Origin of the sequence: Oryzomicrobium sp., assembly GCF_021287045.1 — a bacterium.
Classification (GTDB): Bacteria; Pseudomonadota; Gammaproteobacteria; order Burkholderiales; family Rhodocyclaceae; genus Oryzomicrobium.
Window position 1 is genome coordinate 1 of record NZ_JAJTBG010000010.1, and the last position, 57,671, is coordinate 57,671.

45 protein-coding genes and 1 tRNA gene (1 of these 46 running past the window's edge) are annotated in these 57,671 nt (G+C 67.8%); 24 read left to right on the plus strand and 22 right to left on the minus strand.

Annotation, left to right across the window (positions count from 1 at the left end):
• Positions 1–66: 66 nt before the first annotated feature.
• Entirely contained in the window at positions 67–1,710 is a 1,644-nt protein-coding gene (locus LWW89_RS12270; protein ID WP_293264556.1) for a fatty acid--CoA ligase, read from the minus strand.
• A gap of 258 nt (positions 1,711–1,968) precedes the next feature.
• Between LWW89_RS12270 and LWW89_RS12275 the strand changes: the two genes are divergently transcribed.
• Both LWW89_RS12275 and LWW89_RS12280 read left to right on the plus strand, forming a co-directional pair.
• Positions 1,969–2,982, plus strand: a complete 1,014-nt coding sequence (locus LWW89_RS12275; RefSeq protein WP_293264558.1) for an AraC family transcriptional regulator — start codon at positions 1,969–1,971, stop codon at positions 2,980–2,982.
• Positions 2,983–3,205: 223 nt separating this feature from the next.
• Entirely contained in the window at positions 3,206–3,970 is a 765-nt protein-coding gene (locus LWW89_RS12280; RefSeq protein WP_293264560.1) for a sulfite exporter TauE/SafE family protein, read from the plus strand.
• A 9-nt stretch (positions 3,971–3,979) separates the two neighbouring features.
• Here LWW89_RS12280 and LWW89_RS12285 read toward each other — a convergent pair whose 3' ends face one another.
• The gene (locus tag LWW89_RS12285; protein ID WP_293264562.1) at positions 3,980–4,642 is read right to left on the minus strand and encodes a DNA-3-methyladenine glycosylase; all 663 of its coding nucleotides are present in this window, start codon (positions 4,640–4,642) and stop codon (positions 3,980–3,982) included.
• 50 nt (positions 4,643–4,692) lie between these two features.
• On the opposite strand from LWW89_RS12285, the gene mobA reads away from it, so the two are divergent.
• The 3 genes from mobA (at position 4,693) to LWW89_RS12300 (ending at position 9,540) form a co-directional block, all read left to right on the plus strand.
• A complete protein-coding gene (gene mobA / locus LWW89_RS12290; protein ID WP_293264564.1) occupies positions 4,693–5,379 on the plus strand; it encodes a molybdenum cofactor guanylyltransferase MobA in 687 nt (228 codons plus the stop codon).
• A 286-nt stretch (positions 5,380–5,665) separates the two neighbouring features.
• The gene (locus LWW89_RS12295) at positions 5,666–6,910 is read left to right on the plus strand and encodes an HDOD domain-containing protein (protein WP_293264566.1); all 1,245 of its coding nucleotides are present in this window, start codon (positions 5,666–5,668) and stop codon (positions 6,908–6,910) included.
• 17 nt (positions 6,911–6,927) lie between these two features.
• Positions 6,928–9,540, plus strand: coding sequence for an EAL domain-containing protein (locus tag LWW89_RS12300; protein ID WP_293264568.1), 2,613 nt, complete (start codon positions 6,928–6,930; stop codon positions 9,538–9,540).
• A gap of 67 nt (positions 9,541–9,607) precedes the next feature.
• On the opposite strand, the gene LWW89_RS12305 is transcribed toward LWW89_RS12300, so the two are convergent.
• The 4 genes from LWW89_RS12305 to LWW89_RS12320 are packed head-to-tail and all read right to left on the minus strand — an operon-like array spanning position 9,608 to position 11,726.
• On the minus strand, positions 9,608–10,027 hold the full coding sequence (locus LWW89_RS12305) for a GIY-YIG nuclease family protein (RefSeq protein WP_293264570.1): 420 nt from the start codon (positions 10,025–10,027) through the stop codon (positions 9,608–9,610).
• An 11-nt stretch (positions 10,028–10,038) separates the two neighbouring features.
• Complete coding sequence (locus LWW89_RS12310; protein WP_293264572.1) at positions 10,039–10,614, minus strand: hypothetical protein; 576 nt, start codon at positions 10,612–10,614, stop codon at positions 10,039–10,041.
• 1 nt (position 10,615) lies between these two features.
• The gene (locus LWW89_RS12315; protein ID WP_293264574.1) at positions 10,616–11,083 is read right to left on the minus strand and encodes a hypothetical protein; all 468 of its coding nucleotides are present in this window, start codon (positions 11,081–11,083) and stop codon (positions 10,616–10,618) included.
• A 1-nt stretch (position 11,084) separates the two neighbouring features.
• Positions 11,085–11,726 carry an MBL fold metallo-hydrolase gene (locus LWW89_RS12320; protein WP_293264576.1) on the minus strand — a complete coding sequence of 214 codons (642 nt, stop codon included), beginning with the start codon at positions 11,724–11,726 and terminating at the stop codon, positions 11,085–11,087.
• Between the two features lie 413 nt (positions 11,727–12,139).
• Between LWW89_RS12320 and LWW89_RS12325 the strand changes: the two genes are divergently transcribed.
• Together LWW89_RS12325 and LWW89_RS12330 are read left to right on the plus strand one after the other, a co-directional pair.
• Positions 12,140–12,445 (plus strand): hypothetical protein, encoded by a 306-nt coding sequence (locus LWW89_RS12325; RefSeq protein ID WP_293264578.1) that lies wholly within the window; start codon positions 12,140–12,142, stop codon positions 12,443–12,445.
• Between the two features lie 104 nt (positions 12,446–12,549).
• The gene (locus tag LWW89_RS12330) at positions 12,550–14,055 is read left to right on the plus strand and encodes an aminoacyl-histidine dipeptidase (RefSeq protein ID WP_293264580.1); all 1,506 of its coding nucleotides are present in this window, start codon (positions 12,550–12,552) and stop codon (positions 14,053–14,055) included.
• A gap of 175 nt (positions 14,056–14,230) precedes the next feature.
• Here LWW89_RS12330 and LWW89_RS12335 read toward each other — a convergent pair whose 3' ends face one another.
• Positions 14,231–16,747: a transglycosylase domain-containing protein gene (locus LWW89_RS12335; protein ID WP_293264582.1), complete on the minus strand. Its 2,517-nt coding sequence runs from the start codon at positions 16,745–16,747 to the stop codon at positions 14,231–14,233.
• A 431-nt stretch (positions 16,748–17,178) separates the two neighbouring features.
• On the opposite strand from LWW89_RS12335, the gene LWW89_RS12340 reads away from it, so the two are divergent.
• Positions 17,179–18,195, plus strand: a complete 1,017-nt coding sequence (locus LWW89_RS12340) for a hypothetical protein (protein ID WP_293264584.1) — start codon at positions 17,179–17,181, stop codon at positions 18,193–18,195.
• Between the two features lie 152 nt (positions 18,196–18,347).
• A complete protein-coding gene (gene guaD / locus LWW89_RS12345) occupies positions 18,348–19,679 on the plus strand; it encodes a guanine deaminase (protein WP_293264586.1) in 1,332 nt (443 codons plus the stop codon).
• 127 nt (positions 19,680–19,806) lie between these two features.
• On the opposite strand, the gene LWW89_RS12350 is transcribed toward guaD, so the two are convergent.
• The 3 genes from LWW89_RS12350 to sugE form a co-directional block, all read right to left on the minus strand.
• On the minus strand, positions 19,807–20,256 hold the full coding sequence (locus LWW89_RS12350; RefSeq protein WP_293264588.1) for a hypothetical protein: 450 nt from the start codon (positions 20,254–20,256) through the stop codon (positions 19,807–19,809).
• Between the two features lie 142 nt (positions 20,257–20,398).
• On the minus strand, positions 20,399–20,851 hold the full coding sequence (trxC, locus tag LWW89_RS12355; protein WP_293264590.1) for a thioredoxin TrxC: 453 nt from the start codon (positions 20,849–20,851) through the stop codon (positions 20,399–20,401).
• 100 nt (positions 20,852–20,951) lie between these two features.
• Positions 20,952–21,263, minus strand: a complete 312-nt coding sequence (gene sugE, locus LWW89_RS12360; RefSeq protein WP_365781726.1) for a quaternary ammonium compound efflux SMR transporter SugE — start codon at positions 21,261–21,263, stop codon at positions 20,952–20,954.
• Between the two features lie 329 nt (positions 21,264–21,592).
• Between sugE and LWW89_RS12365 the strand changes: the two genes are divergently transcribed.
• Positions 21,593–23,797, plus strand: coding sequence for an EAL domain-containing protein (locus LWW89_RS12365; protein WP_293264594.1), 2,205 nt, complete (start codon positions 21,593–21,595; stop codon positions 23,795–23,797).
• 116 nt (positions 23,798–23,913) lie between these two features.
• On the opposite strand, the gene LWW89_RS12370 is transcribed toward LWW89_RS12365, so the two are convergent.
• From LWW89_RS12370 to LWW89_RS12380, 3 genes are all read right to left on the minus strand, one after another.
• Positions 23,914–25,866 carry an autotransporter outer membrane beta-barrel domain-containing protein gene (locus tag LWW89_RS12370; RefSeq protein ID WP_293264596.1) on the minus strand — a complete coding sequence of 651 codons (1,953 nt, stop codon included), beginning with the start codon at positions 25,864–25,866 and terminating at the stop codon, positions 23,914–23,916.
• 760 nt (positions 25,867–26,626) lie between these two features.
• Positions 26,627–26,717 (minus strand) — tRNA-Ser (locus LWW89_RS12375).
• A gap of 67 nt (positions 26,718–26,784) precedes the next feature.
• Positions 26,785–27,399: a TetR family transcriptional regulator gene (locus LWW89_RS12380; protein ID WP_293264598.1), complete on the minus strand. Its 615-nt coding sequence runs from the start codon at positions 27,397–27,399 to the stop codon at positions 26,785–26,787.
• A gap of 98 nt (positions 27,400–27,497) precedes the next feature.
• Here LWW89_RS12380 and LWW89_RS12385 point away from each other — a divergent pair, with 98 nt between their 5' ends.
• From LWW89_RS12385 to LWW89_RS12395, 3 genes are read left to right on the plus strand one after another with little or no spacing between them, the layout of a single operon-like run.
• A complete protein-coding gene (locus LWW89_RS12385; protein WP_293264600.1) occupies positions 27,498–28,712 on the plus strand; it encodes an efflux RND transporter periplasmic adaptor subunit in 1,215 nt (404 codons plus the stop codon).
• Between the two features lie 27 nt (positions 28,713–28,739).
• Positions 28,740–31,901 (plus strand): multidrug efflux RND transporter permease subunit, encoded by a 3,162-nt coding sequence (locus LWW89_RS12390; RefSeq protein ID WP_293264602.1) that lies wholly within the window; start codon positions 28,740–28,742, stop codon positions 31,899–31,901.
• Positions 31,901–33,391 carry an efflux transporter outer membrane subunit gene (locus LWW89_RS12395; protein WP_293264604.1) on the plus strand — a complete coding sequence of 497 codons (1,491 nt, stop codon included), beginning with the start codon at positions 31,901–31,903 and terminating at the stop codon, positions 33,389–33,391. Before LWW89_RS12390 ends, LWW89_RS12395 begins: the two co-directional genes overlap by 1 nt.
• A gap of 245 nt (positions 33,392–33,636) precedes the next feature.
• On the opposite strand, the gene LWW89_RS12400 is transcribed toward LWW89_RS12395, so the two are convergent.
• Positions 33,637–34,911, minus strand: coding sequence for an HD-GYP domain-containing protein (locus LWW89_RS12400; protein ID WP_293264606.1), 1,275 nt, complete (start codon positions 34,909–34,911; stop codon positions 33,637–33,639).
• Between the two features lie 190 nt (positions 34,912–35,101).
• Between LWW89_RS12400 and LWW89_RS12405 the strand changes: the two genes are divergently transcribed.
• Complete coding sequence (locus LWW89_RS12405) at positions 35,102–36,787, plus strand: hybrid sensor histidine kinase/response regulator (protein WP_293264608.1); 1,686 nt, start codon at positions 35,102–35,104, stop codon at positions 36,785–36,787.
• Positions 36,784–37,140 (plus strand): response regulator, encoded by a 357-nt coding sequence (locus LWW89_RS12410; protein WP_293264610.1) that lies wholly within the window; start codon positions 36,784–36,786, stop codon positions 37,138–37,140. Before LWW89_RS12405 ends, LWW89_RS12410 begins: the two co-directional genes overlap by 4 nt.
• Positions 37,141–37,146: 6 nt before the next feature.
• On the opposite strand, the gene LWW89_RS12415 is transcribed toward LWW89_RS12410, so the two are convergent.
• Genes LWW89_RS12415 through LWW89_RS12425 form a run of 3 tightly spaced genes read right to left on the minus strand, consistent with a single transcriptional unit; the run spans position 37,147 to position 42,507 of the window.
• On the minus strand, positions 37,147–40,269 hold the full coding sequence (locus LWW89_RS12415) for a PAS domain S-box protein (RefSeq protein ID WP_293264612.1): 3,123 nt from the start codon (positions 40,267–40,269) through the stop codon (positions 37,147–37,149).
• Positions 40,266–41,414: an FIST N-terminal domain-containing protein gene (locus LWW89_RS12420; protein ID WP_293264614.1), complete on the minus strand. Its 1,149-nt coding sequence runs from the start codon at positions 41,412–41,414 to the stop codon at positions 40,266–40,268. The genes LWW89_RS12415 and LWW89_RS12420 overlap by 4 nt, the downstream gene beginning before the upstream one ends.
• A 34-nt stretch (positions 41,415–41,448) precedes the next feature.
• Positions 41,449–42,507 carry an HD domain-containing phosphohydrolase gene (locus LWW89_RS12425; RefSeq protein ID WP_293264616.1) on the minus strand — a complete coding sequence of 353 codons (1,059 nt, stop codon included), beginning with the start codon at positions 42,505–42,507 and terminating at the stop codon, positions 41,449–41,451.
• 354 nt (positions 42,508–42,861) lie between these two features.
• Between LWW89_RS12425 and xopAW the strand changes: the two genes are divergently transcribed.
• From xopAW to LWW89_RS12450, 5 genes are all read left to right on the plus strand, one after another.
• On the plus strand, positions 42,862–43,674 hold the full coding sequence (xopAW, locus tag LWW89_RS12430) for a XopAW family type III secretion system calcium-binding effector (RefSeq protein WP_293264618.1): 813 nt from the start codon (positions 42,862–42,864) through the stop codon (positions 43,672–43,674).
• A 200-nt stretch (positions 43,675–43,874) separates the two neighbouring features.
• The gene (locus LWW89_RS12435; RefSeq protein ID WP_293264619.1) at positions 43,875–44,348 is read left to right on the plus strand and encodes a MarR family transcriptional regulator; all 474 of its coding nucleotides are present in this window, start codon (positions 43,875–43,877) and stop codon (positions 44,346–44,348) included.
• 5 nt (positions 44,349–44,353) lie between these two features.
• On the plus strand, positions 44,354–44,887 hold the full coding sequence (locus tag LWW89_RS12440; protein ID WP_293264621.1) for a cytochrome b: 534 nt from the start codon (positions 44,354–44,356) through the stop codon (positions 44,885–44,887).
• A gap of 59 nt (positions 44,888–44,946) precedes the next feature.
• The gene (locus LWW89_RS12445; protein WP_293264623.1) at positions 44,947–45,534 is read left to right on the plus strand and encodes a YceI family protein; all 588 of its coding nucleotides are present in this window, start codon (positions 44,947–44,949) and stop codon (positions 45,532–45,534) included.
• A gap of 66 nt (positions 45,535–45,600) precedes the next feature.
• Positions 45,601–46,170 (plus strand): YceI family protein, encoded by a 570-nt coding sequence (locus LWW89_RS12450; protein ID WP_293264625.1) that lies wholly within the window; start codon positions 45,601–45,603, stop codon positions 46,168–46,170.
• A gap of 117 nt (positions 46,171–46,287) precedes the next feature.
• Here the strand turns inward: LWW89_RS12450 and LWW89_RS12455 are convergent, their stop codons facing one another.
• The 5 genes from LWW89_RS12455 to LWW89_RS12475 form a co-directional block, all read right to left on the minus strand.
• Complete coding sequence (locus LWW89_RS12455) at positions 46,288–46,971, minus strand: 2'-5' RNA ligase family protein (protein WP_293264627.1); 684 nt, start codon at positions 46,969–46,971, stop codon at positions 46,288–46,290.
• Between the two features lie 108 nt (positions 46,972–47,079).
• A complete protein-coding gene (locus tag LWW89_RS12460) occupies positions 47,080–47,871 on the minus strand; it encodes an SDR family oxidoreductase (protein ID WP_293264629.1) in 792 nt (263 codons plus the stop codon).
• Positions 47,872–48,031: 160 nt separating this feature from the next.
• Complete coding sequence (locus LWW89_RS12465; protein ID WP_293264631.1) at positions 48,032–48,574, minus strand: glycine zipper family protein; 543 nt, start codon at positions 48,572–48,574, stop codon at positions 48,032–48,034.
• 44 nt (positions 48,575–48,618) lie between these two features.
• Positions 48,619–48,993, minus strand: coding sequence for a hypothetical protein (locus LWW89_RS12470; protein ID WP_293264633.1), 375 nt, complete (start codon positions 48,991–48,993; stop codon positions 48,619–48,621).
• Between the two features lie 81 nt (positions 48,994–49,074).
• Positions 49,075–49,668, minus strand: a complete 594-nt coding sequence (locus LWW89_RS12475; RefSeq protein WP_293264635.1) for a Spy/CpxP family protein refolding chaperone — start codon at positions 49,666–49,668, stop codon at positions 49,075–49,077.
• A gap of 533 nt (positions 49,669–50,201) precedes the next feature.
• Between LWW89_RS12475 and LWW89_RS12480 the strand changes: the two genes are divergently transcribed.
• From LWW89_RS12480 to mutS, 4 genes are all read left to right on the plus strand, one after another.
• Positions 50,202–53,381, plus strand: coding sequence for an efflux RND transporter permease subunit (locus LWW89_RS12480; RefSeq protein WP_293264637.1), 3,180 nt, complete (start codon positions 50,202–50,204; stop codon positions 53,379–53,381).
• 8 nt (positions 53,382–53,389) lie between these two features.
• Complete coding sequence (locus LWW89_RS12485) at positions 53,390–54,562, plus strand: efflux RND transporter periplasmic adaptor subunit (RefSeq protein WP_293264639.1); 1,173 nt, start codon at positions 53,390–53,392, stop codon at positions 54,560–54,562.
• Positions 54,563–54,567: 5 nt separating this feature from the next.
• Positions 54,568–56,007: an efflux transporter outer membrane subunit gene (locus LWW89_RS12490; RefSeq protein ID WP_293264641.1), complete on the plus strand. Its 1,440-nt coding sequence runs from the start codon at positions 54,568–54,570 to the stop codon at positions 56,005–56,007.
• A gap of 227 nt (positions 56,008–56,234) precedes the next feature.
• Positions 56,235–57,671, plus strand: partial view of a DNA mismatch repair protein MutS gene (gene mutS / locus LWW89_RS12495; protein WP_293264810.1) — the 5' portion only. 1,197 nt of this gene lie beyond the right edge of the window; only the first 1,437 of its 2,634 coding nucleotides appear in the window; it begins with the start codon at positions 56,235–56,237; its stop codon lies beyond the right edge, outside the window.

Below are 57,671 nucleotides of genomic sequence, written 5' to 3' on the forward strand. Positions count from 1 at the left end.
CCGCCCCCAGAACCGCCGCCTTGCGTACTACTAGTTTGCTGGTCTCGCTCATGGTGCAGGGTTCCTTCATTTGACGAGTTGTTCGCGCATGGCGCGCTTGTTGAGCTTGCCCACGCTGGTGCGGGCCAGGGCGTCCACGAAGCGGACGTTCTCGGGCACGCCGTACTTGGAGATGTGCCCCTGGTCGGCGAAGGTCTTGACGTGGGCCTGGATGTCGGCGGCTTCCACCTTGCCGGCGAAGTCGGGCTTGAGCACCACCAGGGCCAGGGGGCGCTCGCCCCACTTCTCGTCGGGCACGCCGATTACCGCCACCTCGCTCACCGCCGGGTGGCGTCCGATCAGGTCTTCCAACTCCAGGGACGACACCCATTCGCCGCCGGTCTTGATCACGTCCTTGATGCGGTCGGTGACTTGCAGGTAGCCGCGTCCGTCGATGTGGCCGATGTCCTGGGTGTGCAGCCAGCCGCCGTCCCACAGGTGCTCGGAGGCTTCCGGGCTGTGCAGGTAGCCCTGGGTGAGCCAGGGGGTGCGGGCCACCACTTCGCCGGCGCTCTTGCCGTCATGGGGGCAGTCGTCCATGTGGGCATCCACGGTGCGCAGGGCCACCAGGGGAACGGGACGGCCGGTCTTGACCCGCACCGCCACGCTGGCGTCGGCCTCCGCCTCCAAGTCGGTGGCGTCGAGCTGGGCCAGGGTCAGGATGGGACAGGTCTCGGACATGCCGTAGCCGGTAAAGACGTCGATGCCGCGCTCCAGGGCGGCCTTGGCCAGGCCGGTGGTGAGGGCCGAGCCGCCGATGATGACCTTCCAGTGGGACAGGTCCACCTGCTTGCCGTAGGGCGTCAGCAGCAGCATGTGCAGGATGGTGGGGACGCAGTGGGAGAAGGTGATCTTTTCCTTTTCGATCAGCTTGAGGATGGCCTCGGGCTGGTAGCGCCCGGGATAGACCTGCTTCACCCCGGCCAGGGTGGCGATGTAGGGCACGCCCCAGGCGTGGACGTGGAACATGGGCGTCAGCGGCATGTACACGTCGTCCCGGTGGAAACGGCCTTGCTTCGGTGCCAGGGCGATGGCGTTGCACACCGCCAGGGTGTGCAGCACCAACTGGCGGTGGCTGAAATAGACGCCCTTGGGCAGGCCGGTGGTGCCGGTGGTGTAGAAGGTGGTGGCCCGGGCGTTCTCGTCGAAATCGGGGAAATCGTAGTGGTCCGGGCAGTCGGCCAGCAGGGCCTCGTACTCGCCGGCGAAGCCCGCCGGGGGAGCGGGGTCTTCGTCGGAGAGCAGGACGATCTTCTTCACCGTGGCCAATTCGCCCTTGATCTGCTCCAGCACCGGCAGGAATTCCCGGTTCACCAGCAGCACGTCGGCCTGGGCGTGGTTCAGGGTGTAGAGGATCTGGTCCGGCGACAGGCGGATGTTCACCGTCTGCAGCACCGCCCCCAGCATGGGCACGCCGAAGAAGCATTCCAGGTAGCGGTGGCTGTCCCAGTCCATCACCGCCACCGTGTCGCCGCCCTGGACGCCCAGGCGGGTCAGGGCGTGGCCGAGGCGGTGGATGCGCCGGGCGAATTCCCGGTAGGTGAGACGCCGCTTGTCCGCGTAGACGATCTCCTGGTCCGGCGCCACGGCCAGGGGCGTATGGAGCAGCTGCTTGATCAGCAGCGGGTAGGTGTAGGCGGAAGGGGTGACCTGGATGGGCTGCACGGACATGGGCGTGTCTCCAAATTCGTTCTGTTTATCGCCTGTCGGGCCGGCGTGGGCGCCTGGAAAACATGCGCATCGCGCCGCCCTTGGCGGTTTGCGGCACTATGAGCCGCTTGCCTGAACTGCACGGGCGAAATCGCAAAAATCCCGAAAAACCGTGGACTTCTCGGTGGATTCTATAAATCTGCCGCCTCCGCACCGATAACCGGTTGCGCCGAAATACTTGCATAATCGGCCAAACTTCCTGCGGCACTGCACAACACCATGGCGTTTGACGACTCCGCTTCCAGCACCGTTCCCATGTCCTTCGTCCACAGCCTGCTGCGGGGCACGCCCCTGGCGCCGGCGGCCCAGGCGGACGCCCTGTCCCGGGCCGGGGTCTCCCCGGCCCTGCTGGGGGCGGATACGGCCCGGGTGACCACGGAGCAGTTCGCCGCCCTCTACCAGTTGCTGGCGCGGGAGCTGGACGACGAACTGCCGGGCATGTTCTCCCGGCCGGTGCGGGCCGGAGCCTTCAAGTTCCTGTGCCTGAGCCTGATGGAATCGGCCAACTTGCAGACCGCCCTGTTCCGCTTCACCCGCTTCTTCCACCTGGTGCTGGACGACTTCGCCATCGAGCTGGCCCGCCAGGGTGGCCTGGTGCGCATGGCCCTGATTCCCCAGACGCCGGCGGCGCCGGCCAACACCTTCGGCCAGGAGATCATGCTCAAGCTGATCCACGGCGTGGCCTCCTGGCTGACCGGCCACCGCATGGTCATGGCCCGGGTGGATTGCGCCTATCCCCGGCCGCGCCATGCCTCCGAATACGGCTTTCTCTACCCGGGACCGGTGCATTTCGACCAGCCGGTGTCCGCCCTGCATTTCGAGGCCAGCCAGCTGGCCGCGCCGATCCGCCAGGACCGCCGTTCCCTCAGCACCTTCCTGGCCCGGGCGCCGGGGGACTGGCTGTTCGTCTCGTTCAAGGAGCACCCCACCAGCCAGCGGGTGCGCGAGCTGCTGCGGGCGCGGCTGTCACAGCCGCCCACGGCCGGCGCGGTGGCGGCCGAGCTACACCTGTCGCTACGCACCCTGACGCGGCGCCTGGCGGACGAAGGGACCACGTTCCAGTCCCTCAAGGACGAGTTGCGCCGAGACACCGCCATCCACCGCCTGACCACCGGCGACACGCCCATCGCCGCCATCGGCCAGGAGGTGGGCTTCGAGGACCCCAACACCTTTCACCGGGCCTTCCGCAAATGGACCGGCAGCACGCCGGGGGCCTATCGCCTGCGGCGCTGAGCCGGGTTCCGGCCGGGGCCGGCAGGCGCCAATCCTGGATACAAGCCATTCCACCCAGCGGGGCCACCGCCCTCCTCCGTAAATCCCCGGATTGCCGGCGCCATGGAAGGGAGTAAGGTCCTGTCCTCAGGCGTTCCGGCCCTGCGGTCACGGGCGCCGTTGCGGCCTATTCCCGCGCTTCCTTCGCCTTCCACACTTTTTACCGGCTTTGGCCCCCGCTCCCGTGCTCGACGATCACCTTCTGCTCGCCCTCACCCTGGTCCTGGTCGGCTTCGCGGCCTGGGTCCACGGTTTCATCGGCATCGGCTTCCCGCTCATTTCCACCCCGACCCTGGCGGCAGTGACCGACCTGAAGACGGCGGTGGTGCTGACGGTGATCCCCAACATCGCCCTCAACACCATGTCGATCCTGCGCGGCGGCAACCTGGGGGCCAGCCTGCTACCCCACTGGCGGCTACCCTGCTACGTGCTGCTGGGCAGCCTGGTGGGCACCCATTTTTTGATTGGCATCCCCGGAGCGCCACTCAAGATTCTGCTGGCGGTGATGATGCTGGTGTCGGTGGCGATGAACCGCATCAAGGGCTTCGACTGGGGCTTCATCCGCCGCTCGCCGCGCACCTGGGAGGCGGTGGCAGGCCTGACCGGCGGCCTGCTGTCGGGGACGGTGAACGTCTCGGTGCCGCCGCTGGCCATCTATTTCATGGCCCTGGGCCTGGCGCCCACGGCCACCATCCAGATCTTCAACCTGTGCTTCATCGTCGGCAAGCTGACCCAGGCCGGCTCCCTGGCTGCCGCCGGCGAGATCGGCTGGAGCGACCTGCCCGGCAACCTAGGGTTGACCGTGCTGGCGGTGGGCGCCCTGCTGCTCGGCATGCGCCTCCAGGCCCGCACCTCGCCGGCCCAGTACCGGAAGTATTTGAACCTGTCGCTGGTGGCCATGGCCCTGCTGCTGCTCGGCCAGGAAGGCTGGCGCGCCCTGGCCCGCTAGGGCGGGCTGTCAGTACTCCACCGGCAAGGGGTCCAGGCTGCGCCACAGGTACCAGGTGGCCACGGTGCGCCAGGGGCGCCAGCGTTCGCCGAATTCGGCCAGCTCGGCCAGGGATGCGGCCTCGCCGGCGAAGTAGTGCAGCCTGATGGCCCGGACCAGCCCCAGGTCCTGGAGCGGATACACGTCCGGGCGCAGCAGGTTGAAGATCAGGAACATTTCCGCCGTCCACCGGCCGATGCCCCGCACCCGGGTCAGCTCGGCGATCACCGCCGCGTCGTCCATGACGCGCCAGCGGCGGGGGTCCAGTTCCCCGTCGTCGAAATGCCGGGCCAGGTCGCGCAGGTAGTCGGCCTTGCGCCGCGACAGCCCGCAGGCGGCCAGCCCGTCGCCCTCCACCGCCAGCACCTGGGCTGGCGTGGGTGCCGCCGCTGCACGTCCTTCGACCTCCGCCAGCCGGGCGACGAAGCGCCCCCACACGGCGTCGGCGGCCTTCACCGAAATCTGCTGCCCGACGATGGCCCGGGCCAGGGTGGTGAATGGATCGCCCCGGCACACCAGGCCGCCGCCATGGCGCTGCACCAGCCCGGCCATGACGGCATCGCCGGCAGCCAGCTCCCGGACCGCATCGTCCCAGTATGCAGGCGTCGTCCGCTTCACAGGCACCGACTTCATTTCCCGCCTCCTTGCCCATCCTTGCCGGAAAAGCCGGCTACCATCCGCCCATGACGATCGACACCCGTTCCACTTCCCATCTCCCGGCCGCCGATTCCACTATTCATCGGGTCGCCGGCCTGGTCCTGGCCGGCGGCGAAGGACGCCGCATGGGCGGCCAGGACAAGGGACTGCTGCCCTACCATGGCGTTCCCCTGGCCCTCCACGCCGCCCGGCGCCTCGCCGCCCAGGCGTGCCCGGTGCTGATCAGCGCCAACCGTCATTTGGAAGAATACCGGGGCTTCGGCTACCCGGTGGTGCAGGACACCCTGCCCGGATTCAACGGCCCCCTGGCCGGCATCCTGGCCGCCATGGCCGCTCTCGACACCCTGGCAACGGAGGGTGAGCCCCCCGCCTACCTGGCGGTGGTGCCCTGCGACACCCCCCATTTTCCCGCCGACCTGGTGCCGCGCCTGCTGGCGGCGGCCTCCGGCGGAAAAGCCGTCGTCCACGCCGCCGCGGGAGGCCGGGACCACTACGCCTGCGCCCTGCTGCGCACCGACCTGGCCGCCGACCTGGCGGCCTATCTGGCGGGCGGAGGACGCTCGATCCGCGGCTGGTATGAACGCCACGGGGCGGCCACTGTCATATTTGCCGACCCGGACGCCTTCGCAAACCTAAACAGCCCCGATAGCCTCTTGGCGGCGGAAGCGGCGGAAAAAGGCAAAAAACCCCAGGGAAAAACGCAAAAGCATTGACGCAAATACATGACCAAAATCAAACAGCTAGGCCTGTTGCGCGTCTAACCTTGCCTTGGCCCGCATTGGTGTTTCCGAGCCTTCGCGTTATTCTCTGGCGAAAAGAACTCAGGCGGCATCCTCACTCGCTTCCGGCACCATGCATTCCGTTTGCACCCGCGCCCCGGCGCACAACAACAACGATTACGACGATTTGGCAGCGGCGTTGACCGGGCAGTATCCGACTTTCACCTTCCGGCCGGGCTTAGCCGGGTAAACGCGGAATTTAGCGAGGAATCCAGTCATCGTGACGACCCGATACGCCTTCCTGCGGCCGCTGCTCGCCCCGAATCTGGCCTGGGCGGCCATCGACCTGGCGCTGGGCGCCCCGCAGGATTCACCTTCCGCCCCTATTTCCCCCAATCTCGTCGCCGCGGATTTTGGCGACGCCTTCGGCCCGACCCGGGCGACCCGTTGGCCCGTGCTGATCCGGGGCCTCCACCCGGACGACGACGCCGGCGCCCCCGCCCGGGCGCCCGCCGGCTACGGTCGGGAACAGCCCCTCACGCCGTTTGCCGTCCCCCTCCCGGCCGACCCAGCGAACCCTGCCCCAGCCCGCATCGCCGCCCTGGCCGATGCCGGCCTGATCGCCGCCCTCTGGCACCGGGAACCGTCCTCCTTCAAGGCCCTCATCGACGGGCAACTGCCCGGCACCGGCTGGGACGTGGTGGATGCCCAACTGGCCCGAGACAGCATCTCGCCCCACCTGCTGCTGCATTTCCGCGAGGAAGGCCGGCCCCTGGTGGGGCTCCAGGTAGCCAGTGCCGATCTGTTCGACTGGTGCGCCAGCCGCGGTTTCACCCTCCTCGGCGCCGAATTCGTCAGTCGCCCCGAGGTGGACCCCCACTCCCCCGCCGATCCGACCAAGCTCAAACTGCTGCGGTTGCTCTCCCTGGTGGTCCAGGACGCCCACACCAGTGAGCTGGAAGAAGTGTTCCGGGGCGAACCGAAGCTGCTCTACAACCTGCTGCGGCTGGTCAATTCGGTGTCGGTGGGCAGCCCCACCAAGGTCACCAGCCTGTCCCAGGCCCTGCTCCTGCTCGGCCGGCGCCAGCTGCAGCGCTGGCTGCAACTGCTCATCTACGCCAACCAGTTCAGCCAGCCCCAGCAGCCCAATCCCCTGCTCAAGCAGGCCGCCTACCGGGGAAGCCTGCTCGAAGGGCTGCTCCACAACGCCATTGCCCAGAGCAACGCCGAGGAATGCCCGGACTGCGCCTACATGGTGGGCGTGTTCTCCCTGCTGCCCACCCTGCTCCACCTGCCCATGGCCGACATCCTGGCCAACCTGCCCCTGCCCGAGGAAGTGGCCGCCGGCCTGCTCCACGGCGAGGGCATCCTGGGCTGGGGGCTGGGCATCGTCGCCGCCGCCGAACAGGGCGACTTCGACATCGGTACCAAGGCCCTGGCCCAGGCCGGCGTCGATCCGGTCCAGTGGCTGCGCATCCAGCAGCAGGCGTTCGGCTGGACCAGCCAGCTGGACACGGACAACTAGGCCGCCGCACCGCGCCCATGCCCTCGACCCGGATCACCGTGGCCCCCGAACTCGACCCGATTCCTGCCGCCCTGGCCACCCAAGCCGCCCGCATCGGCGACCTGGATTTGGCCGGGCGCCTGGCCGCCGCCCTGCTCGGCGGCAACGGCGCGCTGCCGGACGAACTGATCCGCGCCCTGTGTTGCAGCGCCCTGGAAAGCCCCGACGGCTGCTTTGTCAGTTGCCTCGACGACCTGGCCGCCGACGACGCGGCCGCCCCCCGGGGCGCCCTGGGACCCGAAATCCGCTTCGCCGCCTACCGGGACGCCCTGCCCGCCCCCTGGCGCCAGCTGTTCCGCCAGGCCCTGGAAAGCGGCCTGCCGGTGGTGGCCGACGGCCACCTGAGCGATGACGGCATCCCCCGCCTGGGCGTGACCCTGCGCCACGGCCCGGCACCCCTGGGCATGGTCGGCGTGGCCGGCCGCCCCGGCGGCTACAGCGCCACGGAACAGCAGCGCTTCGCTGCAATCGCCGGCCTGCTCGCCCAGGGGCTGGAGGTGCGCCGGCAGTTGGCCGAGCGCCAGGCCGAGCTGGCCCGCAGCGAAGCCAAGGTGGCCCACCAGAGCCTGATCCTCGACCAGATCCACGATTCGGTCCTGACCCTGGACCTGTCCGGCTTCATCACCGGCTGGAACAAGGGTGCCGAGCGCCTCTTCGGCTACACCGCCGACGAGGCCCTGGGCCGCCACATCCTCTTCCTCTACGCCGACGAGCGGGAGGAGGACGAGATGTTCAACGCCTTCCTCGAAGGCAACCAGCGCGAGTTCGAGGTGCGCGGCCGGCGCAAGAACGGGGAAGAATTCTGGGCCAGCATCACCCTCTCCCTGGCCCGGGACGGCCAGGACCGGCCCCAGTCAATCATCGGCTACCTGATCGACATCACCGACCAGCTTTCCGCCCAGGAAAAACTGCGCCTGCACGCCCGCATCTTCGAACAGAGCAGCGAGGCGGTCGTGGTGGTGGAGCGCGGCGGCAACGTGGTTTCGGTGAACCGGGCGTTCACCGAGATCACCGGCTTCCGCGAGGACCAGGTGCTCGGCTACCCTCCGCGCATGCTCCTGGCCCTGCGCGACGACCCGGAAGCCACCGCCGTGGTCGAAGCCGCCCTGGCCGCCACCGGCACCTGGCAGGGCGAGCTGGAGGACGAGCGCAGCAACGGCGAGCGCTACCCGGCCGGGGTGTCCCTGGCCTTGGTGCGCAACGCCAGCGGCGAGGAAACCCACCGCTTCTTCGTGTTTTCCGACCTGACCGAGCGCAAGGCCCACGAGCAGCAGGTCTACCGGCTGGCCTACTACGACAGCCTGACCGGGCTGCCCAACCGCTCCCTGCTGTTCTCCCTGCTCGCCCAGGCCCTGCTCGAATCCCAGCGCCGCCAGAGCCACGGCGCCCTGCTGTTTGTCGACTTGAATCGTTTCAAGACGGTGAACGATTCCTACGGCCATGCCGCCGCCGACTCCCTGCTGCGCGACGTGGCCGAACGCCTGATCCGGACGGTGCGCGCCGAGGACGTGGTGGCCCGTCTGGGGGGCGACGAGTTCGTCATCGCCCTGATGGACATCGCCCACCGGGACGACGCCGCCCGGGTGGCCTACAAGATCCACGACGCCCTGGCCCTGCCCTTCGTCGCCGGGGACGGCAGCCGGGAGGAAGTGCGCATCTCGGCGGCCATCGGCATCGCCCTCTTCCCCGACGACGGCCGCGACGCGGAAACCCTGCTGCGCCACGCCGACGTGGCCATGTACCGGGCCAAGCAATCCACCGCCGACGGCTTCCTGTTCTATTCCCAGGAGATGAACCGCCGCTCCCGGGAACGCCTCAAGCTCGAAGGCGCCCTGCGCCGGGCCCTGGAACAGGGCGAGCTGAGCCTGCACTTCCAGCCCCAGCTATGCTTGTCCACCCAGCGCATCGTGGGCGCCGAGGCCCTGCTGCGCTGGCGCCACCCCGAGCTGGGGCCGATCCCGCCGGCGGAATTCATCCCCCTGGCCGAAGAAACCGGCCTGATCATCCCCATCGGCACCTGGGTCATCAACGCTGCCTGTGCCCAAGCCCACGCCTGGCAAAAACAGGGGCTGCCCCAGGTGCGGCTGGCGGTGAACCTGTCGTCGCGCCAGTTCCTGCCCGGGCTGCCCCAGCAGATCAGCGAAATCCTGACCCGCCATCAGTTGTCCGGCGACGTGCTGGAACTGGAGATCACCGAGTCGATGCTGATGCACAACACGGAGCGGGTGGTGGCGATGATGGAAGAATTCCAGCAGGCCGGCCTATCCCTCTCCCTGGACGACTTCGGCACCGGCTATTCGAGCCTGTCGTACCTGAAGCGCTTCCCCATCGACAACCTGAAGATCGACCAGTCCTTCGTCCGCGGCCTGCCCGAGGACGCCAACGACTCGGCCATCGCCCGGGCCATCATCGGCATGGCCAAGGCCCTCAAGCTGTGCGTCATCGCCGAAGGGGTGGAAACCGAGGCCCAGCTTCGCTTCCTGGCCGAAGCCGGCTGCGACGAGATCCAGGGCTACCACTTTTCTCCCCCGCTCCCCGCCGACCAATTCGCCGCCCTGCTGCTGCGGGTGAACGGCCCGGCCGGCCAGTAAATCCGGCTCCGACGCCTGGCCCGTTCCGGCATGTCCGCCGGAGTGTAGCTCGCCATTGTCCGCGTCCTCAGTCCGGCTTTTTTTCCCCCAGATAGCGCAGGTGGCTGACACAGCCTGCCTTGCAGTCGCTGGCACCGAAGCCGGGCGCCACCACCGTGCCGCCCACGGCCCGGTTGGCGGCGCACTCGGCCATGGTCAGCCGCTCCACCGCCAGCACCGCCGCCTCATCCCGGGCCAGCAGGTAATCGATGTGCCAGCGCAGGGGCTTGGGCCGCTCCGCCGTGCCGCGCCGGCAATGGCGCGCCACCCGGGCCTCGAAATTGCGCCGGGCCGAGCCGGTATAGACGTAGTCCCCGGCCGGAAAGAGAAAGGTGCCGAGCCGCCCCACGGTCACGGATAACGGAGCGGCCAACCGGATGTGCAGGCGGTAGGTGGTGGGGGCCGCCGGCCCGCCGTCCGCCACGTTGCCCGCCACGTTGCCCGCCATGGCAGCCGGCCTTAGCGGAGGCGCTCCGCCGCCGCCCACAGGTCCTGCCCCGCCAGGGAGGCCTCCCACCGCCCGTAGCGCTCGCGCCAGCCCTGGAAGGGTTGCGACAGGGACTGGCGCGGGTCTTCGCTGCGTCCGTAGGCCATGCCCTCGATGAACCAGGAGGGCGTGAACAACCACATTTGCAGGGTGCCCAGCCGCTCGTACTGCAACACATGGATCAGTTCGTGGCGGACATAAAAGGGCTGCCAGCCGCGCTTGGCCATGACCACCCCCAGAGGCCCCACCGTGATGCCGGCGGCGCCCGCGAGACCGAAGGCGCAGGAACACTCGTCGGTGCTGCAAAACACCACCGTCGGCCGGCGCTGGATCGACCCCAGCTCGCGCCCGACGAAGGCCTCGGCCTCCGCCAGCAGTGCCCGCGCTTCGGGCAGCCGGGCGGGGTCGTCGATGCACAGGCGCTCCTGGGTGCAGGCCACTCCGTTCAACTCAGGCGCAACCAGCCGCAAGGGCTTCACCGCCGCCCAAGCGATGGCCGGAATGGCGTGGGCGAGAAAAACGATGGTGGCGGCGTGTCTGAGCTTCATGTCAAGGGCACAGCCGCGACTGCCATGCTTCATAAGCAGCAATGACGGCAGGCAACAAGGGTTTTTCTGTGCCGTCATCAAGGATCACGATGATCTGTGCCGCCTCCGCGAACACACCTTCTCCGAAAGGAGCGGAAAAAAGGCCTGGCGTCATCGAAAGATTGTCTACCGTTGATACGTCACGAACCAGCACTTTTGTCAGCTTTGCATGTTTGGACACGTCGGCAACATCGCGGATGAATTTAATTTCATCGCAAACAGACTGCATATCGTCGCGAACGCCCTTCAAGCGGTGGTTCATCACTTGACGGGTATCTGCGGGCTTCCCTTCCTGGGCCATATAGTCAGCAATATGGTTCAAAACAATTGCGGCGAGCATGCCTCGCCGCAGATCAAGCGGGAACTTGCAAAATTCTGCAACGGTTGGCTCAACAACAAGACGAAAGAAACTTACCGGATCCGACAACATTTCAGCCGGCCCGGCCGCTGACGAAGGGGTTGTCGGCCCGCTCGTCGCCGAAGGTGGACATGGGGCCGTGGCCGGGGATGAAGGCCACGTCGTCGCCCAGGGGGAAGAGGCGCTGTTTGATCGAGGCGATCAGGGTCTGGTAGTCGCCCTTGGGAAAATCGGTGCGGCCGATGGAGCCGGCGAACAGCACGTCCCCCACCAGGGCCAACCGGGACGGCGCGTGGAAGAACACCACGTGGCCCGGGGTATGGCCCGGGGTATGGATCACCGCCAGGGTCGCGTTGCCCACGGTCACCGTGTCGCCATCGTTGAGCCAGCGGTCGGGCAAAAAAGCGTCGGTGTGGGGAAAGCCGAACATCTGGGCCTGGCGCGGCAGGCCGTCGAGCCAGAAACGGTCCTCCTCCTGGGGGCCTTCCACCGGCACGCCGTAACGCTCGCGCATCGCCACCGTGCCGCCCACGTGGTCCAGGTGGCCGTGGGTGAGCAGGATGCGCTCCAGGGTCAGGCCGTGGCGCTCCAGGGCGGCGGCGATGCGCTCCACATCGCCCCCCGGGTCCACCACCGCGGCACGGCGGGTTTCCTCGCACCACAGCACGGTGCAGTTCTGGGCGAAGGGGGTGACCGGGACGATCTCGAACTTCATGGACGGGCTCCGAAGATGGCGGTGGGCGGTGCCGAGCCAGGGCAGCGATGCCGAACCGTGGCCGGGTCGGCATTGTAGCCTGTAGCCCGCCTTTGCCGCCCCGCCCGCCAACCCCCACCAACCCCCACCAACCCTTTTGGTGCATCGCACGGCATCCTGGCCCGCGCCATGCACCAGGCCGGCACAGGTGCTCCGGTCCTCGGCCGCCCTTCCTGGCGCGGTACGCCCCCAACATTCCGGCGCCATCCCCCGGCGGGAACGATGCAGCCAGGGCAGCGCAGCCCCGGAGCCCTCCGATACACCGGGCAACTATCTTATTGGCATGGAAATCGCTGCATGTCAGGCATCACTTTCCGATACGCGGCCGGGTCCACAAGGCCCGCGTCCCTTCCGCCCAGAACCAAGACAATGCCATGGACGCCACCCCGCCCGATCCCCTCGAAACCGCCCGCCTGCTGGCCCGCTTCAAGCTGCATGTACGCCGCACCCTCGACCAGTCCGTGAACCTGGAGCAGTTGGCCAACGACCCGGCCTACGCCAAAACGAGGCTCGCCGAGATCGAGGACGCGGCCGAGGACGAAGACCTGCTGGTCATGGTCCTGCGTCTGCGCGCCCTGTTGCTGCCGCCTCCCGTAGCAGCCGCTCCGCCGCCCGCAGCCCCGGAGCCCGCTGCCCCCCAGGAGACCCGCAACTACAAGTTCGGCGCCCGCTCCTGGTAGGGCCACGCGGCGCCTTCCGGGTCGCCATGCCCGGAGAGCTCGGCGACAATAGGGGCTTTTATTTCCCGCAGGCATCGGCACCGCCGGCCTGGGCCCCTACCGTCATGAACGCCGTTGCCCCTCTCCCCTTCGCCGACCTCACCCCCGCCCCCGTCTGGCGCCACTTCGCCACCCTGTGCGCCATTCCCCGCCCGTCCAAGCATGAGGCGGCTTTGCGTGGGCACCTGGCGGCCTGGGCGGCGGGGCGTGGGCTGGCGACTGAGCAGGACGGGGCCGGCAATCTGCTGATCCGCAAGGCCGGCAGCCCGGGGCGTGAGAACGAGGCCGGGGTGATCCTGCAAGGCCATCTGGATATGGTCTGCCAGAAGAACGGCGGCACCGAGCACGACTTCCACCGCGACCCGATCCGCCCGGTGCGGGACGGCAGCTGGCTGGTGGCGCCGGACACCACCCTGGGGGCCGACAACGGCCTGGGGGTGGCCCTGGCCCTGGCGGTGCTGGAGGCGGACGGCCTCTCCCACCCGCCCCTGGAGGTGCTGCTCACCGTCGATGAGGAAGCCGGCATGGGCGGCGCCCTGGGGCTGCAACCGGGCTGGCTGCGGGGCACCCGGCTGATCAACATCGACACCGAGGAATGGGGCCACTTCTACCTGGGCTGCGCCGGCGGGCTGGACGTGAATGTGGACTGGACCCTGCCCAACGAACCCGCGCCGGCGGGCTGGACCGCTGGGCGCATCGAGGTGGCCGGGCTGCGCGGCGGCCACTCGGGCATCGACATCGACAAAGGCCGGGGCAACGCCATCAAGCTGCTGGTGCGCCTGCTGCGCGACCTGACGGATGCCCACCCGGGCGCCTTCCGCCTGAGCGGCCTGGGCGGCGGCACGGCGCGCAACGCCCTGGCACGGGAAGCCTCGGCCACCATCGCCCTGAACCCCGCGTCCCTGGCCGATCTTCAGGCCACCCTCGCGGAGAGGGCCGCCGTTATTGGCCGGGAATACGCGGGCGTTGAAGATCGTTTATCGGCGCGGCTTTCCACGGGGGCTCCCGGCGAGGCCCCCTCCCCCATCCTCACCGCCGCCGCCCAGGCCGCCCTGCTGGCGGCCTTCAACGCCGCGCCCCACGGGGTGGCGCGCATGAGCCAGAGCGTCGCTGGCGTGGTGGAAACCTCCAACAACCTGGGGGTGCTGACCCTGGCCGCGGGCCGCGCCCGGGCCAACTTCATGGTCCGCTCCCTGGTGGATTCGGCCGCCCTGGCCCACGCCCGGGCGATTGCCGACCTGTTTGCCTTGCTCGGCCCGGACTGCCGCGTCACCACCGGCGACAACTACCCGGGCTGGCGGCCCAACCCGGATTCGCCCCTGCTGGCCCTGGCGCAGCAGGTCTTTGCCCGGGAATTCCCAAACGACAACGGCGGCACGGCCAAGGTGGAGGTGATCCACGCCGGCCTGGAGTGCGGCATCATCGGCGCCGCCTACCCGGAACTGGACATGCTCTCCTTCGGCCCCACCATCCGCGGCGCCCACGCCCCGGGGGAACGGGTCGAGGTGGCCAGCGTGGCCAAGTGCTGGCACCTGCTCACAGCCCTGCTGGCGGCCCTGCCGGCACGCTGAAAAATTCCGGATGCCCCGGGCCGCCTAAAAACCAACCGGCCGGAAACCCAATAGGGACGCGGACTTTCAGATAGGCCGCCTTAAACGCAAGAATTGGCGCGGGTTTCCACAGGCACCTTCTGGAAATCAAGGCAGGGCGCGGCGTTCCGGCCAGCGCCAGGGCGGCGGCGGGTGATTACGGCTGGGGGGCGCCACCGGCCGGGCCGGGCACGGCGCCCCCCGGGGCGTTGCCCGGGGGATTGGCGGCGCCTCCGGGCGGCGCGCTGCTGCTTCCACCGTTGTTGCCGCCACTGCCACCACTGCCACCTGATCCCGCCGGCGCCCCCGCAGGTCCAGGCAGCCCCCGGGCCTCGGGGGGCACCAGGTCCGGCGGCAGATCCGGGTTCGGCTGGGAGGTTCCCATGTCCTCCACCGGCGCCGCCTCCTGGGGTTCGGGCAGGGGCTCCGGCGGCGCCACGGGAGGCGCCTTGGGCGCTTGCGGCTTCGGCGCCGGGCCGAACAGTCGGTCGTGCAGGGTCTCGTACAGGCCCTGGGCCCACTCCGCCACCCAGTCAGTGAAGCGGTTCCACCAGCGCACGACGAAGCGCTTCTCCGGTTCCTCGAAGCGGGCCTTGGCGTCGATGGCCTTGCCGCGCAGGGCGCGCTGGAAGAAGTCGCCCACCATGGGCAGTGCGCTGTGGGCGCCCTGGCCCCAGTAGTCGCTGCGCAGGGTGATGCGGTTGTCGTTGAAGCCGACCCAGGCCCCGGCCACCAGCTCCGGGTGCATCAGGATGAACCAGCCGTCGGTGTTGCCCTGGGTGGTGCCGGTCTTGCCCGCCACGTCGGCGCGGATGCCGTAGCGGCTGCGGATGGCCACGCCGGTGCCCTTGTCCACCACCCCGCGCATGGCGTCGAGCAGGGTGTAGGCAGCATTGGCCGGGAGGGCCGGCTCCGCGTCTGCCGGGGCGAACTCGGCCAGGACCTTGCCGTTGCGGTCCTCGATGCGGGTGACCATGGTGGGGGGAATGTAGGCGCCGCCGTTGGCGATGGTGCCGTAGGCGCTGACCATCTCCTTGAGAGTCACCGGGCTGGTGCCGAGCGCCAGGGACGGCACCTGCTCCAGGGGGCTCTGGCGCACCCCCATGGCCTGGGCCAGCTTGGCCACCTTGGCCGGGCCCACGGTCTGCATCAGCTGGGCGGTGATGGTGTTCTTGGAATAGGCCAGGGCATCGCCCAGGGTCATGGGCTGGCCGCTGGGCGGGGAATGGTCGCCGGGGCGCCACACCTCGCCGCCTTTGAGGGGGATTTCCACCGCCTGGTCCACCAGGGTGTCGTCGGGCTTGGCGCCCTGGGCGAAGGCGACGCCATAGACGAAGGGTTTGAAGGTGGAGCCGGGCTGGCGGCGGGCCTGCTGCACGTGGTCAAAGCCGTCTTGCAGGTAATCCCGGCTACCCACCCAGGCCCGCACCTGGCCGGTACGCGGGTCCAGGGCGAGGAAGCCGGCCTGGATGGTGGCCTTCTGCTTGCGCAGGGTTTCCATGAAGGCCCGGTCGGCGAGCAGCTTCTTCATCGCCTGGGCCTGATCCAGGCCGGCGTCCCGGGCGGCCTTGTAGTCCGGCGTTTCGGCGACGAAGGCGGCCAGCAGCGGATCGGCCGCCCCCTTGGCGCCACGGCGGAAGCGGCCGGCCCACATGCCGTCGGCCAGGCCCTGGAGCTGGGCGCCCTGGCGCGCCACCGCCTGGGTGGCCCAGGCTTGCAGGCGCGAATCGACGGTGGTGCGCACCACCAGGCCGTCGGCGTAGATGTTGTAGTCGTGGTCGTCGGCCCAGGCGATCAGCCACTTGCGCAGCTGCTGGGCGAAATGGGGTGCCGGCCCGGGGGGCTCGGTCTGGCGCTCGAACTCCAGCTTGAGGGGCTTTTTCTTCAGGGCCTCGAACTGGGCCGGCGCCAGGCGCTCGCGCTTGACCATCTGGGCCAGCACCGTGTTGCGCCGTTGCAGGGCCCGCTCCGGGTTGAGCACCGGGTTGTAGTAGCTGTTGCCCTTCAACATGCCCACCAGGGTGGCGCTTTGCAGCACGTCGAGCTTGCCGGCGCTGCTGTCGAAGTAGGTGCGCGCCGCCATCTCGATGCCGTAGGCGTTGTAGAGGAAGGGCACCGTGTTCAGGTAGGTCTCGAGGATCTCGTCCTTGGTGTACAGGGCCTCGATCTTGAAGGCGGTGATGGCCTCCTTGAGCTTGCGCGTCAGGGTCGGCGCCCGGCCGATATCGTCCGGGTAGAGGTTGCGCGCCAGCTGCTGGGTGATGGTGGAGCCGCCCTGGCGGTCGCCGGAAAAGGTGCGCAGGGCCGCCCCGGCGGTGCGCCGCCAGTCGATGCCGTGGTGCTGGTAGAAGCGGTGGTCCTCGGTGGCCACCAGGGCTTCCACCACCCGGGGCGAAATGTCGGCCAGGGACACCCATTCCCGGTTGGCGCGCTTGAACACCGCCAACTCCTTACCGTCGGCGGAGAGCACCTGGGCCGGCTGCTCCTGCTTGGCCTTGCGGATGTCGCTGATGCCCGGGGTGAACGGGATCAGGACGAGGACGTAGAGCAGGAACAGGGCCGGCGGCGCGGCCAGGACGATGGCCACGGTCCGGCGGGTGGGCCGGGGCAGTCGGGACAGCAGGCGCAGGAAGGGAGCAAGGCGGGACTTGAGCTGGTCTGGGGCCAGATTCATCGCGGGTCGTCAGGCGGGGAGGCAACGAGCGTTGCAAAAAAGGACGCGGCCAATCCGGCGCCCTGAGAGGTATAGCCCGCCATTGTCCTCCTCCGGCGCCAGGATTTCACGTGACGTTTTGTGCCGCCGCATTGTGCCGCCGGACAGCAACGGTTTGAAACACAGGCTTACAAATACCCTTGCATTATCAGGGAATTATCCAAACCCGAGAACGTCGACTACAGTGAAAGCAACGGGCATCCCGCTCGTGCCTCCGGGTTCGGATCGATGGACGGTGAGGCAGGAATGGAGGGGCGGGTACGGATCGTTTCCACATCATGCAGGGCAGTGCCATGGATGTTTCGCTCACCACCGGAGTTGCCGGCTTTGCCGCGACGCCTCGCCTCACGGCGCTCATACCGGCCACGGTAGGAACCAGTGCGGACGCCTCCTTGCCGCAAGCCACGCTCGACTACAGCCCGAGCGCGATCGTGGACTTATCGGCGGCGGGGCTGCTCGCCGCCGCCGGCGACAGCCAGAGTGGCAACGACGGCAGCCTGTTGCAGCAAAGCCTGAGCGACATCGCCGCCACGGACCAGGGTAGCGGCACCACCCCTTATGCCTCGCTGCTGATCAACGGCGTGCTGGGCGCGAGCCCCACCGTCTCGCCAGACGCCCTCACCGCCGCCAGCCTGGCCGATACGACGCTGGAAACGGCCATCGCCGCCAATCCTGACAACGCCGCCGCCCTGGTGTCCCAGGCAACGAGCGCCCTGGCCGCCCAGGCAACCGCCTTCGAAAACCAACTCGCCACCAGCACCCAATCCCAGGACAACGCCGCCCTGCTCACCGCCGCCGCGGTCCTGCCGGTAGGGGAAAGCTCATCCCTGACCTCGGACGTGCTCCTGCTGCAAGCCGGACTGGCCAGCGCCAGCCCCCTGCTCGACACGACCAGCCCCCTCGAAGACCTGCTGGCTGCAAGCCAGCCGGCGGTTCAACTCCCGACTACGACGGTGCCGGCCGCGGCGGCGGCCGCCAACGCCGCCTCCCAGCAAAACTCCGCCGCCGGAGCGCCTTCGACCCAGGCCACCACCACAGCGCAACTGGCTACCAGCCTCGCCGACAACCAGACCACCGCCCAGGAGTTGGCGGCCACCACTGCGACGCCCAGCGACTCCGCCACCGCCGACCTGCTCGCCTCCCAGGCGACCCAGGCGCTACAGAACCTGCTTTCCGACCCCGTGGCCCAGACCCAAAGCATCCTGGACACGCCCCTTTACGCGGCCCTGATCGCCAGCAGCCACCTGGGCGACTTCGTCCAGCCCGCCCAGGCGACGTCCCGCGCCCCCACGGCGTCGGACAGCCCTGCGCCGGTTTCCGCCACGTCCCGGGCGCGCTACATCGCCTACTACAACCAGCAGCTGGAAAACGAAGGACAGAACCAGCGCGTTCAGCAGGTGCTGTCCTGAGAGGCAGCCCCACCGCTGTCGACGACACGCCCTGTTTTTCCCTTCATCCGCAGCCCCGCCCCTGGCGGGGCTGCGCTTTTTGACGGCGGCGGCGACAATGGCCCCCATACCTTCCGCCAACTCCTCGCCAGCCGCCCGCGCGGCGCCACACCATGGACCTGCACCTCGGCACCCTCTTCCACTGCCTCGACGACCCGGACTCCAAAGAGAATGAAGCCCCGGCCCCGCCCGCCTGGGAATTCATCCCCCAGGGCGCCCTGGCCGTGGAAGGCGGACGCGTGGCGGACCGGGGCCCGGCGGCAGTGCTCGCCGCCCGCTACCCCGACGCCCGCCGTCACGACTGGGGCACCGGCCTGATCGTGCCGGGCTTCGTGGATACCCACATCCACGCCGCCCAGGTGGACGTGATCGCCTCCCACGGCAGCCAGCTGCTCGACTGGCTGGAGCGCTACACCTTCCCCGAGGAAACCCGCTTCGCCGACCCGGACCACGCGGCGGCGGCCTCCGCCTTCTTCTTCGACCAACTGGCCGCCCACGGCACCACCAGCGCCTGCATCTTCCCCACGGTGCACGAGGGCGCCACCGAGGCGGTATTCGCCGAGGCGGCCCGGCGCCGGCTGCGCATCGCCTGCGGCAAGGTGGCGATGAACCGCTTCTGCCCCGAGGCCCTACGCGACGGCCCCGACCTGGGCCGGGCCGCCACCGAGCGGCTGATCGCCCGCTGGCACGGCCACGGCCGACTGCGCTACATCCTCACCCCCCGCTTCGCCCCGGCCTCGACACCGGCACAACTGGCCTGGCTGGGCGGATTGCGCCGGGAGGTACCCGGCCTGGCGGTACAGTCCCACGTGGCGGAAAACCGGGCCGAAGTGGCCTGGGTGCAGGAGCTGTACCCGGAAGCGCGCAGCTATCTGGACGTCTATGAGCGCCACGGCCTGCTCGGCCCGGGCTGCGTCTACGCCCACGGCATCCACCTGGACGACGCCGACCGGGCCCGGCTGGCGGCCACCGGCACCGCCATCGCCTTTTGCCCGACGTCCAACGAATTTCTCGGTAGCGGCCTGTTTGACCTGGCCCGGGCGCAAGAGGCAGGCGTCACGGTGGGCCTGGGCAGCGACGTGGGGGCCGGCACCTCCTACTCGCTGCTGCGCACCCTGGCCTCGGCCTACGGGGTGTTGCAGTTGCAGGGGCAGAGCCTCAGCCCCTGGCGCGGCTTCTACCTGGCCACCCTGGCCGGCGCCCGGGCCCTGGGGCTGGACGGCCTGATCGGCAACTTCGAGACCGGCAAGGAGGCGGATTTCGTGGTGCTCGACCCCGAGGCCACGCCGGTGCTGGCCCGGCGCTGCGCCCGGGCCCTGGAACGGGCCGGGGGCGACCTGGCGGCTGCCGCCGGGGAAATCCTCTTCGCCCTGATGCTGCTCGGCGACGACCGGGCGGTGCGGACCACCCACATCCTGGGCGAGGCGGCCTACCGGCGGACGTAGGACACCAGGGCGGCAAGCGGCCGCAAGGAAGGCCAACGCAAACCGAAGGGGAGCCTCGCGGCTCCCCCGGTGATGGACGCGTGGGGTAGCGCCCGGCCAACCCTTGCCGGACGCGGCAGGCTAACGATCAGTCGCGCCGGCCCCGGTCGCGGTCATAGCCGCGATCATGGTCGTGGCCCCGATCCCCGTCCCAGCCACGGCCCGGTCCCGGGCCACGGCGGTCGTCCCAATGGCGATCCCGGTGCATTTCCCGGTAACGCGGCACATAGACGTTGTTGTACCAGCGCTCCTGGACGAAATAGACCGGCCGGCCGCAGGCGTTGTACTGGTAGCAGTAGCGCCGCCAGTCGCGGGCCTGCCAGGGCGGCACATACAGGTAGACGGGGGGCGGCAGGGACGGACCGCGCTGGATGATCATCGGCTGGGGATAGACGAGCGCCGGGGCCGGGTAGTTGCCGATGTCGATGCGGCCGTAGAACCCGGGATCGCCCACGCTCACCGAAACGCCCACGTCGGCCAGGGCCGGCGTCGCTGCGGCCGCAGCGCTCAGGATCAGGGCGGAAAGAATTCGTTTCATGGCCGGAACCTCCTCTGTCAGTGGTTCCTATTTGACGCACGGCCATGGGGAAACGTTGACCCGCTTTCCCGCCATTCGCGTAATCAACTGCAAGCAATTGCAAACACGGCCCCGGCGGGCAGCACCGCCGTACTACGGGGTTTCAGGCGCTCCCCGCTTGGCGCAGCCAGGTCTCGATCTGCTCGACGGACAGGGCGCCGGACTGGCGCGCCACCTCCCGTCCGCCCTTGAACAGGATCAGGGTGGGAATGCTGCGGATGGCGAAGCGCGCCGCCAGGGCCTGGTTGGCCTCGGTATCCACCTTGGCGAACCGCACGCCCGGGGTCCGCCGGGCCGCCGCCGCGAAGGCCGGGGCCATGGCCCGGCAGGGGCCGCACCAAGCCGCCCAGAAATCCACCAGCACCGGCTGGTCGGAACGGCCAACGTAACGCTCGAAATCGACGGCGCCGGCCCCCAGGGCGACGGGTTCCCCCGGCAGCAACGGTGCCTTGCACTGGCCGCAGGCGGGCCCTTCGCCAATCCGTTCGGCGGCGATGCGGTTGATGGCGCCGCAGGACGGGCAGACGGCGTGCAGGGCGGAAGCGGTGGCGGACATGAGCGTCTCCGGTCAATCAGAATATGCTCATATATGCGGCCGAAGCGGCGGATTTCAAGCCGCCCCGACGCCGGGGCGACGCCCTTTCAGACGCCAGGTCTCAGCCGAACTTGAGGCCGAGCACCCCGCCCAGGATGAGGGCCACGCAGAGCATGCGCAGGACGGTTAGGGGTTCGCCGAACAGCAGGATGCCGAGCAGCACCGTGCCCGCCGCCCCCAGACCGGTCCACACCGCATAGGCGGTGCCGATCGGCAGGGTACGGGCAGCCCAGCCCAGTAGAATCACGCTGACGGCCATGGCCGCCAGGGTCAGGACGGAAGGCGCCAGGCGGGTGAACCCGTCGGTGTACTTGAGGCCGATGGCCCAGGCCACCTCGCACAGGGCGGCCGCCACCAGCACGGTCCAGGCCATGGGAATGGAAAGCAGGGGGAGAAACGACATGGGGACAATCCTCACACGGGGCCGTCCCCAGACGATCAGCACGCTCCGGGCCGTCCCGGAGGCCGGAGGCGCGGCGGACCCGCCCTCCTCAGGCCCATGCCGAAAAATGCCGGCAGCGCCGTCCATGGTGAAGGCAATGGATGCGACGCCAATCGAGGCTGGACCTGCCCGGGAATGCTAGCCGAAATTCGCCCGGCATTTGGTGACGGACTGTGCCAAACTGGCCCCATCGGGCCGAACCGGCCGGTCCGCTCCCATGACGGGAGCGTTCCCAGAACGAAGAACATGCGGCGCCACCCATGACCACCAGCCCACCCGATTCCCTCACCGCTGCCACCTGCGCGGCCGGCCGCCCCTCTTCCCGCCTGCCCTGGCCCCTGCTCACCGGCCTGGCCCTGGTGCTGCTGGCGCTCTGGCTGCTGCCCCTGGAAGGGGTCAAGCGCAGCCACGGCCTCTTTCCCCTGGCGCTGCACACCGTCTCCGAAATCTTCGCGGTGATCGTCGCCATGCTGGTGTTCGCCGTGGCCTGGAACGCCTACGCCCGGGAGCGGGCCGGCAACATCCTGATCCTGGCCTGCGCCTTTCTCGGCGTGGGGCTGCTCGATTTCGGCCATGCCCTCTCCTACCAGGGCATGCCAGACCTGGTCACTCCCGCCTCGCCGGGCAAGGCCATCGACTTCTGGCTCACCGCCCGCCTGCTGGCGGCCCTGGCCCTGCTGACCGCCGCCCTGCGGCCGTGGACGCCGCTGCGCCGCAGCGAATCCCGCTACCGCCTGCTGGCCGGCGTGCTCGCGGCCACCGGCGCCGTGTTCGTCCTGCAACTGTACTGGCCCGAGGTCTGGCCCCTCACCTTCGTCCCCGGCCAGGGCCTGACCCCGTTCAAGGTCGGCACCGAGTTCGGCATCATCGCCATCCTGGCCCTGGCGGCCTGGCGCTTCCACCGCCTGCACCGAGCCAAGGCCCCCTGCGATGCGGCCAACCTGTTCGCCGCCTGCCTGATCGGCATCCTGAGCGAGCTGTGCTTCACCCTGTACACCAACGTGCACGACCTGTTCAGCCTGGTCGGCCACCTGTACAAGATCGTCGCCTACCTGTTCATCTACCGGGCGATCTTCGTCGCCAGCGTGCGCGAGCCCTACCGGCGCCTCGAAGTCGCCATCGCCGAGCGCCAGGCGGCGGAAAACCGGGTCGAGTACCTGGCCTACCACGACGCCCTGACCGGCCTGCCCAACCGCATGCTGCTCCAGGACCGGCTCGAACAGGCCATGGTCTGGGCCGGCCGGAGCGGCACCAAGCTGGCCCTGCTGTTCCTGGACCTGGACAACTTCAAGGCGATCAACGATTCCCTCGGCCACGCAGCCAGCGACGACCTGCTCAAGACCCTGGCGGCCAACCTGAAGGCCAGCCTGCGCAACACCGACACCATCAGCCGCCAGAGCGGCGACGAGTTCGTGATGGTTCTGTCCGGCCTCGACAACCGCGAGGACTGCACGCCGCTCCTGGCCCAGATCATGGAGGGCATCCAGGCGCCGATCCACCTGGGCGACACCGAAATCGCCCTGTCGGCCTCCATCGGCATCGCCCTCTATCCGGACGATGGCCAGACTTTCGACGCCCTGCTGCAAAAGGCCGAAACCGCCATGTACACCGCCAAGGAGGCGGGACGCAACGCCTACCGGTTCTTCGACGAATCCATGAGCACCGAGGCAGTCGCCAACCTGGCCCTGCGCAACGGCCTGCGCCGGGCCTTGGAACAAAAGCAGTTCGTGCTGCACTACCAGCCCCAGATCGACCTGGCCAGCGGCGCGGTGATCGGCGTCGAAGCCCTGATCCGCTGGCAGCACCCGGACCTGGGCCTCCTCGCCCCGGGCCGCTTCATCGCCGTAGCCGAGGACAGCGGCCTGATCGTACCCATGGGCGAATGGGTCATCGAAGAAGCCTGCCGCCAGGGCGCCCGCTGGCGGCGCGCCGGGCTGCCGCCCCTGGTCGTGGCGGTCAACCTCTCGGCCATCCAGTTCCGCCGCGGCAACGTGGAGCAGACGGTGATGCGCGCCCTGGAGGCCTCGGGCCTGCCCCCGGAATGGCTGGAGTTGGAACTGACCGAGTCGATCCTGCTCCAGGGCACCGACAGCGTGTTCGCCATCGTGCGCGAACTCAAGCGCCACGGCGTCAAGTTCTCCATCGACGACTTCGGCACCGGCTACTCCAGCCTGTCCTACCTGAAGCGTTTCGCGGTGGACAAGCTGAAGATCGACCAATCCTTCGTCCGCGACCTGGCCCCGGATTCCGACGACGCCGCCATCATCCGCGCCATCGTCCAGATGGCCCATAGCCTGGGTCTGCGCACCATCGCCGAAGGCGTCGAAACCGAAGACACCCTGGAACTGCTGCGCCACTTCGGCTGCGACGAGGCCCAGGGCTACCACTTCGCCCGCCCCATGCCGGCGGAGGCCATAAACGCCTACCTGGCAAAAAACCACCCGCCCTTGGCCATGAGCGCCTAAGCATGAGGCAAGTGGGATAACCCCATGAAAAAAGCCCTTGGGATTGCCAAGGGCTTTTTTCTGCGGGAATGCAACAGGGCGCCGCCAGGAAACGGCGGTGCCAAGCAAATGCGCGGCTAGAACATCCAGAGTGCCTTGAGGGATGCGGTCTGGTTGAGGAACCCCTGGCGCACGTCGGCATCGTAGCGAAGATTGATTTCCGTGCCGCCGTCGGTGGTATAGGCGTACCCCACGCCCCCCCGCAGGGACCAGGGCTGAGGCTTCGCACCGGTGGCGATGAAGGTCGTATCGGGGACGGAGGCAAAGGCCGCAACCAGATTGTCCCGTTTGGCCAGCGCATCGTAGGCAATGCCGGCATTGGCGCTGAGGCTGCTGCGCTTGTCCAGCCGGTAGCCCAGCTTGGTATCCACGCCGAGCAACAGTTGCTCGGCGGTACGCCCCTGAACGGACAAGTTGAGCGGGCCGGCGCCGGATTCCTGATAGCCCTCGTCCCGGACGCGGGCGTAGTCGGCGCGTAGCGAGGGGGTCAGCGTGGTCTTAGCCCCCAGGGCAACGGTGCGCGACAGGGCCGTTCCCAGGTACAGGGTCGTGCTGTCGTAGCGAGCGCTGGCGATGTCGCCGACGAAAGCGACGTTGCGCGTGCTTTTGTTGCTGTTTCTGCCCGCTCCCAGTTGGAAGCGGAGGTCGGTGCTTTCATCCAGGGCCAGATTCCCGTAAGCGGCCAACTGGAATAAGGAAATCTTGGCGCTTTGGGGCGCCACGCTGGCGTTGCTGTTCACGTTGGCTTGCGCGTACGAGAATGCGCCCCCCAGGCGTAGGGAGTCGCTGACCATGCGGTCGGTGCCGATGGTCATGCCGCTGGTCTCGGCACTGAAGCCGGAAATGCTTTCCCGGTCATTCTGATGGGCCCAGGAACCGAAGAACTTCATCCATACCTGCCTCCCCACCGCATCGTCGCCGGAGGCCAGGCCGCGCTGGGCGTCGAGACGGGATTGCACGACCCGGCTGATGTCCCCCATGACGCTGTGTGAGACCCGGGCACCGGCACCGTTGAACAGCGGGAGGCTCTGGGAAATGGCAGTGTTGATGTGCCGGTCGGTGATGAGATTGGCACCGTCGAAGATGGCACCGAGTGTTGCGTTGTTTTCGATCAACCGCCCGACAGAGACTGCTGTGCTGTTGCCCTGGGCCCGGGCCGGATCGGAGTAGCGCGTGGGTGAGATGGTCTGCAATACCAGGTCCCAGGTGCGGCCATCCCCATTGCGGTCCACCAACTTGTACTTGATGCCGCTGATGGCTTCCAGGTTGGTGATGTTCAGCCGCTGATCGGCGGTGATCACTCCCGCGTAGGTGCCGGTGACGTAGCTGGTGTTGGGGGCGATACGCAAGCCGTAGGTATTCAGGTTATAGGCACCGAGGTATTTGAACTGGATGGTGCCGAAACTGCCGGGGGTGCTGAAGTAGGTGAAGTACCGGGTGGGAATGGTGCCGGCTTCCAGATAGATGCCATCGTAGTAGCCGCCAAGGGTCAGGCCGGATTGGGCATTGATGAGGTTTTCAATGGTGCCTCCACCGTTGCCGCCCGTAATGATATTGAGGTCCGGGTGTAGGACAGAGGAAGCCATGGTCCCCAGATTGATGACGGTGCCGATGCTGGCGAAGCCGGAAACCTGCACCCCGGTACGCATGTGGCCCAGGTTGATGAAGGTTTCCATCCGGCTCGATCCGGCAACGTTGACGCTGCTCATTTCGCCGTAATTAGTCAGTGAGTTCCAGGTGACGCGATTGGCCAGGATTATGGAACTGACAGTCTGCCCCTCCCGGACGACAAGGGTGGGATCGGCACTACCGCCGACGTTGACGCCAGGCCCGTTGTAGCCGACCCACATGGTGCCGCCGGTCCAGTCGATGGAAGTGTCGGCGGTGCAGGAGGCGTCAATGTAGTCGCGGGTGTTCCAAGAGGTGGGGCAAGCTGCGGCCCGGGCATTCGAGGTGTTCAGCGTGCACAACAGAATGGCGGTGGTGCATACGGCATGGGCGGTCTGGCGCAGGAGGGCGTGCGTCATCATGGCAATAAGAATGGGTTGGCAAAGGGTTTCCGAGGCGATGGGCGGGCACTGCCCTGCGGGGGCCATCGAATGCCGGCAATCGGCCTGGAAGCGGCAATACGGGCGGCATATTAAACGACATCGGCGTAATTAATCAGTGTGGATTGCCGAAACATAACCCGCGCACCGTCGAGAGCCGCAGGCGATGGTGGGGTGGCCTGCACCACCATATGAACATCCTGCAAAAGGCACCACCTACTCTGCCAAGGAGCCCCGGTAAGGCAGACCTTCATCAAGCCGGGGAAGAGCGGCATCCCGTGCGGCGGCGGTGCCAGATGATGACGGCAGCGCGTCCGGGCGGTTACTGCGCTTGGCACGCCGAGCCGTTTCCACCCGGGGCAAAGGCAACCAATGGCTCTTGGGACTGATCAGACAGTCGTGGTGGGAAAGCGATGGGTTTGATGGCTGACGCAAGATCGCCATGGACTTGCGTGACCTGAGGGGGGCCGTGGCAGGTACCGGGCCTATCGGCCGATGCAGATTGATGGGCTATGCCCTTAGCCGGACCATTGGGCCATCGTCGGCGTCAGAGCCACTACGGCAAGCCGGCGGTCATCGCCAAGAATCGGCTGGGAGGACACGCCGATCCAGAAATACCCAATCCATTCTGGGTCACCGGCATCACCGGGACAACCAATCCAGTAACCGGGCCCGGGTGAGTCAAACGCCCGAAAAGCAAAAGGCCCGTAAGTTGTTTTGCAACTTACGGGCCTTTTAATCTTGGCGGAGAGGGCGGGATTCGAACCCGCGTTAGGGTATTACCCTAAACACGCTTTCCAGGCGTGCGACTTAAACCACTCATCCACCTCTCCGTGTGGAAGGCGCGCATAGTAGCAAACTTCCCGGATTAGTCAAAGCCTTTTGTCGAGTCTGGCCGCTTTACCGGCGGCGCAACGCGATGTGGGTGCGGATCATGGCCGGCACTTCGGTGCGCAGCCGGTCGCCGGGCTGGCTGGAGAGCCAGTTGTTGAACACGCCGGAGGTGAAGGAAATGGTATCGAGCGCCAGGGCCTCGGGGCTCATGCCTTCGCGCAGGGTGCCCTTTTCCCGGGCACGGGCATAAGCGATCTCGAGCTTGCCAAGGAACTCCAGGCAGGGGCCGTTCACTTCATGCAGTACGGGGGCGAATTCGTCCACGTACTCGCAGCGCAGGGACATGATCTCGAAGATCTGGCGCAGTTCCTCCGACTCTTCGAGAACGCGGAAGAAGGCCAGCATGGACTGTTCCACGGCGTCGAGGGGATCGGCGAAATCCTCGGATAGAACGAGCCGGTCGGCCGGTTCGATCAGGGTGTGGGAATGCTCGCGCATGGCCGTGAACAGCTCGGCCTTGTTGGCAAAATGCCAATATACTGCCCCACGCGTCACGCCAGCGGCTTGGGCGACTTTTTCGAGGGAAGACCGGATCACGCCGTGGGCGTGGAACACCTGCCGTGCAGCATCGATGATCTGCTGGCGCGTCCGTTCGGCTTCGGCTTTGGTTTTGCGGGCCATGGCTACCTGTAAAAATTTACAAAACGGATGCTGGGTGTAATTTACATACAACCATGGCTGTATATAATAGCACCGTTACGCCTCCAACGGAGAATTCCATGCAAGACCATAAGAACTCGTGGATCGCCCGCCAAACCCTGCGGGTTGGGGTACTGGCCGTTACCGCGGCCTTGGCCGTCGCCTGTTCCAAATCGGGAACCGAGGCCGGCGCCGGGGGCGGCATGCCCCCGGGCGGACTGCCGGTGACAGTGCTTGAAGTCCAACCCCAGAACCTCCCGGTGTCCGTCGAAGTCACCGCCCAGACCGAAGGCGCCAAGGAAACAGAAGTGCGCGCCCGGGTGGGCGGCATCCTGCTCAAGCGGCTCTACCAGGAAGGCGCCCTGGTCAAGGCCGGCCAGCCCCTGTTCCAGATCGACCCGGCCCCCTATGAAATCGCCCTGGCCGACGCCAAGGCCAAGGCCGACCAGGCCGCCCGGGAAGAAGCCCGCCTCAAGGGCCTGATCGGCCAGCAGGCAGTGAGCCAGAAGGAATACGACGATGCCGCGTCCAACCACGCCATCGCCCAGGCCAACCTGCGCCAGGCCCAGCTGAACCTGTCGTGGACCACCGTCACCGCCCCTGTCGCCGGCGTTTCCGGCCGGGCGGTGAAGTCGGACGGCAACCTGATCAACACCAGCGATGCCAGCCTGCTCACCTCCATCTTCCAGACCAACCCGATGTGGGTGCGCTTCGGCCTCTCCGAGTCCGACGTCGCCGCCCTGCCCGGCGGCCAGGTCAAGCCCGGCACGGTCACCGGCGTCCAGCTGATCCTGCCCGACGGCACCGTCTACGAGAAGCAGGGCAAGATCAACTTCCTCGCCTCCAATATCGACACCACCCTGGGCACCCAACAGCTACGCGCCGAATTCGACAACGCCGACGGCAAGCTGCTGCCCGGCCAGTTCGTCCGAGTGCGCCTGCTCACCGGCAACCGGGAAGGCGTCTTCCTGGTGCCCCAGGCCGCCGTCCTGCAAACCGAGCAAGCCCGCCTGGTGATGGTGGTGGACGCCGAGAGCAAGGTCGCCCCGCGTCCGGTACAGACCGCCGAATGGCGCGGCAAGGACTGGGTCATCACCGGCGGCCTGAAGGCCGGCGACAAGGTGATCGTGGACAACCTGATGAAGGCCCGCCCGGGCACCCCGGTGGCCCCCCACGGTCCCCAGGCCGAACAAGGCCCCGGCGCGGGCAAGGGCGCCGCGGCGCCGGCCGCCAAGGCTCCCGCCGCCGACGAGGCCAAGACGCCTGCCCAGCCTGCCGCCCAAGGCAAGCAGTAAGCAGCGCGAGAAAGGGAATCGACCCTCATGTCACGCTTTTTCATCAATAGGCCGATCTTCGCCTCGGTCATCTCGATCATCATCGTCATCGCGGGCATCATGGCCGCCCGCGGGTTGCCGATTGCCCAGTACCCGGAAATCGCGCCGCCGACGGTGATCATTTCCGCCTCCTATCCCGGCGCTTCCGCCGAGACCCTGACCAAGACCGTGGCCGGCCCCATCGAGGAGCAGCTGTCGGGGATTGAAAACCTGATGTACTTCAATTCCACCGCCTCGGCCAACGGCACCCTGACCATCACCGCCAACTTCGAGGTCGGCACCGACATCGACATGGCCACGGTGAACGTCAACAACCGGGTCAAGATCGCCGAGCCGCGCCTGCCGGACGTGGTGCGCCAGTTCGGCGTAACCGTGGCCAAGCGCTCCAACGACATCCTGCTGGTGGCCACCGTCACCTCGCCGGACAACAGCCGCACCCCGCTCTTTCTGTCCAACTACGCCCTGGTCAACATTCTCGACGACCTGAAGCGCATCCCCGGCGTGGGCGACGCGCAAATCTTCGGCGCCCTGGACTACTCGATGCGGATCTGGCTGCTGCCCGACCGGATGGCCCAACTGGGGGTGACCACCACCGAGATCGCCAATGCCATCGCCGCGCAGAACAAGCAGAACGCCGCCGGCAAGATCGGCCAGGAACCCGCGCCCACCGGCCAGCAGCTGGTCTATACGGTGACCGCCAAGGGACGCCTGACCACTCCGGAAGAGTTCGGCAACATCGTCGTCCGCGCCGACGGCCCCAAGGGTGCCCTGTACCTGAAGGACGTGGCGCGCGTGGAACTGGGCGCCCAGAACTACGACGCCTCCACCACCCTGCTCGGCAAGCCGGTGATCGGCGTCGGCATCTTCCTGCAATCCGGCGCCAACGCCCTGGACGTGGCCGAGAAGGTGAAGAAGCGCATGGAGGAACTGAAGGAAAAGTTCCCCAGCGGCATGGACTACGTGATCCCCTTCGACACCACCAAGTTCGTCCAGGCCTCGATCAATGAGGTGGTCCACACCCTGATCGAAGCCCTGGTCCTGGTGGCCGTGGTGGTGTTCGTCTTCCTGCAGAACTGGCGCGCCACCCTGATTCCCCTGGTGGCCGTGCCCGTGTCCCTGATCGGCACCTTCGCCGGCCTGTGGCTGTTCGGCTTCTCCATCAACACCCTGACCCTGTTCGCCATGGTGCTGGCCATCGGTATCGTGGTGGACGACGCCATCGTGGTGCTGGAAAACGTCGAGCGCCTGATCTGGGAAGAGAAGATGAAGCCCAAGGAGGCGGCCATCGAAGCCATGCGCGAGGTCTCCAGCGCCGTGGTGGCCATCGTCCTGGTGCTGTGCGCGGTGTTCATCCCGGTGGCCTTCCTCGGCGGCATCGCCGGCAAGCTGTACCAGCAGTTCGCCGTGACCGTGGCCATCTCGGTGACCATCTCCGGCGTCGTGGCCCTGACCCTGACCCCGGCCCTGTGCGCCCTGCTGCTCAAGGAAAAGCACGAGGAAGTGCCCTTCTTCAAGCCCTTCAACCGGGCTTTCGAGCGGCTCACCAAGAGCTACACCACCACGGTCAACAAGACCCTGCACCACCGCATCATCGGCACCGTGGCCTGCGTGATCATCGTCGGCGGCAGCGTCTTCATGTTCCGCGCCGTTCCCGGCGGCTTCGTGCCGGCGGAAGACCAGGGCTACCTGATCAGCGCCCTGATGCTGCCCGACGGCGCCAGCCTGCAGCGCACCCGCACCACCGGCGAGCAGTTCCAGACCATGATCAAGCAGGACGACTCGGTCGATAAGGTCTTCGTCATCGCCGGTAACGACATCATCGGCGGCGGCATGAAGTCCAACGCCGGTACCGTGTTCATCCCGCTCAAGGATTGGAAGGAACGGACCGAGGTGGCCGACGACCTGGCCAAGAAGTTCACCGGCATGGGCATGATGCTGCCGGACGGCCTGGGCATCGTGTTCAACCCGCCCGCCATCCGCGGCCTGGGTTCCGCCGGCGGCTTCGAGGCCTATATCCAGGCCCGGGGCGATTCCAGCCCGCAAAAGCTGGCCGGCGTGATCCAGCAGTTCATGGACGCCCTGAAGAAGCGCCCCGAGCTGACCGGCATCAACACCTTCTTCCGCCCCACCTCGCCGCAGATCTACGTTGAGGTCAACGAGTCCAAGGCCATCTCGATGGGTATTTCGGTGAGCGACGTCTACCAGACGCTGCAAGCCGCCATCGGCACCCTGTACGTGAACGACTTCAACCTGAACGGCCGCACCTACCGGGTCCAGCTCCAGTCCGACGCCGCCTACCGCGCCAAGCCGGAGGATCTGGGCAAGGTCTATGTGCGCGCCAACAGCGGCGCCGCGGTGCCCATCTCGGCCCTGATCAAGGTCAAATCGGTGGTGGGTCCGGAGCAGCTGGAACGCTTCAACGGCTTCCTCGCCGCCAAGGTGATGGGCAACTCCCAGCCCAACATCAGTACCGGCGACGCCATCCGCATCGTCGAGGAAGTGGCCAAGGAAACCCTGCCCGCGGGCTACGAACTGGCCTGGACCGGCCAGGCCTTCCAGGAAAAGCGCACCGGCACCACCTCCGCCGTGGCTTTCGGCTTCGGCATCATCATGGTGTTCCTGATCCTGGCGGCCCAGTACGAAAAGTGGACCCTGCCCCTGGCGGTGATCATGGCCGTGCCCTTCGCCCTGTTCGGCGCCCTGGCGGCGGTGATGATCCGCGGCATGCCCAACGACATCTACTTCCAGATCGGCCTGGTGGTGCTGATCGGCCTGGCGGCGAAGAACGCGATCCTGATCGTCGAATTCGCCGCCCAGAAACGGGCCGAGGGCATGGGTGTGCTGGAGGCCGCCGAAGAAGGCGCCCGCCTGCGCTTCCGCCCCATCGTCATGACCTCCATGGCCTTCATCCTGGGCGTGTTCCCCCTAGTCAAGGCTACCGGCGCCGGCGCCGCAGCCCGCAAGTCCATGGGTACCGGCGTGTTCGGCGGGATGCTGGCGGCGACCTTCATCGCCACCATCTTCATCCCCATGTTCTTCAGCTGGCTGTCCCGAGGCAAGATGCGCCGCCCCGCCGGCCACCACCCCCATCATCAACTGGAAGCCGACGAGGCCAAGCCGACCGAGGCCTCCGACAAGGAGGGCCAGTAATGCAACGCCCTGAACTGAAAACCCTGGCCGCCGCCCTCTCCGCCGCCCTGCTGCTGGCGGGGTGCGCGGTGGGCCCCGACTACCGGCGTCCCGACAGCACCCTGCCGGACCGCTTCAGCGAATCCGACGCGGTGCCGCTGGCGCGCTCCGCCGCCGTGCAGCAGGAATGGTGGAAGCTGTTCCAGGACCCGACCCTCGACGGCCTGATGGACAAGGCCTTCCAGTACAACACCGACCTGCTGCTGGCGGTGGCGCGGCTGGAAGAGAGCGAGGGCCTGGTGCGCGAGGCCCGCGCCGCCTTCTTCCCGGAAATCGGCGCCCAGGCCAACAGCGTCCGCACCCGGGCCAGCGGGGTCACCTACTCCCCCATCCCCGCCGGCATGGACCCGGTCTACACCGACCACAAGGCGGTGCTCAACACCTCCTTCGAGCTCGACGTGTGGGGCAAGCTGCGCCGCGCCAGCGAGGCGGCCCGGGCCCAGGCCCTGGCCAACCGCTACAACCGCGACACGGTGCAACTCACCCTGGCCGGCCAGGTGGCCCAGGCCTACCTCAGCCTGCGCGCCTACGACGCCCAACTGGTGGCCGCCCGGGAAACCCTGAAGAGCCGCGAAGAGGCCCTGGACATCGCCCGCAGCCGCCAGCGCGGCGGCCTGGCCTCGGCCCTGGACGTGCAGCAGGCGGAAACCAACCGGGCTGCCATCCAGGCCCAGATGTCCACCCTGCGGCGCCAGCGCGCCCTGTCCCTGCACCTGCTCGCCCTGCTCACTGGCGTGGGCGACCTGGCGATTGGCGAGGGTGACCTGCGCGTCCTGCCCCAGCCCCCGGTGCCCCCGGCCGGGCTGCCCTCCACCCTGCTGGAGGCGCGCCCCGACCTGCGCCAGGCGGAGGAACTGCTGGTGTCGGCCAACGCCCAGATCGGCGTGGCCAAGGCCGCCCTGTTCCCCACCATTTCGCTCACCGGCCTCTTCGGCAGCGAAAGCGAGACCCTGTCCAACCTGTTCACCTCGCCGGGCCGCATCTGGTCCTACGGCGCCGGGGTGAACATGCCGATCTTCGCCGCCGGCAAGTACATGGCCCGGCTCGACCAGGCCACGGCGCGGCAGAAGCAGGCGGTGGCGACCTACCAGAAGGCAGTGCAGAGCGCTTTCAAGGAGGTCAACGACGCTCTGGTCAACCTGCGCGAAGCCGGCGAGAACGAATCCGCTCAGCAGACCCGCTACGACGCCGCGAAGAAGTCCCTGGACCTGGCCCAGCTGCGCTACAAGTCGGGCTACTCGCCCTTCCTGGAAGTGCTCGACGCCCAGCGCACTTCCAATGACGCCCAGGTGGACCTGATCTCGGCCCGCCAGGCGCGCCTGAGCGCCACGGTGGACCTGTTCAAGGCTCTCGGTGGCGGCTGGCAGGACGGCACCCCGCGCAATCCGGAGGCCCAGCCCCCGGCACCGGTGGCGGCCAACGCCACCGCGCCGGGCAAGCCAGCCAACTGAGCGCAAGCGCAACGAAAAAGCCCCGCCAAACCGGCGGGGCTTTTTTCATGGGGCAACCGCAAGGATGTCGGGAAGGCGGCGACGGCCACCTGATGCAACCCCCGCGCCAGTAGGGCATCTCCGGGCAGCCCCCTTCAAACGCCAAGCCAGGCGCGGATCTCCAGGCCACCATGCTCGAACGCCGCGACTGGCACGGCGTTCCGGGCTGCGGTACTAACGGCGTGGCGACGCCGCCCCGACTCGGATCAGGCCGAACCTTCCACGTAGTAATCGACCCGTCCCCGGGGCGCCAAGTATTCCACCACCGCCAGGGGCAGGCTGGCCGGGCTGACCACCGCTTCGATCGCCAGTTCGGCCTCCTTCAGGTCCATCACCAGGGCCTCGCTGCGCGGAATTTCGGCGTCGTGGAGCATCACCGTGGGCGACAGCAGCCGGGCCGGATCGGTCTCGATCACCAGGCCGGTGGCGCCGTTGGACAGGGCCACGAAGCTGCCCGGCGGATAGACCCCCATGGTCTTGATGAAGCGCTGCAACAGGTCCGGGTCGAAGTGGGCCGCCTCCTTCTTGAACAGCTGGGCCAGGGCCTCCGCCGGGGTCAGGGCGCGCTTGACGTCGTAGGGGTTGCACAGGTTGTCGTAGCGGTTGGCGATGGCCACCACCCGGGCCAGGCGGGGGATGCGCTCGCCGGCCAGCTTGTTGGGAAAGCCCGTGCCGTCCCAGCGCTCGTGGTGGCAGGCAATCACGTTCTTGGCCGCTACCGACAGGTTGCGCGCCCCGGCCACGGCCTTGATGCCGTAGCCGATGTGGGCCCGGTAGAACTCCTCCTCCGGCGGCGTGCGCTGGGGAGTGCGCAGGATGCGCGGCGGAATCTCGCCCTTGCCCGCGTCGTGGAGCAGCGCCCCCAGACCGGCCTGGCGCATTTCCTCGGCGGTCAGCCCCACGGCCTTGCCAAGCAGCAGGGTCAGCACCATGACGTTGAGGGAATGGAAGGCCAGGCCACTGTCCCGGCTTTTCTGGTTGACCAGGTGGATGGCCACGCTGGGGGCATCCATCAGCCCATCCACCACCCGCCCCACCAGTGCCGAGGCGTCGCCGTGGGCATCCGCCGGCCGGGCGGCGAAGGTGCGCAGGATGTCGGCGATGGACGCCGCCTCGCTCTCGTATTCCCGCTCCCGCCGGGCAAACACGTCCCGCTGGGCGCGCACCCGCTCGATGCGGCGTTGTTTCTCGTCGAGCATGCCGGCCAGGGCGGCGGCGGCGAAATCCATGTCCTCCTCGCCCGCCCCCTCACCCGCGCCGCTTTCCCCCCTGGCCGTGACCGGCAGGGGTTCGGCGATGCTGCGGGCCGGGTCCCAGGTGACCTCGGTCAGGCCCAGGCCGTGCAATACCTGGATTTGTTTGTCGCTGGCGATGCGGAAGGCGTTGAGCAGGAACGGATGGTGAATCCAGCCCAGATCCCCCAGGGAAATGAAGACGCCGGGCTGGAGCCGGTCGATGGCAAGACGGGGCAAAGCGGACATGACGATCAAAAAGTCAGGGGGCGGACAGGCAGCGCCGCAAACGGTGCGCCCGGTGGAAAAATGCCGAATTCCTCACGGCATTTTGGCGGCATTTTTCATTACCATAGCGCAACATGGCATGCCTTGCTTCTAGTGCCCGCATCCTATCGCCCTCCATCTGACCGCCCGCTGATTCCGCCCCCACCGGCGCATGCCCACCACCCACCTCGCCGCCCCGACCGCCCGCCAGAACCGGACGCGCATCCCGCGCCTGATCTGGGGCTTCGCCATCCTGCTGCTGGTGCTGCTGTGGACGGCCATCCTCTACAAGGTCACCAGCGAGAAGCAGCTGGAAATCGCGGACATCAACCAGACCAACATCAACCTGGCCCGTTCCCTCGAAGAACACACCCTTCGCACCCTGAAGAGCGTGGACCAGGCGGTGCTGTTCCTCAAGTTTCAGTACGAGCGCAATCACGGCAAGGTGGACATTCAGGACTATGCCCATGAAGGGATGATCATCACCACTCTGTTCAACCAGCTGGGGGTGATCGACGAGCACGGCATGTACATCCTGTCCAACATCCCCAACCACAAAGTCATGGACCTGTCGGACCGGGAGCACTTCCTGGTGCACAAGAAAGCAGACACCAACCAGCTGTTCATCAGCAAGCCCGTCCTGGGCCGTGCCTCGGGCAAGTGGTCGATCCAGATGACCCGGCGCATCAACAAGCCCGACGGCAGCTTCGGTGGTGTGGTGGTGGTATCGGTGGACCCCTACTACTTCACCGGCCTCTACGGCGACGTGAATCTGGGCAAGGACGGCGTGATCGCCCTGGTGGGCCTGGACGGCGTGGTGCGCGCCCGCAAGTCCGGCGAAAACGCCGACGTGGGCCAGAACATCGGCGATTCCGCCGTATTCAAGCTACTGGCCGATGCCAACCAGGGTATTTACGAGCGCGCCAGCAAGATCGACCACATCAACCGCTTTCTCGCCTTTCGCCGCCTGCCCGACTATCCGCTGGTGGTGATCGTCGGCGTCAGCGCCGACGAAGCCCTGGGCGATTTTTACGCCCGTCGTCAGTCCTATATCGCCTTCGCCATCGTGATGACCCTGCTCATCCTGGCCTTCGCCATCTCTTCCTCTCGCCTGCTCAACCAGCTCAACCGAAGCCGGGAAGAGGCCGAAGAGGCCAACCGGCTCAAGTCCGAGTTCCTCGCCTCCATGTCCCACGAGCTGCGCACGCCGCTCAACGGCATCATCGGCTATGCCGAACTGCTGCAGGATTCGGTGGACGACCAATCGCTGCAAGGTTTTGCCGGCACCATCCTGGACAGCGGCAACCACCTGCTCGGGCTGGTCAATTCGATCCTCGATCAATCCAAGATCGAAGCCGGACGGCTCGAACTCTTTCCCAGCGACGTGGACTGCCGGGCCCTGCTGCAACAGATCTACCTGGCCCACCTGCCCACCGCCCAGCAGAAGGGGCTGGAGTTCGAGTTGGCGGTGGACGACGACGCGCCGCCCACCCTGCGCTGCGACAATTCCCGCCTGATGCAAGTACTCAACAACCTGGTGCACAACGCCCTCAAGTTCACCGACCAGGGTCGGGTCGAACTGCGCGCCCGGCGCGCGCCCGGAGGCATCCGCTTCTCGGTCATCGACACCGGGCCGGGGATCGCGCCGGAGCATCACGGCATCATCTTCGAGAAATTCCGCCAGGCCGAAACCTTCATCACCCGCAAGCACGGCGGCACCGGCCTCGGCCTGTCCCTGTCGCGCCAGCTGGTCGAACTGATGGGCGGCCGCCTCGAACTGCACTCGGCCCTGGGCCAGGGCAGCGAGTTCTATTTCACCCTCGGCGACCTGCCCGCCGGGAAGGATTCTTCATCATGAAAGTACTGGTAGTCGACGACCAAGACGTCAACCGCATGCTGCCCAGCGCCATCCTGCGCAAGCTGGGCGTGGACGTGGAAGAGGCCTCCTGCGGCCAGGAGGCCTTGGACAAGATGCGCCAGAACCCGGACATCCGGCACGTGCTGCTCGACGTGAGCATGCCGGACATGAGCGGCACCGAGGTCTGCCAGACCCTGCGCAAGGAACGGGACGGCGAGGGCCTGCACATCGTCGCTTACACCGCCCACGCCTTCCCCGGCGAAAAGGTCCAGATCATGGAAGCCGGCTTCAGCGAACTCCTGATCAAGCCGATCACCCGGGACGCCCTGATTCGCGCCCTGGGCATCGACTGATCCGCCTCAGGCGGACGATACCGCCAGAAATTCCCTCAGGGCCGCGCAGAAGCGTTCCAGTTCGGCCGCCAGTTCCTCGACCCGAGCCGGATCGGCCATCCCTGCCGCCGCCACCTCCTCCAGGGCTGCCGCTTGGCGCACCACCGCCCCGTTGCCGAAATTGGCCACACTACCCTTGATGGTGTGGGCCACCCGGGACAGGGTCTTCCAATCGCTGGCGGCCAGGGCCGCCTTCAAGGCCGCCGTATCCCTGGGTGCCTGGTCGAGGAACACGTCGCCGATGATGGAAAGGATGTCCGCATCCATCTGGCCGAGCAGGCGGGCGTAATTCTCGGGCCGCGCACCCTGAATGGGTATGCCCCCCCTCCCGACCTCCTCACCCGCAATGCCCGCCAGCACGGCCAGCAGGTCGTCCCGGGTGAGGGGCTTGCCCAGGTAGCCATCCAGCCCGGCCGCATTGCCGGCCTCCCGATCAATATCCTCCGCCGCCGCAGACAGGGCATAGACGGGCACCCGCCCCCTGCCAGCCTCGGCTTCGGCCGCCCGGATGCGGGCCGTGGCCTCAAGCCCGCCCAGGCAGGGCATCTGCACGTCCATCAGCACCAGGTCCGGCGCCTCGTCCGCAGCCCAGGCGGCCAGGGTCTTGTTCACCGCCTCTTCGCCGTTCTCGGCCAGGGTCACCCGGTGCCCCAGCCGTTCGAGCAAATTGGTGATGAGGCGTTGGTTAACGGGATGGTCCTCAGCCACCAGGACGTGCAATGCCCGGACGGGCCGGGTTCCGGACTCCTCACCGCCGATCCAGCGGACCAGCGCCCGGCCGAGCTCACCCGCGGTAGCCGGACGGGCCAGGGCCAGGGGCGCGCCCCACTCGCGCAGTTCGCCCCCCGACGGCGCGGAAGGCCGACTGAGCAGGATCACCGCCTCGGGCGCCACGCCCGCCGCCGTGAGGGTGGCGGCCAGGGGCTGGCCCAGGGCCAGGGGCAGGTCCACGTCCAGCACGCATAGATCGAAAGGCAAGACGCCGCCGCCGCCCCCCTCCCCGCGGGTGGCCAGGCGCAGGAGATCGGCATCGCTGCCGGCCCACAGGCTCTCCGCTCCCCAGCGGGCGAGATGCCCCTGGAGAATGCGGGCCTGATCGGGGTGGTGCACCGCTACCAGGGCGCGCAACCCATCCGGCAGATCCGGCGTTTCGAGGGTGCCAGGCAGGCAATGGGCCTGGACGGTGAACCGGAAGGTGCTGCCGTTGCCCACCTGGCTCTCCACCCAGATGCGGCCCCCCATCAGCTCCACGAGGCGGCTACAGATCGTCAGCCCCAGGCCGGTGCCACCATAGTTGCGGGTGGTGGAGGAATCTTCCTGGGCGAAGGGTTCGAAAATCAGCTGGCATTTCTCTGCGGCAATGCCGACCCCCGAATCGCGCACGGCGAAATGCAGCCGTACGGCATCGCCTTCACGGCACTCCGTCGTCACCGTCAGGACCACCTCACCCCGCTCGGTGAACTTGACGGCGTTGCTGAGCAGATTGAGCAGGATCTGGCGCAGCCGCCCCGGGTCCCCGAGCAGGCGGGCGGGCACGTCGGGAGCCACGTCCACCAGCAGCTCCAGACCCTTCTGCTCGGCGCGCAGGGCCACGGTGCGCAGGGCGTCGGCCACCACCGGGTCCAGGTCGAAGGGAATGGACTCCACGTCCAGCTTGCCGGCCTCGATCTTGGAAAAATCGAGGATGTCGTTGATCACCGTGAGCAGGGAATCGGCGGAACGCTTCACCGCCTCCAGGTATTCGCGCTGCTCGGCGTCCAGCTCCGTATCCAGGGTCAGTTCGGTCATGCCGATGATGCCATTCATCGGCGTGCGGATTTCGTGGCTCATGTTAGCCAGGAAGTCGCTCTTGATCCGGTTGGCGGCCTCCGCCGCCTCCTTGGCCTGGAGGATTTCGCTCTCCCAGCGCTTGCGCTCGGAAATGTCGATGATGGTCCCGACCATGCCCCGGGAACTGCCGTCCGGGTTAGTCAGGGGCGCCTTGCTGTAAAAGGCGTGGCGCTTCGTCCCCTGGCGGGTGACCACCTCGGTTTCGTAGCTCTGGTGCTGGCGGGTGCGCATCAGCTCCAGGTCGCGGCTGGCGTGGAACTCGGCCAGTTCGGGGGGCAACAGGTCGTACACGTGGCGGCCGATCCATTCGCTGCGTTCGAGGCCGAAGAATTCCTCGAACGCCTTGTTGAAGCCGAGATAGCGCCCTTCCGTGTCCTTGAAGTAGATCGGCACCGGGATATTTTCGACCAGCTCCTGAGTGAAGTGGAGCTGGGCATCGAGCTTTTCCTCAACCGCGATGCGGGAAGTGATGTCGTTGCGAATCGCCACGTACTGGTAAGGCCGGCCCGTGCCGTCGAGAAAGGGCACGATGGTGGCGGTCACCCAATAGCGGCTACCATCCTTGGCCCGGTTGCAGATGTCGCCGCGCCACACCCGGCCGGACGAAATCGTCTTCCACAATTCGGTGAAGAACTTTCTGGGATGGCGGCCGGAATTGAGGATGCGGTGATTCTGGCCGAGCATTTCGGCCCGGCTGTAGCCGCTGATTTCCACGAACCTGTCGTTGGCATAGAGGATGGTGCCATCCACGTCGGTGATGCTGACGATGGCGTGCTGGTCCAGGGCCGACTTCTGCTGCTCCAGACTGGAAAGCGCGTCGCGCAATTGCTTCTGGTTGGCCTCCCGCTCCATCACCAAGTCGGAAAGCAGCTGGGTCAGCGCCTCCAGGCTGCCGTCCAGGGCGCTGATAGCGGGCAGCCCGGTCTGGCGCAGCATGTGGTTGGCGATTTCGCGCAGGGAATCGATGGTCTCCTGACGCGCCGCCAGATCTTGAGCCAGGCGGGCGTTGGCCGCGGTCAGCTCGGCCGAGCTGATCTCCAGGCTGCGGGTGCGCAGCGCCAGGTCCCGGTCGCTTTGTTCGTAGGCCTGCTCCACCGCCTCGAACAGGCTGGAAAGGCCCGCCAGTGCCACCGCGCTGCCGGCCTCCACATCGGGCCGGGCCGCCACCTTGAGCAATTCTTCCTGGATGGCGGCAAGCTGCTCCGGGCTGTCGATGCCGAGAAAGCGCTTGAGCTGGCGGGACAGCAGGCGGTGGGTCATGCTTCGCCGATCAGGGTGACGGTCATGGTCTGGTTGTGCAGTTGGCAGCAGCCCCCGGGCTCGCTCGGGCTGATCTCGCCGTAGGAATAGAAACCGCCGAGGACCGTGCCGGGGCCGAGGACGTCGGCCACCGCCTCCACCTCTTCGTCCACCCGCCCTCCCATCACCAGCTTGCGCCCGACGCAGCTGACCAGCAGGGCGAAGCGGGGAGCGGTGCCGTCGGGCAGTTGTTCCCGGGCCTGGCCGGCCGCCTGCTCGGCCCCGTCCACCAGGGCGTCGGTCTTGGCATGCATGAGTTTGAGATAGCCCTGGGAGTCGATCTCGCCAGCCAGGATCAGGCTGCCGGCGGCCTCGTCCACCCCCAGGATGGTCCGGATCAGCCCCAGGTCGGTCTGGTCGTTGCGGGCCATGGAGAACGGAAAGAGCAGGCCCGAGGCCGGCAGGTCCCGGGCGTACTCGCCCAGGTAGCGTTTGTAGATGGCCAAGGCCGGCTCGCCGTCCAGTTCATAGAGGATGTTGCCCTCGCAGCGGGTCACCCGGCGGGCCGGGCCGAAAGACTCCCAGCCCCCCGCCGAACCGTGGCAGAGCCGGACGGCCTCGCCATACAGGCCGATGGCGACCACGCCGCTGGAATCGCAGCCCGCCGAGGACAGGACCCAGGTCTGGCGGAAGGCGCCGCCATCGCCGGCCAGGCCGCCGCTGATCGGCACCTGGTCGCCGACCGCCGAAGCCAGGCCCGCCACCAGGGAGCTGCCGTTGACCGCCACGCCGGGGCCGAACAAGAGGACGCCGCGCAGTTCAGGGTCGGCCAACGATTGGCCCACCCGCTGACCGGCGGCGAACGAATCGGCCATGTCGGCCAGGTGGGTGGCGGACTGGCGCACCCGGCCTTTGCCGAAATGCAGGGCGGTCAGGACGCCGCTGTTTTCCACCACCAGCCGATCACCGACGATCTCGCCGGCGGTACTGCAACCGGCCAGGCTGGCCTTGGGAAAGGCCTGGGCGAGCCGGTCGCGGAGCCCGGGCTGGGCGATGAATCCTGGCGCGCCGAAGGCCAGCACCAGATCGGGCTGGATGGCCTGCAACGCGGCGAGTCCGGCATCGAGCGAATCACCGTCCTGAAAAACCCACTGGCGAATGTCCATGGCTGATAGTCCCGAAAAAAAGCAGTGACCCCATTCAGGCGGCCGGGTTCGCGTCCTCGTCCTGGAAGCGCGCATGAATGGCCAGCACCGCGGGCCAGTCGGCAAAAAAGGCGGCAACGCAGTCCGGATCGAAATGCCGGCCGGCCGATTCCTTCAGGTAGTCGCTGGCCCGCTCCAGGGACCAGGCCGTCTTGTAGGGCCGCGCCGAGGTCAGGGCGTCGAATACGTCGGCCACGGCGACGATGCGCCCGTAGAGGGGAATGTCCGCTCCGGCCAGCCCGCGCGGATAGCCACTGCCGTCGAATTTCTCGTGGTGGGTCAGGGCGATGCTGGCCGCCGCCTTGAGGATCGGCGAGTTGCTGCGGGAGAGGATTTCGTAGCCCTTCAGGGCATGCTGCTTCATCACGTCGAACTCGGCCGCATCCAGGCGCCCGGGCTTGAGCAGGATGTAGTCGGGAGTGCCCACCTTGCCCATGTCGTGCATCGGCGCCGCCTCCAGGATCAGGTGCTGCTCCTCTTCGGGCAGCCCCAGGTTGCGAGCGATCAGTTGCGAGTAGTGGGCCATGCGCAGGATGTGGGCGCCGGTTTCCGGGTCCCGGTATTCCGCCGCCTGGGCCAGGCAGAGGATGGTTTCCCGCTCCCGCTCCACCAGGACGGCGGTGGCCTTGGCCACCTCGTCGGCCAGCCAGGCGGCCCGGTCGGCCATGTAGCGCTGGCCGCGCCGCAGGGTGCACATGTTGCGCACCCGGGCGAGGAATTCGTGCTTGTCGATGGGCTTGGTGAGGAAGTCGGTGGCCCCCTCATCCAGGGCCCGGTAGCGCACGTCCTTCTGCTCGTTGGCGGTGACCATGATTACCGGCACCTCGGCCATGTCCGGAATGGCGCGGAACTGGCGGATGAATTCCAGCCCGTCGGGGGCCGGCATCATGTAATCGACCACCACCACGTCGACCGGCTCCCGGCTGCACCACTCCAGGGCCTCGGCGGAGGCGAGGAAAGGCCGCGGCACGGCCCCTTCGATGCGTCCTACCAGCGCCCGGAACAGGGTCAGATTGATTTCCGAATCATCGACGATCACCACATTGAGCGTCACGGCGCACTCCCTTGGCACGATGTTCTAATTATGCGGCCGCCCCGGACCGGCGCCTGTGCGGAAATTCCTCTGCCCCGGGGGATTTCCTCCCCGTCCGCAACCGCCCCGCTCCGCTGCGCCGACCGGCAGGCCGTCCCAATCAGCATAGCCTAACCGCAAAAGCTGACCGGCAGCGGCGGCAGGGGGCCGCGGCAAGCCCGCCATGCCCCGCGATGAATTGCGCCGCTACGCCCGACCCCATGTATCGGTTTTAGTACCAAGCGCACACGGGGCCGATACAGGGGGCCGGAAGACTGGCAACGCCCGCCGTGCGTCCGCATGGCGGACATCATCCCATTTGCAAGGAGTGAAGCCATGATTAGCGGAGTCAGTAGCGGCAGTTACGCTTCCTACGCACTCTCCGGCAGCAGCGGGCGGAGCGCTCAGGAGGCGGCGAAGCTGCAAGAAAAGCTGTTCGCCAAGGCCGACACCAACAGCGACGGCAGCATCGATAAGACCGAGCTGTCGTCCCTGTTGCAGAGCGATTCGTCGTCCGGCAGCCCGAGCAGCGACATCGATTCCCTGTTTTCCGCCCTGGACAGCGACGGTAGCGGCAGCGTTTCCAAAGACGAAACCTCGACCGCCATCAGCAAGGTACTGGAGCAGTTGCAGAGCCAGTTCGCCGCTGGCATGGACGGCGGCCCCGGAGGGCCTGGCGGTCCCGGAGGCCCGGGCGGAGGCGATCCGTCCCAGATGTTCTCGAACGCCGACAGCGACGGCGATGGCTCGATCAGCAAGAGCGAGCTGACCAGCCTGCTCCAGAGCCAGTCCGGCGATGGCAGCGACGTCTCGTCCCTGGTGGACGACATCCTCAGCCGGGACGACAGCGACAACAGCGGCTCGATCAGCCTGAACGAGTTCACCTCGGCCCTGGAAAAAGGCCAAGGCAGCCAGGGCGGTCCGGCCGGCGCCGGCAATCCGCCGCCTCCGCCTCCCAGTGGCGCGGGCGGCGGCTCGTCCGGCACCTCGGCCGCGTCAGCGTCCTCCAGCGACAGCAGCACGTCGTCGTCCAGTGCCTCCAGCTCGGATCAGCTCAACGCCTTCCTCACCGCCCTGCTGCAGCAATACCGCAGCAACAGCGGCAGCCTGGCCGACACCCTGGCGAGCAGCCTCAGCGTCACGGCCTGAGCAACGCCAGCGCCCCCTACCCCCGCGCCGGAATCCCATCCGGCGCCTTGACGGCCTCCCCTGCGGAGGCCGCTTTTTCGTGGGTGCCCCCCCATCCGGCCGGCGCTCGCATGTTCTACGGCGGCGGTTGACAATTAGTTCTAACTCGAACAATATTGGTTCTAGTTAGAACTAATTAGCCGATCCACTGCCTCATCTTTATGCCCCGCGAAGCCTATCTGACCACCCTTGCCGCCCTGGTGCGCTGCTACCAGGCCTTCGAGGCCTTTTCCGGCAGCCACGTACGCGCCCTGGGGCTGACCCCGCCCCAGTTCGACATCATCGCCACCCTGGGCAACACCCAGGGCATGACCTTCCGCGAGCTGGGGGAACGGACCCTGATCACCAAGGGCACCCTGACCGGGGTGGTGGACCGCCTCGAAGAGCGTGGCCTGGTGCGCCGAGTGGGCCTGGAATCGGACCGCCGGTGCACCCGGGTCGAACTGACGCCGGAAGGCCATGCCCTGTTCCAGCGCATCTTCCCCGCCCACATGGACTATTGCCGCCCGGCCTTCGAGCGTCTTTCTCCGGCAGAACGTGCCCAACTCGACGCGGGCCTGGACGCCCTGCGCCGTGCCTTCACCGACCACCAGACGGCCAACCAGGCCGCAACCGACCCCGCCCCCACCGAGTAACAACAATGACCCCAGACCGCTACACCCGCACCGCCGTCCTGCTCCACTGGCTCGTCGCCCTGCTGATCTTCGCCGCCTTCCCCCTGGGCGTGTACATGGCCGATCTGCCTTTCTCGCCGACCAAGCTGCAGCTTTACTCGTACCACAAGTGGATCGGCATCACCGTGTTGCTGCTGGTGGCCGTGCGCCTGGCCTGGCGGGCCACCCACGCCGCCCCGGCGGCCGCTCCCGCCCCCCGCTGGCAGCAGGCGGCGGCCGCCGCCACGCACCATCTGCTCTATGTGCTGATGGTGGCCGTGCCCCTGACCGGCTGGCTGATGAGCTCGGCCAAGGGCTTCCAGACCGTCTGGTTCGGCGTGCTGCCCCTGCCTGACTTGGTGGCCAAGGACAAGGCCCTGGGCGACCTGCTGCAAACCGTGCACAAGCTGCTCAACTTCACCCTGCTGGCCCTGGTGGCCGTCCACATCGGCGCCGCCCTCAAGCACCACTTCATCGACAAGGATGGCCTGCTCAGCCGCATGAGCTTCAAGCGGGCGTAACCTGCCACCACGCCCCCTCGTCCCGCCACGCTCCCCCTCCCCTACCCCAGGAGAACCTCATGAAACAACGCCGCATCCCCGCCCGCCTCGCCTTTACTGGCCTCATCGCCTTGGCAGCCCTGGGCAGCGCCCAGGCCGCCGAATTCAGCCAGGTGGCCAGCGACAAGAGCCAGATCACCTTCGTCAGCAAGCAGATGAACGTGCCGGTGGACGGCCGCTTCAAGCACTTCGCCGCCCAGGTCAAGTTCGACCCGGCCAAGCCCGAAGCCGGCCAGGCCCGCATCGAGGTGGATCTGGCCAGCATCGACACCGGCAACAGCGAAGCCGACGGCGAAGTGAAGGGCAAGTCCTGGTTCAACACTGCCGCCTTCCCCAAGGCCGTGTTCACCGCCAGCAGCGTCAAGAAGCTCGCCGACGGCCGCTTCGAAGCCCGGGGCCCCCTGTCCATCAAGGGCATCAGCCGCGACGTGGTGGCCGTGTTCGCCCTGCGCAACGAGGGCGCCGGCGCCTGGTTCGACGGTGGCTTCACCCTGCAACGCCTGCCCTACAAGATCGGCGAGGGCTCCTGGTCCGACACCTCGGTGGTGGCCGACGACGTGCAGGTCAAATTCAAGTTCTACGCCACCGCCGGTGGCGCCAAGAAGTAAGCCGCAGTCCCCTAAAAAGCCGTAATCCCCCTCCCCTGCCTTACAACACAACGGAGATAGACCACGATGAAACGCAGCCTGATCGCCCTGGCCCTCGGTGCCACTCTGAGCGCTTCCGCCTTCGCCGCCCCCGAGACCTACGTCCTCGACACCAGCCACACCTTCTCCCGCTTCTCCTACAGCCACTTCGGCTACTCCACCCAGCTGTCCCGCTTCGACAAGACCAGCGGCACCGTGGTGTTCGACAAGCAGGCCCGTACCGGCGCGGTGGACGTGACCATCGACATGAAGTCGGTGAGCACCGGCATGCCCCTGTTCAACGAGCACATCCAGGGCCCGGACTTCCTCGACACCGCCAAGTACCCCACCGCCACCTTCAAATCCACCGCGGTGAAGTTTGACGGCGACAAGCCGGTGTCCGTGGACGGCAACCTGACCATCAAGGGCGTGACCAAGCCGGTGACCCTGACCATCACCTCCTTCCAGGCCATGCCGCACCCGATGCTCAAGAAGGACGCCATCGGCGCCAACGCCACCACCGTGGTCAAGCGTTCCGAATTCAACGCCGGCAAGTACGCTCCCCACGTGGGCGACGACGTGACCATCAGCATCGCCCTCGAAGCGATCAAGCAGTAAGGGCCACGCCTCCTGCCCGCCGGCGCCGCCAGGCACCGGCCATGAAAAACCCCGCCTCGAAGGCGGGGTTTTTTCGTTGCATACCGTGGAAAGACACGAGGGGCCAGACGCGAACGATCAGCCGCCGGCCCCCAGAACGAAGGATTCGCGCCGTTCCAGCAACCCGCAATGGTCCCGGGCCGGATAGACCGCCAGGTCGATGCGCCGTACCGGCAAGCGCATGGGGGCATCGTCGGCAAAGCCCGCCAGGCGCCGGGCCACTTCGTCCTTGACGAAGGCGTCCCGGTACAGGCCCACGGTCAGGTGGGGGACGTAGGCCTCTTCCCGGCACACCTCGTCGCGCCCGGCAGCCAGGGCAGCGCGCAAGGGCGCCAGGCAACCGTCCGGGTCCCGTACGTCGAGAAAGGCCGCCGAGTCGAAACTGGCCAGGCCGCCCACCTCCAGTTCGAAGGGCCCGACGCCGGCCCGGGCCAGGGCCTGGCGCTGCCGCCCCAGCATGGCCGGGGTGAAATCGTCGTTCCAGGTCGCCGCCTCGGCGAGAAAGCCGCAGACGAACACGGTGACGTGGGGCTGGCGTTGGGCATCGGCGAGCAGCCCGCCCAGGTGCGCCCGGGCCTGGGCCACCCGGTCGCGCAGGGGGGCGAGGTCGGCATCGATCAGCCACACCGCGTAGCGGTCACGGCCCCGGTGCCATTCCGGATAGTCCCGGGGCTCGAAGGCCAAGGTGCGGGGCCCGGGCGAGAAAAAGCGCCGAGCTGCTGCCAAGCGCCGGGGCTCATGGGGGTCCACTACGGGGGCCATCCGCCTTCCATCCTCTCCTTTTGACCGCTTCCGCGTGCCACCGGAGATGGCAGCGCCGCCGGAAGCGGGCCGGCCATGGTAGCGGAAAGCGGCCCGGCCGGCGGGACGTCAGAGGGAATCCACCACGCCACCATCCACCCGCAGGACCGCGCCGGTGGTGGCCGAGGCCTGGGGCGAACAGACATAGACCACCATGTTGGCCACCTCGTCGGTGGTCGCCGCACGGCCAATGATCGAACTGGGACGGTGCGCACGGACGAAATCCCGGGCCACCTCCTCGACACTCCTTCCCTGCTCGGCGGCACGGGGTTCGAGCATGGCGCGCAATCCCTCGGACAAGGTCGGCCCAGGCAGGACCGCATTGACGGTGACCCCGCTCCCCCCGACCCGTTTGGCCAGACCCCGGGCCACGGCCAGTTGGGCGGTCTTGGAAAAGCCGTAGTGGATCATGTCGGCGGGAATGCTGAAGGCCGACTCCGACGAGATGAACACCACCCGCCCCCAACCCCGGGCCTGCATGGCCGGCAGGTAGGCCCGGGACAACCGTACCCCGGACATCACGTTGGTATCGAAGTAGCGCTGCCACTCCGCATCGTTGGTGACGAAGAAATCCTGCATCCCGTAGATACCGGCATTGTTCACCAGGATGTCCGCCCGGCCTTCGGCTGCCACCAGGGCGGCGCAGCCGGCGGCACTGGATACGTCGGCGGCCACGCCGCGCAGGTGCGCCCCCGGCACCCGGGCGGCGATGACCGCCAAGGCCCGTTCCACCCGGTCCTGGTAGCGGCTGTTGACGATCACCGTGGCCCCGGCCCGGGCCAACCCTTCGGCGATGGACAGGCCGATCCCGGCGGTGGATGCGGTGACCAGGGCGGTTTTGGCGGAAAGGTCGATATGCACGGTTCAGCCTCCGGATAAGCCCGTAGCGCGCCACTCGCGCCGCGCAAGCTGATGGATGCGCCACCGGAGGCGGCGGGATGCTGTGGGGCCGCTCGCCACTGCAAGCGGCTCCCAATGGAGGCGTCATGACCGGGCACTCGGCCCGGTCAGGTCGCCTGGATCAATAGCCCGGTGCGTTCGGAGGAGGCGGGGGCGGCGATCCCGGCGGCGGAGGCGGGTAGTAACCGCCGGAGCTGGGCGGCGGCGCCATATGCCGGCTGCGCACCTGGGAAGTGGCCACGGGGACCTGGTTGCCCTTGGCGTACATGCACTGGACGTAGGCATTGTCATAGTTGCGCTGGGTCGCATTGGCGGAGGTCTGGGCAGCACCGGTGCCGGCGGCGCTACCCACCAGCAGGCCGGCACCGGCACCGACACCGGCACCGCTGTGCCCACCGATCAGGGCGCCGGCAGCCGCGCCGACGGCAGTGCCGATGGCGGCGCTGCCGACCCCGGACTCGATGCTGGACTGGTTGGCGCTGCTGCCGCCGATCTGGTACTGGGCGTACTGGCGGCAGTCCATGTCGTCGGCGCGGAACTGGTCGAAGCTCTTGCCGCCGCCGGGCAGGGCCATCACGCTGGGCCCGGTCGGCGCCGAGGCGCAACCGGCCAGGAGCAGCACGGAGGGCACCGCGACGGCCAGTAGGGATGCACGTAGTTTCATGTCGCTAATTCCCTGGAAAAAAGTGGATCACGAGCCGCAACCCGCTATTGCGCGGGAGGCTGGGGCGTCACGCGTTGCCAGCCGCCCGGGCAATCCTTGACGTAGGGGTAGTAACCCTTGGCTGCGGCGCAGTAGTACCAGTAGTTGCCAGCGGCCCCCGGGTCCGCCGGCGCGGCCGCGGGCTGCTCCACATATACCGGGGGCGCAGCGGGGGTCACCACCACCGGCGGGTAATAGGGCGGGTAGTAATAGGCCGGCGGGTAGTACCAGGGCCCCCAGGGGCCCCAACCCGGGCCGATCCCCACACCGATGCCGATGCGTACGCGGCCGTGGGCCGCCTGGGCATCGCCGATGCCGACCGTCCCGAGCAGGCCCAGGGCGAGCAGGACGGCCAGTGATTTGATTGCCAGTTGTTTCATGATCGTCATCCTGAGAGATGTTCCCGCCGGAATTCCGCCGCACCGTGCGGTGGAAGATGGGGCGGTCAACGATTCGCGTCCTCAGTTCTTCGGCTTGGCCGGTGCGGCCTTCGGCGCTCCCTTGGCCGGCGCGGACGGAGCCATGTCGCCGTCGCGGCGCTCGTTGCCTTGCCAATGCCCCCGCCAGTGGTGATGCCAGCCGTGGAACTGGGAATGGAGGCGCACCAGTCGGTCGAGCACCTTGCGCTGGTCGTCGTTGAGCGTTGCCTGGAGCCTGGACGTGGCATCGGCCAGGGCGGACAGGCGCTGGGCGAATGCGCTGGCGTGCTCCGCATGGAGGCGCATCATGGCAGCGGCGTCCAGGTTAGCCGGCAAAGGCTTTTGCTCGCCGCCGGCACTCACCAGATCCAGGGTGGCGGCGGCGTAGGCTTCCCAAGCGCTTTCCTGGGAAGCCTTGATTTCAAGCATGGATGCCTCCCGATCCAGATGCTTCTTGACCCACTGGGTCCGTTCTTCCGGCGTGATCTGGCGATAGTGGCCGGGGAACCCGCCGCCGGCGTAAGCATGTCCCGGAGCGGGGCTATGCTCGTCGGCGAACGAAAGCCCGGGAGCGGCCAGAAGAGCGGTCAGGGCGGTGGCGACGATGGCGGTGCGGGCGGGGTGGAACATTTTCATTTCGACACTCCTTGTGGTGGTGGTTCTGGTTTTCTTGATTGCATTGTAGAAATCAAGTTTTTCCCAACCATATCCAAGATGTAACACTTGGTTTCCCCCCACGTATCGAAAATGAAACGCCGCTAAAACCCGGAAGCGATCTGTTACCAAACGTAAAAAAATCGGCCACAGCTCCGGCAACGACGAAAATCGCGCAATAAACATAAGAAACAGGAATAACCGGCAAGGCTCGCCTGGCTTATCCTTGGCGGCGCAAAACAATGGCCGATGCCTTGGCGCGGCAGGATATGGCGGCATGGTTCCACGGCGTACCCTGCGCAGCTGCTTTTCCGGCAGGACATAGCCGCCGCCCCCTGCCACCAGCCCTCTCTTGACGGCGATGGAGGCTCGTGGGGAAGCGGGCTAGAATCGCCCTCTTTCGCGCCCCCTCTTGAACCGTATCCGTGTCGATGGCCCCCAGCAGATCGCCTGTGCCCCGCCCCCGCAGGCCCGGCGTCCACTGTCCGGCCCGCGCAGGAAAGTGACCTTTCCCAATGTGGATTGTTGAAACGGCCCTGCGCCGACCCTATACCTTCATCGTGATGGCGATCATCATCCTGCTCGCCACGCCCCTCGCCATCTTCCGCACCCCGGTAGACGTGCTGCCGGAAATCGACATCCCGGTCATCAGCGTCATCTGGAACTACAACGGCCTGTCGCCCCAGCAGATGGCCGACCGGCTCACCCAGATCCACGAGCGGACCCTGACCACCACGGTCAACGACATCGAGCACATCGAGTCCCAGTCGCTCAACGGCATCGCCATCATCAAGATCTACTTCCAGCCCAACGTGAACATCCAGACCGCCATCGCCCAGACGGTGTCGGTCTCCCAGTCGGTGGTGCGGCAGATGCCGCCGGGCACCACCCCGCCCCTGGTCATCAAGTACACCGCCTCCAGCGTGCCGGTGATCCAGGTGGGGCTGTCGAGCAAGGAACTGTCCGAGCAGGACGTCTTCGACGTGGCGGTCAACACCCTGCGTCCCCAGCTGGTGACCATCCCGGGCATCGCCATCACCTATCCCTACGGGGGCAAGATCCGCCTGGTGTCGGTGGACCTGGACATGCAGGCGATCCACGCCAAGGGGCTGACCTCGGCGGACGTGGTCAACGCCATCAACAGCCAGAACCTGGCGCTGCCGGCAGGCACCGCCAAGATCGGCGACACCGAATACAACGTGGGGCTGAACGCCTCTCCCGACACCATCGCCGGGCTGAACGACATCCCGGTGCGCACCGTGAACGGCGCCACCACCTTCCTGCGCGAGGTGGCCCACGTGCGTGACGGCTTTTCGCCCCAGACCAACATCGTTCGCCAGAACGGCCAGCGCGGCTTGCTGCTGTCGGCCTACAAGAACGGTGGCGCCTCGACCCTGGACGTGGTGAACAACCTCAAGGACAAGCTGCCGTCGGTGCTGCCGCTCCTGCCCAAGAGTGTGGACGTGGCGCTGCTCGCCGACCAGTCGGTGTTCGTCAAGACGGCGGTGGCCGGGGTCACCCACGAGGCCCTGATTGCCGCGGCCCTGACGGCGGTGATGCTGCTGCTCTTCCTCGGCAATCTGCGCACCACCTCGATCATCGCCATCTCGATCCCCCTGTCGATCTTTTCCTCCCTCGTGCTGCTGCACATGATCGGCGAGACCATCAACGTCATGACCCTGGGGGGCCTGGCCCTGGCGGTAGGCATCCTGGTGGACGACGCCACGGTGACCATCGAGAACATCGAGCGCCACCTGCACATGGGCTCGGACCTGCACACGGCGATTCTCGAAGGGGCGGGCGAGATCGCCATTCCGGCCTTCGTCTCGACCCTGTGCATCTGCATCGTGTTCGTGCCGATGTTCTTCCTCGAAGGGGTGGCCCGCTACCTGTTCGTGCCCATGGCCGAGGCGGTGGTGTTCGCCATGCTCGCCTCCTACGTGCTGTCGCGCACCCTGGTGCCGACCCTGGCCCTGCTGCTGATGGGCCACCAGAGCCGCGCCGGCCTCGTCACCCTGTGGGTCCATCGGCTGCACGCGGGCTTCAACCGGCACTTCGAGCGCCTGCGCAACGGCTACATCCTGCTGCTGTCGCACCTGCTCACCCACCGCCGCCGCTTCATCGCCGGCTTCCTCGGTTTCTGCCTGCTCTCCTGCGGGCTGTTCACGATGCTCGGACGCGACCTCTTCCCCACGGTGGACACGGGCCAGATCAAACTGCACATGCGCGCGCCCACCGGCACCCGCATCGAGAACACCGCCCTGCTCGCCGAGCAGGTGGACAACGCCCTCCGCGAGATCATCCCGGCCGGGGACCTGGCCTCGATCATCGACAACATCGGCCTGCCCTACAGCGGCATCAACCTCTCCTACAGCAACTCGGGCACCATCGGCACCCTGGACGCGGACATCCTGATCTCGCTCAACCCGGGCCACCGGCCGAGCCAGGAGTACATCGAGAAAATCTCTGCCGACTTCGCCAAGCGCTTCCCCGGCGTCGAGTTCTTCTTCCAGCCGGCGGACATCATCACCCAGATCCTCAACTTCGGTACCCCGGCGGCCATCGACGTGCAGGTCTTCGGCAACGACTACGCCGGCAACAACGCCTTCGCCGGCAAGCTGACGGAACGCATCAAGGCCATCGGCGGCACCGCCGACGTGCACATCCACCAGCGCCTCGACGCACCCACCATCGCGTTGGAGATGGACCGGCCACGCCTCCAGTCCATGGGCATCAACCCCATCGACGTGGCCCAAAACATCCTGCTGCCCCTGTCGGGCAGCCAGCAGACCCAGCCGGCCTTCTGGCTCAACCCGAAGAACCACATCGTCTACACCATGCAGTCCCAGGCGCCCCAGTACCGGATCGACGATCTGGACGACCTGCTGCACCTGCCGGTGAACCCGCCGGGCGCCAAGGACAAGCCGCCCCAGACCCTTGCCAACCTGGTCAAGGTATCGCCGGCCCGAGAGCCGGCCATCGTCACCCGCTACAACCTGCTGCCTTCCATCGACATCTACGCCAACGTGCGCGGCCGCGACCTGGGCTCGGTAGCCAAGGAAATCCAGAAGGTCATCGACGACGCCAGCGCCGACCTGCCCCGGGGCAGCAAGGTCGTTCTGCGCGGCCAGGTGCAGACCATGCAGTCCTCCTACATCGGCCTGGGCGTCGGCATCCTCGGCGCCATCGTGCTGGTCTACCTGCTGATCGTGGTCAACTTCCAGTCCTGGCTCGACCCCTTCATCATCATTTCCGCCCTGCCCGCCGCCTTGGCCGGCATCGCCTGGATGCTGGTGGTCACCGGCACCGACCTGAGCGTGCCGGCCCTCACCGGGGCGATCATGACCATGGGGGTGGCCACCGCCAACAGCATCCTGGTGGTCTCCTTCGCCCGACAACGCCTGGGCGAGGGCCTGCCGCCCCTGTCCGCGGCCCTGGAGGCCGGCGCCACCCGACTGCGCCCGGTGCTGATGACGGCCCTGGCCATGATCATCGGCATGATCCCGATGGCCATCGGCATCGGCGACGGCTCCGAACAGAACGCCCCCCTGGGCCGCGCCGTGATCGGCGGCCTGCTCTTCGCGACGGTGTCCACCCTGCTGTTCGTGCCCGTCGTCTTCGCCACCTTCCACCGGCGGCTTGCCGCCCGCAACGCACCGGACGCCGGCGGCGACGCCGCCCCGGCCTCCGCCTAGGACCTGCCATGACGAGCCAGCGCCATTCCCACCAGGGCCTTCCCGACTTTCACCTGCACAAAGCCCCCGGCAGCCGCGGCCGTGGCCGCGTGGTCCGCTTCGCCCGGCTGGCCGCCGTGGCCATCGTCGTCCTGCTCCTGCTTGGCCTGGGCCGGACCCTGTTCGTGCGCTGGGCCAACGCCCAGGCCCTCGCCGCCCGGGCGGCGGAAAGCGCCGTACTGCAAGTACGGACGGTGCAGCCCAAGAGCGGCGGCCACGCCGCCCGCCTGCGGCTACCCGGCACCCTCCAGGGCATTTACGAGGCCCAGGTCTATGCCCGGGCCAACGGCTACGTGCAGCAGTGGTTCAAGGACATAGGTCAGCCGGTGAAGAAGGGCGAGCTGCTGGCGCTCCTGGAAATCCCCGAGGTGAACAAGCAGGTGGACGAGGCCCGGGCCAACTTCAACCTGGCCCGCACCGCCTTCGAGCGTTGGAGCAAGCTGCGCGAACGGGATGCCGTCTCCCAGCAGGAATACGACGAGAAGGCCGCCGCTTACCAGCAGACCCAGGCCGTGTTGAAGCGCCTGGAAGAGCAACAGGGCTTCGGCAGGGTGGTGGCGCCCTTCGACGGCATCGTCACCCGCCGCAACGTGGACAACGGCGCCCTGGTCAACGCCGGCAACGGCGGCGCCGGCCAGGCCCTGTTCGCCACCGCCCAGATCGACACCCTGCGCCTCTACGTTTATGTGCCCCAGGACCGGGCGAGCCGGATCAAGGTCGGCGACAGCGTGGACATCCTGCGCCCCGAGGCCCCGGGTGAACCGATCAAGGGGCGCATCGCGCGCAGCGCCGGCGCCATCGACCCCGCCAGCCGCACCTTGCAGATCGAAGTCCAGGTGCCCAACGCCGACCACCGCCTGCTGCCCGGGGCCTACGTGGACGTGGCCCTGGCCCTGCAAGCCGACGGCGGCCTGACCCTGCCCACCACCACCTTGCTGTTCGGCGCCGCCGGCACCCGGGTGGCGGTGGTCCGCCCCGACGGCACAGTGCATCTGCAAGCGGTGGCCCTGGGCACCGACTACGGCAAGGAAGTGGAGATCAAGTCCGGTGTCGGCCCCGACGACAAGGTGATCGTGAACCCACCGGATTCGATCGCCGAGGGCCAGAAGGTGGCCCTGGCCACCGACAAGAAGGACAGCTGACCGCCATGGGCCGCCCCGCCGTTCCCTTCCGCCTCGCCTCCACCGCCTGCCTGGCGCTGGTCTGCGCCGCCTGCGCCTCCATCGGCCCGGACTACGCCCGTCCCGTGGTGGACCTGCCCGCCGCCTGGAAAGCCGATCCCGGCTGGCAGCCCGCCCGCCCCGCCGACGCCGCGCCCAAGGCGGCCTGGTGGCAGGTGTTCGGCGATCCCCAGCTCGACGAATTGGAAGCCCGCTGCCTGGACGGCAACCCCAGCCTCCAGGCGGCCCTCGCCCGCCTCGACCAGGCCCAGGCCCAGAGCCGGGCCCACGCCGCCGCTCTGTACCCCGCCGTGGCGCTCAACGCCGGTGCCTCGCGCAGTCGCATCTCGGCCAACCGGCCCCTGACCAACTACAACAGTCCCAACAGCTCCACGATCCAGAACGATCTCAAGCCCAACCTCACGGTCAGCTACGAGCTGGACTGGCTGGGCCGGGTGCGGCGCGACGTGGAAAGCGCCCGGGCCAGCGCCGAGCAGGCCGCCGCCGACCGGGAGAACGTGCGCCTGGTGCTCACCGCCCAGGTCGCCTCGGCCTACTTCCAGTTGCGCCAGCTGGATGAGGAAATCCTCGCCGTCGCCACGTCGGCGGACCTTCAGGACAAGGTGCTGGAGCTGATCCGCATCCGTCGCCAATTGGGCGCCGCCGGCGAAGGCGACGTGGCAGTGCAGACCGCCCTGGCCGAATCGAGCAAGGCCCAGCTGGAGCTGTTGAAGAACCAGCGCAAGCTGGCCGAGGACCAGCTCGCCACCCTCACCGGCACCCCGGCCCCCGCCTTCGCCCTGGCCCCGGGCAACCTGCCCGCCCTGGCCCCGGCGGTGCCCGCCGGCCTGCCTGCCAGCCTGCTCGAACGCCGCCCCGACATCGCCTCGGCGGAACGGGCCATGGCCGCCGCCAACGCCCAGATCGGCGTGGCCAAGGCCGCCTTCTTCCCCTCCCTCACCCTGGCGCCGGCCCTGGCCGGCTTCGAATCGAACAGCCTGCCCACCCTGCTGACCACCCCGTCCCTGGTCTGGTCCCTCGGCGTACAGGCCGTCCAGCCCCTCTTCGACGGTGGCCGCATCCGCGCCGGCGTCGATTTCGCCCAGGCCGGCTACGCCACCACGGTCGCCAACTACCGCCAGGCGGTGCTGGTGGCTGTCCAGGAAGCCCAGGACGCCCTGGGCACCCTCACCGGCCTGGAGAACGCCCGCCAGCGCCAGGACGAGGCGGTACGCCAGCAGAACAAGGCCTACGAGATCACCCTGGTGCGCTACAAGGAAGGCCTGGACAACGCCCTGACCCTGGCCACGGTGCAGCAGAACCAGTTGGCCGCCCAGCGCACCCAGTCCCAGATCCGCGGCGGCCAGTTCGTCTCCACCGTCAGCCTACTCAAGGCCCTGGGCGGCGGCTGGCAGGCAGCCGACTAAGCCCCCGCGGAGGTTTGCGCCAGGCCAAGACCGGGAAGGCTGACGTCAGGTAGACTGCCGCTTTCCCAGGCGACGCCAACGCGCTTTTCCGGGCACCGCCCGTGCCGACCGAGACGCCGCACAGCCTGCCCGCTCTGTAGCGGGCGCTTCAACCGTATACGCGGCCCCATGCCGCCCCAGTGAAATTGACGAAAAACGACGTGAAAAACGCCCCCGCCCACACTCCAATGATGCAGCAGTACTTGGGCTTGAAGGCCCAGCACCCGGGCACCCTGCTGTTCTACCGCATGGGCGACTTCTACGAGCTGTTCTTCGAGGATGCCGAGAAGGCCGCCCGACTGCTCGACATCACCCTCACCACCCGGGGCCAGTCGGCGGGGATGCCGATCAAGATGGCCGGGGTGCCGCACCACGCCGTCGAGCAATACCTGGCCAAGCTGGTCAAGCTGGGCGAATCGGCGGTGATCTGCGAGCAGGTTGGCGACCCGGCCACCAGCAAGGGGCCGGTGGAGCGGGCCGTGTCGCGCATCGTCACTCCGGGCACCATCACCGACGCGGCGCTGCTCGATGAGAAGCGCGACCTGTTGCTGCTCGCCTGGCTGCCCGGCGCCGGCGCCAAGGGCGCCCACGGGCTGGCCTGGCTCAACCTGGCGAGCGGCGAGCTGCGCGTCTCCGACGTGGCGCCGGAGCGCATCGCCACCGTGCTGGAGCGCATCCGCCCGGCCGAAGTGCTGGTGCCGGATAGCGCCCAGCTCGGCACCCTGGCCCTGGCGGTGGATGTGCCCCTGACCCGCCGCCCCGACTGGCACTTCGACCTGGACGCGGCCAAGCGCCTGCTCACCGCCCACTTCGCCACCCAGGACCTGAGCGGTTTCGGCGCCGAGGGGGTGAAGCCCGCCCTGGCAGCCGCCGGCGCCCTGCTGCAATACGCCCAGGCCACCCAGGCCCGGGCCCTGCCCCACGTGCGCGGCCTCACCGTGGAGCGGGAATCCGCCTACCTGGGCCTGGACCCGGCCACCCGGCGCAACCTGGAACTGACCGAGACCCTGCGCGGCGAGCCCTCCCCCACCCTGTTCTCCCTGCTCGACACCTGTGTCAGCGCCATGGGCTCGCGCCGGCTGCGCCACGCCCTGCACCACCCGCTGCGCGACCGGACCCTGCCGGTGGCCCGCCACCAGGCCATCGCCGAACTGCTCGACGAGAACCTGCGCCTGGCCCGCCAGGTGCGCGAGCGCCTGAAGGGCATCACCGACGTGGAGCGCATCACCGGCCGGGTGGCCCTGCGCAACGCCCGGCCCCGGGATCTCTCCAGCCTGCGCGACACCCTGCACCGGCTGCCGGAGTTGCAGGCCGTGCTCGGCGCAACCGGCCCGGCCGCCCCTCATTTGGGGGAACTGCTCGCCGGCCTGGACGCCCCGCAAGGCGTGGCCGACCTGCTCGCCCGGGCGATCCTGCCCGAGCCGGCGGCCCTGATCCGCGACGGCGGGGTGATCGCCCCGGGCTTCGATCCGGAACTGGACGAACTGAAGGCGATCCACGACAACTGCGGCGCCTTCCTCATCGAGCTGGAGGCCCGGGAGCGGGAGCGCACCGGCATCCCCAGCCTCAAGGTCGAATACAACCGGGTGCATGGCTTCTACATCGAGGTCACCCACGCCCACACC

Excerpts from the sequence above, each read along its gene's own strand:
- LWW89_RS12470 (WP_293264633.1), bottom strand. The coding sequence starts at position 48,993 with ATGAAACAACTGGCAATCAAATCACTGGCCGTCCTGCTCGCCCTGGGC.
- LWW89_RS12285 (WP_293264562.1), bottom strand. The coding sequence starts at position 4,642 with ATGAAGTCGGTGCCTGTGAAGCGGACGACGCCTGCATACTGGGACGAT.
- xopAW (WP_293264618.1), top strand. The coding sequence starts at position 42,862 with ATGATTAGCGGAGTCAGTAGCGGCAGTTACGCTTCCTACGCACTCTCC.
- mobA (WP_293264564.1), top strand. The coding sequence starts at position 4,693 with ATGACGATCGACACCCGTTCCACTTCCCATCTCCCGGCCGCCGATTCC.
- LWW89_RS12300 (WP_293264568.1), top strand. The coding sequence starts at position 6,928 with ATGCCCTCGACCCGGATCACCGTGGCCCCCGAACTCGACCCGATTCCT.
- LWW89_RS12310 (WP_293264572.1), bottom strand. The coding sequence starts at position 10,614 with ATGAAGCTCAGACACGCCGCCACCATCGTTTTTCTCGCCCACGCCATT.
- LWW89_RS12415 (WP_293264612.1), bottom strand. The coding sequence starts at position 40,269 with ATGACCCACCGCCTGCTGTCCCGCCAGCTCAAGCGCTTTCTCGGCATC.
- LWW89_RS12480 (WP_293264637.1), top strand. The coding sequence starts at position 50,202 with ATGTGGATTGTTGAAACGGCCCTGCGCCGACCCTATACCTTCATCGTG.
- LWW89_RS12275 (WP_293264558.1), top strand. The coding sequence starts at position 1,969 with ATGGCGTTTGACGACTCCGCTTCCAGCACCGTTCCCATGTCCTTCGTC.
- LWW89_RS12465 (WP_293264631.1), bottom strand. The coding sequence starts at position 48,574 with ATGAAACTACGTGCATCCCTACTGGCCGTCGCGGTGCCCTCCGTGCTG.
- LWW89_RS12365 (WP_293264594.1), top strand. The coding sequence starts at position 21,593 with ATGACCACCAGCCCACCCGATTCCCTCACCGCTGCCACCTGCGCGGCC.
- LWW89_RS12320 (WP_293264576.1), bottom strand. The coding sequence starts at position 11,726 with ATGAAGTTCGAGATCGTCCCGGTCACCCCCTTCGCCCAGAACTGCACC.
- LWW89_RS12330 (WP_293264580.1), top strand. The coding sequence starts at position 12,550 with ATGAACGCCGTTGCCCCTCTCCCCTTCGCCGACCTCACCCCCGCCCCC.
- LWW89_RS12350 (WP_293264588.1), bottom strand. The coding sequence starts at position 20,256 with ATGAAACGAATTCTTTCCGCCCTGATCCTGAGCGCTGCGGCCGCAGCG.
- LWW89_RS12435 (WP_293264619.1), top strand. The coding sequence starts at position 43,875 with ATGCCCCGCGAAGCCTATCTGACCACCCTTGCCGCCCTGGTGCGCTGC.
- LWW89_RS12390 (WP_293264602.1), top strand. The coding sequence starts at position 28,740 with ATGTCACGCTTTTTCATCAATAGGCCGATCTTCGCCTCGGTCATCTCG.
- LWW89_RS12475 (WP_293264635.1), bottom strand. The coding sequence starts at position 49,668 with ATGAAAATGTTCCACCCCGCCCGCACCGCCATCGTCGCCACCGCCCTG.
- LWW89_RS12455 (WP_293264627.1), bottom strand. The coding sequence starts at position 46,971 with ATGGCCCCCGTAGTGGACCCCCATGAGCCCCGGCGCTTGGCAGCAGCT.
- LWW89_RS12315 (WP_293264574.1), bottom strand. The coding sequence starts at position 11,083 with ATGTTGTCGGATCCGGTAAGTTTCTTTCGTCTTGTTGTTGAGCCAACC.
- LWW89_RS12395 (WP_293264604.1), top strand. The coding sequence starts at position 31,901 with ATGCAACGCCCTGAACTGAAAACCCTGGCCGCCGCCCTCTCCGCCGCC.
- LWW89_RS12445 (WP_293264623.1), top strand. The coding sequence starts at position 44,947 with ATGAAACAACGCCGCATCCCCGCCCGCCTCGCCTTTACTGGCCTCATC.
- LWW89_RS12270 (WP_293264556.1), bottom strand. The coding sequence starts at position 1,710 with ATGTCCGTGCAGCCCATCCAGGTCACCCCTTCCGCCTACACCTACCCG.
- LWW89_RS12325 (WP_293264578.1), top strand. The coding sequence starts at position 12,140 with ATGGACGCCACCCCGCCCGATCCCCTCGAAACCGCCCGCCTGCTGGCC.
- LWW89_RS12335 (WP_293264582.1), bottom strand. The coding sequence starts at position 16,747 with ATGAATCTGGCCCCAGACCAGCTCAAGTCCCGCCTTGCTCCCTTCCTG.
- LWW89_RS12380 (WP_293264598.1), bottom strand. The coding sequence starts at position 27,399 with ATGGCCCGCAAAACCAAAGCCGAAGCCGAACGGACGCGCCAGCAGATC.
- LWW89_RS12485 (WP_293264639.1), top strand. The coding sequence starts at position 53,390 with ATGACGAGCCAGCGCCATTCCCACCAGGGCCTTCCCGACTTTCACCTG.
- LWW89_RS12450 (WP_293264625.1), top strand. The coding sequence starts at position 45,601 with ATGAAACGCAGCCTGATCGCCCTGGCCCTCGGTGCCACTCTGAGCGCT.
- LWW89_RS12440 (WP_293264621.1), top strand. The coding sequence starts at position 44,354 with ATGACCCCAGACCGCTACACCCGCACCGCCGTCCTGCTCCACTGGCTC.
- LWW89_RS12420 (WP_293264614.1), bottom strand. The coding sequence starts at position 41,414 with ATGGACATTCGCCAGTGGGTTTTTCAGGACGGTGATTCGCTCGATGCC.
- trxC (WP_293264590.1), bottom strand. The coding sequence starts at position 20,851 with ATGTCCGCCACCGCTTCCGCCCTGCACGCCGTCTGCCCGTCCTGCGGC.
- LWW89_RS12490 (WP_293264641.1), top strand. The coding sequence starts at position 54,568 with ATGGGCCGCCCCGCCGTTCCCTTCCGCCTCGCCTCCACCGCCTGCCTG.
- LWW89_RS12405 (WP_293264608.1), top strand. The coding sequence starts at position 35,102 with ATGCCCACCACCCACCTCGCCGCCCCGACCGCCCGCCAGAACCGGACG.
- guaD (WP_293264586.1), top strand. The coding sequence starts at position 18,348 with ATGGACCTGCACCTCGGCACCCTCTTCCACTGCCTCGACGACCCGGAC.
- LWW89_RS12370 (WP_293264596.1), bottom strand. The coding sequence starts at position 25,866 with ATGATGACGCACGCCCTCCTGCGCCAGACCGCCCATGCCGTATGCACC.
- LWW89_RS12410 (WP_293264610.1), top strand. The coding sequence starts at position 36,784 with ATGAAAGTACTGGTAGTCGACGACCAAGACGTCAACCGCATGCTGCCC.
- LWW89_RS12400 (WP_293264606.1), bottom strand. The coding sequence starts at position 34,911 with ATGTCCGCTTTGCCCCGTCTTGCCATCGACCGGCTCCAGCCCGGCGTC.
- LWW89_RS12305 (WP_293264570.1), bottom strand. The coding sequence starts at position 10,027 with ATGGCGGGCAACGTGGCGGGCAACGTGGCGGACGGCGGGCCGGCGGCC.
- sugE (WP_365781726.1), bottom strand. The coding sequence starts at position 21,263 with ATGGCCTGGACCGTGCTGGTGGCGGCCGCCCTGTGCGAGGTGGCCTGG.
- LWW89_RS12385 (WP_293264600.1), top strand. The coding sequence starts at position 27,498 with ATGCAAGACCATAAGAACTCGTGGATCGCCCGCCAAACCCTGCGGGTT.